This window comes from Streptomyces sp. NPDC090022 (genome assembly GCF_044748145.1).
Lineage (GTDB): Bacteria > Actinomycetota > Actinomycetes > Streptomycetales > Streptomycetaceae > Streptomyces.
The window spans coordinates 110,229-167,899 of record NZ_JBIVFN010000016.1 but is presented as its reverse complement, the minus strand read 5'-3'; the positions used below and the strand labels follow the sequence as shown (position 1 = coordinate 167,899).

Annotated in this window: 45 protein-coding genes and 3 pseudogenes (1 of these 48 only partly in view); 26 read left to right on the top strand and 22 right to left on the bottom strand. The window is 71.2% G+C overall.

All coding sequences use genetic code 11. The annotated features are described in order from the left end of the window. Positions 1-1,064: pseudogene (locus ACIPXB_RS25600) on the top strand (Tn3 family transposase) (its annotated part extends 1,963 nt beyond the left edge of the window); the annotation flags it as partial. A gap of 10 nt (positions 1,065-1,074) precedes the next feature. Here ACIPXB_RS25600 and ACIPXB_RS25595 read toward each other — a convergent pair. Continuing rightward, positions 1,075-1,488: a MerR family transcriptional regulator gene (locus ACIPXB_RS25595; RefSeq protein WP_401453701.1), complete on the bottom strand. Its 414-nt coding sequence runs from the start codon at positions 1,486-1,488 to the stop codon at positions 1,075-1,077. A 430-nt stretch (positions 1,489-1,918) separates the two neighbouring features. On the opposite strand from ACIPXB_RS25595, the gene ACIPXB_RS25590 reads away from it, so the two are divergent. After that, positions 1,919-3,406 (top strand): SulP family inorganic anion transporter, encoded by a 1,488-nt coding sequence (locus ACIPXB_RS25590; protein WP_401453719.1) that lies wholly within the window; start codon positions 1,919-1,921, stop codon positions 3,404-3,406. Between the two features lie 90 nt (positions 3,407-3,496). Here ACIPXB_RS25590 and ACIPXB_RS25585 read toward each other — a convergent pair whose 3' ends face one another. Continuing rightward, complete coding sequence (locus ACIPXB_RS25585) at positions 3,497-3,814, bottom strand: site-specific integrase (protein WP_401453700.1); 318 nt, start codon at positions 3,812-3,814, stop codon at positions 3,497-3,499. 1,136 nt (positions 3,815-4,950) lie between these two features. Beyond that, positions 4,951-5,136 (bottom strand): hypothetical protein, encoded by a 186-nt coding sequence (locus ACIPXB_RS25580; RefSeq protein ID WP_401453699.1) that lies wholly within the window; start codon positions 5,134-5,136, stop codon positions 4,951-4,953. A 184-nt stretch (positions 5,137-5,320) separates the two neighbouring features. Between ACIPXB_RS25580 and ACIPXB_RS25575 the strand changes: the two genes are divergently transcribed. After that, entirely contained in the window at positions 5,321-5,515 is a 195-nt protein-coding gene (locus tag ACIPXB_RS25575) for a hypothetical protein (protein WP_401453698.1), read from the top strand. A gap of 161 nt (positions 5,516-5,676) precedes the next feature. Further along, positions 5,677-6,156 (top strand): hypothetical protein, encoded by a 480-nt coding sequence (locus tag ACIPXB_RS25570; RefSeq protein WP_401453697.1) that lies wholly within the window; start codon positions 5,677-5,679, stop codon positions 6,154-6,156. 313 nt (positions 6,157-6,469) lie between these two features. Here the strand turns inward: ACIPXB_RS25570 and ACIPXB_RS25565 are convergent, their stop codons facing one another. Continuing rightward, positions 6,470-7,246 (bottom strand): DUF4158 domain-containing protein, encoded by a 777-nt coding sequence (locus ACIPXB_RS25565; protein WP_401453696.1) that lies wholly within the window; start codon positions 7,244-7,246, stop codon positions 6,470-6,472. A 219-nt stretch (positions 7,247-7,465) separates the two neighbouring features. Further along, positions 7,466-8,380 carry an SDR family oxidoreductase gene (locus ACIPXB_RS25560; protein ID WP_401453695.1) on the bottom strand — a complete coding sequence of 305 codons (915 nt, stop codon included), beginning with the start codon at positions 8,378-8,380 and terminating at the stop codon, positions 7,466-7,468. Between the two features lie 52 nt (positions 8,381-8,432). On the opposite strand from ACIPXB_RS25560, the gene ACIPXB_RS25555 reads away from it, so the two are divergent. From ACIPXB_RS25555 to ACIPXB_RS25545, 3 genes are all read left to right on the top strand, one after another. After that, the gene (locus ACIPXB_RS25555) at positions 8,433-9,026 is read left to right on the top strand and encodes a TetR/AcrR family transcriptional regulator (protein WP_401453694.1); all 594 of its coding nucleotides are present in this window, start codon (positions 8,433-8,435) and stop codon (positions 9,024-9,026) included. Positions 9,027-9,362: 336 nt separating this feature from the next. After that, on the top strand, positions 9,363-9,947 hold the full coding sequence (locus ACIPXB_RS25550; RefSeq protein WP_401453693.1) for a recombinase family protein: 585 nt from the start codon (positions 9,363-9,365) through the stop codon (positions 9,945-9,947). A gap of 1,523 nt (positions 9,948-11,470) precedes the next feature. Continuing rightward, the gene (locus ACIPXB_RS25545; protein ID WP_401453692.1) at positions 11,471-11,833 is read left to right on the top strand and encodes a hypothetical protein; all 363 of its coding nucleotides are present in this window, start codon (positions 11,471-11,473) and stop codon (positions 11,831-11,833) included. Positions 11,834-11,877: 44 nt separating this feature from the next. On the opposite strand, the gene ACIPXB_RS25540 is transcribed toward ACIPXB_RS25545, so the two are convergent. Beyond that, positions 11,878-12,204 (bottom strand): hypothetical protein, encoded by a 327-nt coding sequence (locus ACIPXB_RS25540; RefSeq protein WP_401453690.1) that lies wholly within the window; start codon positions 12,202-12,204, stop codon positions 11,878-11,880. A gap of 199 nt (positions 12,205-12,403) precedes the next feature. Here ACIPXB_RS25540 and ACIPXB_RS25535 point away from each other — a divergent pair, with 199 nt between their 5' ends. After that, positions 12,404-17,101: an RHS repeat-associated core domain-containing protein gene (locus ACIPXB_RS25535; protein WP_401453688.1), complete on the top strand. Its 4,698-nt coding sequence runs from the start codon at positions 12,404-12,406 to the stop codon at positions 17,099-17,101. After that, positions 17,098-17,628, top strand: coding sequence for a hypothetical protein (locus ACIPXB_RS25530; RefSeq protein WP_401453686.1), 531 nt, complete (start codon positions 17,098-17,100; stop codon positions 17,626-17,628). The genes ACIPXB_RS25535 and ACIPXB_RS25530 overlap by 4 nt, the downstream gene beginning before the upstream one ends. Positions 17,629-18,438: 810 nt before the next feature. On the opposite strand, the gene ACIPXB_RS25525 is transcribed toward ACIPXB_RS25530, so the two are convergent. Together ACIPXB_RS25525 and ACIPXB_RS25520 are read right to left on the bottom strand one after the other, a co-directional pair. Continuing rightward, on the bottom strand, positions 18,439-19,131 hold the full coding sequence (locus ACIPXB_RS25525; protein ID WP_401453684.1) for a transferase: 693 nt from the start codon (positions 19,129-19,131) through the stop codon (positions 18,439-18,441). A gap of 37 nt (positions 19,132-19,168) precedes the next feature. Further along, on the bottom strand, positions 19,169-20,221 hold the full coding sequence (locus ACIPXB_RS25520) for an NAD-dependent epimerase/dehydratase family protein (RefSeq protein ID WP_401453682.1): 1,053 nt from the start codon (positions 20,219-20,221) through the stop codon (positions 19,169-19,171). A 296-nt stretch (positions 20,222-20,517) separates the two neighbouring features. Between ACIPXB_RS25520 and ACIPXB_RS25515 the strand changes: the two genes are divergently transcribed. From ACIPXB_RS25515 to ACIPXB_RS25505, 3 genes are all read left to right on the top strand, one after another. Continuing rightward, positions 20,518-21,876 carry a tetratricopeptide repeat protein gene (locus ACIPXB_RS25515; protein ID WP_401453680.1) on the top strand — a complete coding sequence of 453 codons (1,359 nt, stop codon included), beginning with the start codon at positions 20,518-20,520 and terminating at the stop codon, positions 21,874-21,876. Positions 21,877-21,894: 18 nt separating this feature from the next. Then, positions 21,895-22,764, top strand: coding sequence for a glycosyltransferase family 2 protein (locus ACIPXB_RS25510; protein WP_401453678.1), 870 nt, complete (start codon positions 21,895-21,897; stop codon positions 22,762-22,764). Positions 22,765-23,787: 1,023 nt separating this feature from the next. Beyond that, positions 23,788-24,453: an HAD family hydrolase gene (locus ACIPXB_RS25505; protein ID WP_401453676.1), complete on the top strand. Its 666-nt coding sequence runs from the start codon at positions 23,788-23,790 to the stop codon at positions 24,451-24,453. Here the strand turns inward: ACIPXB_RS25505 and ACIPXB_RS25500 are convergent. Beyond that, on the bottom strand, positions 24,434-25,654 hold the full coding sequence (locus tag ACIPXB_RS25500) for a transcriptional regulator (protein WP_401453674.1): 1,221 nt from the start codon (positions 25,652-25,654) through the stop codon (positions 24,434-24,436). The genes ACIPXB_RS25505 and ACIPXB_RS25500 overlap by 20 nt on opposite strands. Positions 25,655-25,856: 202 nt before the next feature. Between ACIPXB_RS25500 and ACIPXB_RS25495 the strand changes: the two genes are divergently transcribed. The 3 genes from ACIPXB_RS25495 to ACIPXB_RS25485 all read left to right on the top strand — a co-directional run bounded on the left by ACIPXB_RS25495 (position 25,857) and on the right by ACIPXB_RS25485 (position 30,969). Next, entirely contained in the window at positions 25,857-26,057 is a 201-nt protein-coding gene (locus ACIPXB_RS25495) for a hypothetical protein (protein WP_401453672.1), read from the top strand. Positions 26,058-26,145: 88 nt separating this feature from the next. Beyond that, the gene (locus ACIPXB_RS25490; RefSeq protein WP_401453670.1) at positions 26,146-26,577 is read left to right on the top strand and encodes a hypothetical protein; all 432 of its coding nucleotides are present in this window, start codon (positions 26,146-26,148) and stop codon (positions 26,575-26,577) included. 966 nt (positions 26,578-27,543) lie between these two features. Continuing rightward, the gene (locus tag ACIPXB_RS25485) at positions 27,544-30,969 is read left to right on the top strand and encodes an AAA domain-containing protein (protein ID WP_401453668.1); all 3,426 of its coding nucleotides are present in this window, start codon (positions 27,544-27,546) and stop codon (positions 30,967-30,969) included. A gap of 160 nt (positions 30,970-31,129) precedes the next feature. Here the strand turns inward: ACIPXB_RS25485 and ACIPXB_RS25480 are convergent, their stop codons facing one another. After that, the gene (locus ACIPXB_RS25480; RefSeq protein ID WP_401453666.1) at positions 31,130-32,227 is read right to left on the bottom strand and encodes a hypothetical protein; all 1,098 of its coding nucleotides are present in this window, start codon (positions 32,225-32,227) and stop codon (positions 31,130-31,132) included. Between the two features lie 423 nt (positions 32,228-32,650). Here ACIPXB_RS25480 and ACIPXB_RS25475 point away from each other — a divergent pair, with 423 nt between their 5' ends. Further along, complete coding sequence (locus ACIPXB_RS25475) at positions 32,651-33,742, top strand: ParB/RepB/Spo0J family partition protein (RefSeq protein ID WP_401453664.1); 1,092 nt, start codon at positions 32,651-32,653, stop codon at positions 33,740-33,742. A gap of 177 nt (positions 33,743-33,919) precedes the next feature. On the opposite strand, the gene ACIPXB_RS25470 is transcribed toward ACIPXB_RS25475, so the two are convergent. Then, the gene (locus ACIPXB_RS25470) at positions 33,920-34,816 is read right to left on the bottom strand and encodes a hypothetical protein (RefSeq protein ID WP_401453662.1); all 897 of its coding nucleotides are present in this window, start codon (positions 34,814-34,816) and stop codon (positions 33,920-33,922) included. 157 nt (positions 34,817-34,973) lie between these two features. Here ACIPXB_RS25470 and ACIPXB_RS25465 point away from each other — a divergent pair, with 157 nt between their 5' ends. After that, on the top strand, positions 34,974-36,008 hold the full coding sequence (locus ACIPXB_RS25465) for a hypothetical protein (protein ID WP_401453660.1): 1,035 nt from the start codon (positions 34,974-34,976) through the stop codon (positions 36,006-36,008). A 38-nt stretch (positions 36,009-36,046) separates the two neighbouring features. Here ACIPXB_RS25465 and ACIPXB_RS25460 read toward each other — a convergent pair whose 3' ends face one another. The 6 genes from ACIPXB_RS25460 to ACIPXB_RS25435 form a co-directional block, all read right to left on the bottom strand. Continuing rightward, on the bottom strand, positions 36,047-36,697 hold the full coding sequence (locus ACIPXB_RS25460) for a hypothetical protein (protein WP_401453659.1): 651 nt from the start codon (positions 36,695-36,697) through the stop codon (positions 36,047-36,049). A 141-nt stretch (positions 36,698-36,838) separates the two neighbouring features. Beyond that, positions 36,839-37,570 carry a type I-E CRISPR-associated protein Cas6/Cse3/CasE gene (gene cas6e / locus ACIPXB_RS25455; protein ID WP_401453657.1) on the bottom strand — a complete coding sequence of 244 codons (732 nt, stop codon included), beginning with the start codon at positions 37,568-37,570 and terminating at the stop codon, positions 36,839-36,841. After that, positions 37,567-38,412 (bottom strand): type I-E CRISPR-associated protein Cas5/CasD, encoded by an 846-nt coding sequence (cas5e, locus tag ACIPXB_RS25450; RefSeq protein ID WP_401453655.1) that lies wholly within the window; start codon positions 38,410-38,412, stop codon positions 37,567-37,569. The genes cas6e and cas5e overlap by 4 nt, the downstream gene beginning before the upstream one ends. After that, positions 38,409-39,770 carry a type I-E CRISPR-associated protein Cas7/Cse4/CasC gene (locus ACIPXB_RS25445; protein ID WP_401453653.1) on the bottom strand — a complete coding sequence of 454 codons (1,362 nt, stop codon included), beginning with the start codon at positions 39,768-39,770 and terminating at the stop codon, positions 38,409-38,411. The genes cas5e and ACIPXB_RS25445 overlap by 4 nt, the downstream gene beginning before the upstream one ends. Further along, positions 39,767-40,381, bottom strand: coding sequence for a type I-E CRISPR-associated protein Cse2/CasB (gene casB, locus ACIPXB_RS25440; RefSeq protein WP_401453651.1), 615 nt, complete (start codon positions 40,379-40,381; stop codon positions 39,767-39,769). The genes ACIPXB_RS25445 and casB overlap by 4 nt, the downstream gene beginning before the upstream one ends. Further along, complete coding sequence (locus tag ACIPXB_RS25435) at positions 40,378-41,994, bottom strand: type I-E CRISPR-associated protein Cse1/CasA (protein WP_401453649.1); 1,617 nt, start codon at positions 41,992-41,994, stop codon at positions 40,378-40,380. Before ACIPXB_RS25435 ends, casB begins: the two co-directional genes overlap by 4 nt. A 104-nt stretch (positions 41,995-42,098) precedes the next feature. Here ACIPXB_RS25435 and cas3 point away from each other — a divergent pair. After that, positions 42,099-44,315, top strand: a pseudogene (cas3, locus tag ACIPXB_RS25430) (CRISPR-associated helicase Cas3'); the annotation flags it as partial. A gap of 394 nt (positions 44,316-44,709) precedes the next feature. Further along, the gene (locus tag ACIPXB_RS25425; RefSeq protein WP_401453718.1) at positions 44,710-45,051 is read left to right on the top strand and encodes a hypothetical protein; all 342 of its coding nucleotides are present in this window, start codon (positions 44,710-44,712) and stop codon (positions 45,049-45,051) included. A 672-nt stretch (positions 45,052-45,723) separates the two neighbouring features. Here ACIPXB_RS25425 and ACIPXB_RS25420 read toward each other — a convergent pair. Next, a complete protein-coding gene (locus ACIPXB_RS25420; protein WP_401453647.1) occupies positions 45,724-45,903 on the bottom strand; it encodes a hypothetical protein in 180 nt (59 codons plus the stop codon). Positions 45,904-46,088: 185 nt separating this feature from the next. Here ACIPXB_RS25420 and ACIPXB_RS25415 point away from each other — a divergent pair, with 185 nt between their 5' ends. Further along, on the top strand, positions 46,089-49,871 hold the full coding sequence (locus ACIPXB_RS25415) for a hypothetical protein (protein WP_401453645.1): 3,783 nt from the start codon (positions 46,089-46,091) through the stop codon (positions 49,869-49,871). Positions 49,872-50,565: 694 nt separating this feature from the next. Beyond that, positions 50,566-51,114 carry a hypothetical protein gene (locus tag ACIPXB_RS25410; protein WP_401453643.1) on the top strand — a complete coding sequence of 183 codons (549 nt, stop codon included), beginning with the start codon at positions 50,566-50,568 and terminating at the stop codon, positions 51,112-51,114. Here the strand turns inward: ACIPXB_RS25410 and ACIPXB_RS25405 are convergent. Together ACIPXB_RS25405 and ACIPXB_RS25400 are read right to left on the bottom strand one after the other, a co-directional pair. Then, on the bottom strand, positions 51,062-51,856 hold the full coding sequence (locus ACIPXB_RS25405; protein WP_401453641.1) for an IS5 family transposase: 795 nt from the start codon (positions 51,854-51,856) through the stop codon (positions 51,062-51,064). The two genes, ACIPXB_RS25410 and ACIPXB_RS25405, sit on opposite strands and share 53 nt — an antisense overlap. Positions 51,857-52,222: 366 nt before the next feature. Beyond that, positions 52,223-52,363: a hypothetical protein gene (locus tag ACIPXB_RS25400; protein ID WP_401453639.1), complete on the bottom strand. Its 141-nt coding sequence runs from the start codon at positions 52,361-52,363 to the stop codon at positions 52,223-52,225. Between the two features lie 323 nt (positions 52,364-52,686). Here ACIPXB_RS25400 and ACIPXB_RS25395 point away from each other — a divergent pair, with 323 nt between their 5' ends. From ACIPXB_RS25395 to ACIPXB_RS25380, 4 genes are all read left to right on the top strand, one after another. Then, the gene (locus ACIPXB_RS25395) at positions 52,687-54,612 is read left to right on the top strand and encodes a multicopper oxidase family protein (protein ID WP_401453637.1); all 1,926 of its coding nucleotides are present in this window, start codon (positions 52,687-52,689) and stop codon (positions 54,610-54,612) included. A 387-nt stretch (positions 54,613-54,999) separates the two neighbouring features. Further along, positions 55,000-55,356: a winged helix-turn-helix domain-containing protein gene (locus ACIPXB_RS25390; protein WP_401453717.1), complete on the top strand. Its 357-nt coding sequence runs from the start codon at positions 55,000-55,002 to the stop codon at positions 55,354-55,356. A 91-nt stretch (positions 55,357-55,447) separates the two neighbouring features. Further along, positions 55,448-55,879, top strand: coding sequence for a transposase (locus ACIPXB_RS25385; RefSeq protein ID WP_401453636.1), 432 nt, complete (start codon positions 55,448-55,450; stop codon positions 55,877-55,879). 86 nt (positions 55,880-55,965) lie between these two features. Then, a complete protein-coding gene (locus tag ACIPXB_RS25380; RefSeq protein WP_401453634.1) occupies positions 55,966-56,436 on the top strand; it encodes a DUF5959 family protein in 471 nt (156 codons plus the stop codon). Positions 56,437-56,609: 173 nt separating this feature from the next. Here ACIPXB_RS25380 and ACIPXB_RS25375 read toward each other — a convergent pair whose 3' ends face one another. Further along, positions 56,610-56,951 (bottom strand): hypothetical protein, encoded by a 342-nt coding sequence (locus ACIPXB_RS25375; RefSeq protein WP_401453632.1) that lies wholly within the window; start codon positions 56,949-56,951, stop codon positions 56,610-56,612. A 158-nt stretch (positions 56,952-57,109) separates the two neighbouring features. On the opposite strand from ACIPXB_RS25375, the pseudogene ACIPXB_RS25370 reads away from it, so the two are divergent. Continuing rightward, positions 57,110-57,316 (top strand): annotated as a pseudogene (locus ACIPXB_RS25370) (IS5/IS1182 family transposase); the annotation flags it as partial. Here ACIPXB_RS25370 and ACIPXB_RS25365 read toward each other — a convergent pair. Beyond that, on the bottom strand, positions 57,317-57,661 hold the full coding sequence (locus ACIPXB_RS25365) for a hypothetical protein (protein WP_401453630.1): 345 nt from the start codon (positions 57,659-57,661) through the stop codon (positions 57,317-57,319). Between the last annotated feature and the right edge of the window lie 10 nt (positions 57,662-57,671).

Sequence of the window (57,671 nt, the reverse complement as noted above, 5' to 3'; positions counted from 1 at the left end):
ACCGGGCCAACATGCGCGCCGCCCTGCGCAAGCTGGTGAACGCCACCTTCGCAGCCCGGGACGAGACGTGGTGGGGCACCGGCACCGCGTGCGCGTCCGACAGCCGTAAGTTCGCCGCCTGGTCCTCGAACCTGATGACCGAGTGGCACCAGCGCTACCGCGGCCCCGGCGTGATGATCTACTGGCACGTCGAGCGGAACTCGGTGTGCATCCACTCCCAGCTGAAGTCCTGTTCGGCTTCCGAGGTCGCCTCGATGATCGAGGGCGTGCTGCGGCACTGCACCGACATGGAGGTGGACCGGCAGTGCACCGACACCCACGGCGCGTCCATCGTCGGCTTCGCCTTCGCCCACATGCTCGACTTCAAGCTGATGCCGAGGCTGAAGAACATCGGCTCCGCCCGGCTGTACCGGCCTGCCGCGGGCGAGGACGACTGCTGGCCGCAGCTGGCGCCGGTGCTGTCCACCAAGACGATCAACTGGGACCTGATCCGCCAGCAGTACGACCAGATCGTGAAGTACACCACCGCCCTGCGGCTGGGCACCGCCGAGGCCGAGCAGGTCCTGCGCCGCTTCACCCGCGGCGGGCCGAAGCACCCCACCTACCAGGCCATCGAGGAACTCGGTCGGGCGGTGCGTACGGCGTTCGTCTGCGACTACCTGGCCGACGTCGAACTGCGCCAGGAGATCCACGAGGGCTTGCAGGTCGTGGAGAACTGGAACTCGGCGAACAAGGACCTCTTCTACGGCAAGGACGGCGACCTGGCCGGGTCGGACAAGGAGTCCCAGGAGGTGTCCATGCTCGCCCTGCACCCGCTCCAGTCCGCCCTCGTGCACGTCAACACGCTGCTGATCCAGCAGGTCCTGGCTGATCCGAAGTGGGCCGACACGCTCACCGACGCCGACCGGCGGGCCCTGTCCCCGCTGTTCTGGACGCACGTGAACCCCTACGGCCGGTTCGAGCTGGACATGAACAGCCGCGTGGAACCGGACCTGACCACCCCGTCCGCGACCATGCCCGGGACGCGCCGCCCGCAGGACGAGGCGGTACCGGCCGGGAGGTGACGCCGCGGTTCTAGGCGCGGGCGGCCGGGGCGTTCTGCTCCAGGCGGGCGCCCAGGGTGGCGGCGAAGTCCTCGGCGCGGGCCAGCTGGATGCGCAGCCTCTCCACCTGCTCGGTGGCGGCCTGCTGGTAGGTCCGTACGCGTTCCAGGAGGGCTTCGTGCTCGCCGGTGTCGAGGCCGGTGCCGGCGTCGAGGCGGTCGGTGGCGTCGAGAAGGTCGCGCATCTGGTCCAGGGTGAAGCCGAGGGGCTTCATGCGGCGGATGACCATGAGGCGGGCGACGTCGGCTTCGGTGTAGAGACGGAAGCCGCCCTGCGAGCGGGCGGACGGGACGACCAGGCCAGTCTCCTCGTAGTGCCGGATGGTGCGCAGGGACAGCTCCGTGCGCGCGGCGACCTCGCCGATCTGCATGTGCTTGCCGTCCACGCGGTGGTCCTCTGGCCCTTCTGGTCGTCGGCGTTCTCGGCCCGGGTGGGCACCGCCGATCTCTACTCTAACGTTAGGGTAGAGTTTCTGGTGGTGAGGGTGGCGTGCCGCTGCCTTGCCGATGCCGCATCGGGGCCGATGGCGCCCCCGGTGAAGATCCGATTGTTGCAGGAGAGAAGCGTGCGCGAGCCCAAGAAGCCCGGCGCCGCCGCCTGCCCGCCGTGAGGCTTTGCCCCCGGACGTGAGGTAGGGCCCCGCCCTTGCGCAGGCCCCGACCCGTCCGTCCTCGACGTCCGGCTCCGCACTTCACGGGGCCGCCCGCGGGGTGCCGGCCCGGCCCCTGCGCGTCCTTCCCGCACGCCTCGGCCTGCCGTAGGGGTGTGCCCGAGCACGACAGGTTCTCTCTCCCTTGTCTTCTGCTGCCACTGCTGTGTCCCCGGCCGCGCGCCTGCGCGGCCTGAAGCCCGACTGGATCTCCGACCCGAAGGTCTGGCGCACCGAGGTCCTCGCAGGCCTCGTCGTCGCCCTAGCGCTGATCCCCGAGGCGATCTCGTTCTCGATCATCGCCGGCGTCGACCCGGCGATCGGCCTGTTCGCCTCCTTCACGATGGCCGTCGTCATCTCGATCGTCGGCGGCAGGCGGGCGATGATCTCCGCAGCCACCGGCGCCATCGCCCTCGTCATCGCCCCACTCAACCGTGAGCACGGCCTGGGCCACCTGATCGCCGCCGTCATCCTGGCCGGCGTCTTCCAGGTGATCCTGGGCGCGGTCGGGGTGGCGAAGCTGATGCGGTTCATCCCGCGCTCGGTGATGGTCGGCTTCGTCAACGCCCTCGCGATCCTGATCTTCATGGCCCAGGTCCCCGAGATGACCGACGTCCCGTGGGCCGTGTACCCGCTGATCATCGGCGGTCTCGCGCTGATGGTGTTCTTCCCGAAGATCACCACCGTGATCCCGGCGCCGCTGGTCTCCATCGTGATCCTGACCGTGATCACGGTCGGCGCGGCCATCGCGGTGCCGACCGTCGGCGCCAAGGGCGCCCTGCCGTCGTCCCTGCCGGTGCCGGGCCTGCCGGACGTGCCGTTCACCTTGGACACCCTGACGACGATCGCCCCGTACGCGTTCGCCATGGCGCTGGTCGGCCTGATGGAGTCGCTGATGACCGCCAAGCTCGTCGACGACATCACCGACAGCCACTCCAACAAGACCCGCGAGTCCATCGGCCAGGGCATCGCCAACATCGTCACCGGCTTCTTCGGCGGCATGGGCGGCTGCGCCATGATCGGCCAGACGATGATCAACGTGAAGGTCTCCGGCGCCCGCACCCGCCTGTCCACCTTCCTCGCCGGTGCGTTCCTGATGGTGCTGTGCATCGTCTTCGGGCCGGTCGTCTCCGACATCCCCATGGCCGCCCTGGTCGCCGTCATGATCATGGTGTCGTTCGCGACCTTCGACTGGCACTCCATCGCCCCCAAGACGCTTCGACGGATGCCCGCCGGGGAGATCGCCGTCATGGTCATCACCGTCGCCTGCGTGGTCACCACCCACAACCTCGCCATCGGCGTCGTCGTCGGCTCCATCGCCGCCATGGTCGTCTTCGCGAAGCGCGTGGCCCACCTCGCCGAGGTCACCGCCGTGGTCGACCCCGACGGCACGACGGTGGTCTACCGGGTCACCGGCGAGCTGTTCTTCGCCTCCTCCAACGACCTCGTCGGCCAGTTCAACTACGCCACCGACCCCGACAAGGTCGTCATCGACCTGTCCACTGCCCACATCTGGGACGCCTCCTCCGTGGCCGCCCTGGACGCGATCGAGACCAAGTACGCCCAGCGCGGCAAGACCGTCGAGATCACCGGGCTGAACGACCCGAGCGCCGACCTCCACGGCAAGCTCACCGGCGAACTCACCAGCCACTGACACGCACGCGAACAGCGAGAGGACCCCGGCCAGGTGCCGGGGTCCTCTCGCTGTTCTGCGGTGCAGGTTCTGCGGTGCAGGTTCGGCGGCTCAGCCTCGGCGGCGGGCAGCAGGGTCGCGTTCGGCGACGTGCCGGGCGACGGCGTCGACGCCGGGGCGGGCGTACCGCTCCAAGGAGCGGACCGAGGCATGCCGGGAGCGGGCCAGCAGCATCGGGGTGGAGGTGCTGCCCTCGGCGTCGTGGGTGAGCGCGGAGTGCCGCAGCCGGTGCAGCGTCCAGCCGTCCAGGTCTTCGACGTCGTCCGGGCAGGCCAGCGGGTTGGCCAGCAGCCTCGTGTTCGCCTCGAAGATCTCCTCTGCCCTCCGGTAGGAGAGCCGGGCCCGGCCGGTCTCCGCGCACACGTCCAACGACGGGTTCCGGCCGGGGCCCTGCGGCCGGTGAGGAACAGCGGGCCGCGGGTGCGGCGGGCGATGAGGCGGGGCAGCAGCTGGGCGGTGCCGGACTGCCAGTGGATCCACTCCGTCGCCCCGCCCTTCGCGGTGATCTTCCCGCGCTTGTCCTGCGGGTAGAGGTCCTCCACGTTCAGGCACAGCGCCTCGTCGGCGCGGGCCGCAGACTCGTAGAGCATCTTCCACAGGGTCTTCTCCCGCAGGGCGACGTCCAGGCGCCACAGGGCGGCGATCTGGTTCTGGGCCAGGGCCTTGGTGCGGTCCGGCGGGGCCGGCCGCCGCTCGATGCCGATCGTCGGATCGCCTTCGATCCAGCCCTGGCGCTGCCACCAGCCGATCGCCTTGCGGGTGATGGACAGCTCCCGGTTGACCGTGTCGGCGTCCATCTCGTCCGCCCGGGCCGCCGCCAGCTCGGCCAGCACCTCCGGCAGCGCCGGATCGTCGATCGCGGCGACCGGAAAGACCGGCGGCTTCGCGCCCCGGCGGGCCGGTCCCGTCGGGGCGGGCTCGCCAGCGAGCATCCATCCCCACGTCGTGAGCGAGATCCGGTAGATCCGCGCGGAGGACTTCGCGATGCCCGCCCCGGCGAGGTACCGCTCGACCGCCGCGGTGTACGACGCCGGAGGGGCGGACAGGGGCACCACCCGGGCGCGCGGCAGTCGAAGCGCACCCCCGCCCCCGAGTTCGGTCACTGGCTCGATGGTCACGCCCGCCCCGCCCCTCCGGTACTGCCGCAGTAAATGCGTACACCTCGCCCCGGCGGCCGGAACGTCCCACCGCAGGTCGTGAAGATCACCGTAGAGGCCCCGCCGCAGTAAATCCGGAATTTACTGCGGCACTACCCTGACGAACACCCGGCACCGAAAGTCCGATAAGCAGACCTCGAAACGGAACAGCCGCTACCGCCAACCGCTGCACGGCCGGCTTTCGTACACACCCCGGACCTGAGCATCACGCAGTGCTACACGCCACCTGGCCGTGGCTATACGAGAACAGGGTCGAATCCACGGGCAGACCCCCCCTTGCCCGCCATGGAACCCTCGCGGGTCAAGGGGTTGCCCTCCTGTGCTTCGCAGGCTTGCCCAACGGGTGCGTCAGCTGCGGGGCCCCTCCCCCAGCGGCCGGCGCCCGGACGGAGCGGAGTTCTTCGACGCCGGCACCGACGGGCGGAACTCATCCAGGGCGCGCTCTGCGGCGGTCCACCGGGAGGCCGACAACGCCTCCTGGGCTACGACGGCGGGGACCGGTCCGTGCCCGAGCGGGCGGCGCGTGGTGCTCATCACCGAAGTTTCGCAGGAAGAGTGACGAACCGTTCGGGGAGGGGCAGAGGGCTCCGTTGTTTAGCCCGACCTGGTTCGAACAAGCTCCCATGTCCCCTGCTCACAGGCTGTCCACTTTTTCGAAGTCGGTTCTCCGAACCAACAGAGCATGGATTCACGAGTCCTTGGACGAGACAGTGATCGAGTGAAGATTCCACCCCACTACATCCTTGGCGCCATCGTCGTCGGCCTCCTCGCCGCGCTGATCTCCATGGTCCTGTCCCAAGTTGGTCATGACCCCCTCGTCAGTGCGATCCGCATGGCCGGGAGCACATTCGGAGTCACCACGACGCTCGCCCTCCTGATCGCTGGCCTCTGGCCCGGGACGAGGTTGTCGTGAATCCGTACTGGACAGGAGGTATGTGCGTCGAGCCCTCGCATCACGAGGGTGACGACCCCTGGTATGAGGAAGCACTGGTACGAGTCGCGGGCAGGCTCTTTCCTCCTCGGTTTCGCATCAGCATGTGGTGCGCAGCTACAGAGATCGAGATGTGCATCGCCGTGACCATCGAGGAGGGCGGGTTCACCGAACCGGAGAACGCCATCTCCGTCACCGGCATCTCCTCCGGCGTGGAGAAGGATCGCGTACGAGCAGCCGCCCGCAAGCTCGCACTGCCCCTCGCGCTGGCAACGATGCCGGACGTCGCCTTCGAACAGACACCACACGGCTGGAAGTGGGTGGTCGACGGCTGGTCGCCCGGCAGCACGATGCTCACAGGCTTGACCGACAAGGACCAGATCGCGCTGCTGGAGGAGCTACGGCGACGCTGCGGACCAAAGTGGTGGTCGATCTACCTGCCTCGAGTCAGGAGGACTGCGGACATCGTGTGGGAAGCACCCACACACTGGTCCACACAGCGTGTGATCAAGACCTTGGTCTGTCCTGCCACTCACGTTGGACGGACGCAGGCCTACGCCGACATGAGGGCCGCACGCGAAATCGGACTGCTGCCACCCTTCGAGGACATGAAAGCGCGCTGAGCTGCATTGAATTCGCCCTGATGCCGTCACCCTGAAGATCACGACACGCTGCTCCACAACCGATCCGTTTCCGCACGCGCCGCCGACACGCCCGGGAGCCGGATTCCGAGACCAGTTCCGATGTCCAGCAAGAGTGTTCAGGAAGTCCCGCGTGCAGGAGGACGGGTGCCCCCGGCTTCTAGATTGTGACGGACAGGAGCAATTAGACCTATTAGGCCCAACGGGTCGATCAAGCTAGTGCATCACCGAGGCGCCGGTGGAGGAGCTGGTTGTCCGGCCCCGGTCCGCGACTCGCGGACCGGGGCCGCGTCGCTCAGCACAAGGCGATCTGCTCGAACGCCTTCTCCGGGACGCCGACGGCGCGGACCTGCTTGAGCTTGGATATCTCGTCCAGCAGCGAGTTGAGGCTGACGTTGCCCGGATGGGCCTTGATGTCCGAGAGCACCGACTCCACGTCGTCTTCGTCGTCCTCCGCGGTGTCTCCGCCCACCGCGGTCGCGTCGCTCTGCTCGGCGTGGTCGGCGATCAGGTCGGTGAAGACCAGCGCGTCCAGCCGGCGGGGACAGCCCTCAGCCCGCGCCAGACGGGCGGCGACCTCGTCGACGGCGCGTTCGTCGGCCTGGTACAGCGCGGAGCGGATGACCCTGTTGACCTGGGCCGCGATCGGCGGCTCGATCAGATCCTCGCGCATCTGCCGCAGCAGCTCGGCCCGCACCTGCTCCTCACAGCGTTCGTCCTGCCAGATCACGTCCACCAGCTGCGAGACGAGCTTGACCAGGTCAGTCCCGGTGCACTCGTGCCAGCCGGTCAGATCCCGCAGCTCGCTGCGGTGCCGCTTCGCGGCGCGGGAGGTGAAGTCGTAGAACCCCAGCTCGGCCGCGGCAACGCCGACCTGCTTGGCTACGTGCTCGACCGCGTCGGGCGGCAGCTCCAGACGCATCCTGGGAAAGCGGCCGCGCCAGGCCAAGAACTTGAGCTGGACGGCGAAGCCCAGTCTCGTGGCACCGGTCTTGTTCCGTAACCAGTCCGCCTCGTCGCTGGACAGGGTGAAGTGGTCCACCACCCCGTCCAGACCCAGATCCCGCCCCACTGTTCAGCCCCTTCCGTCACCCCCGCACCCGGTATCCGGGCTGGACGGTAGAGGCGGCGGTGTACAGCGGGCGTGGGTATCGGCGAAGTGCCCCGCCGGGGTGGGCGGACCTGGTAAATGCACGGCCAGGGGTCCCGGGCGGGGCCATCTCTCTCCCCACCCGGGACGCCTGGAGCGTACGGGCCGTATCAGGGCCTGGGCAGCGGCAGGCCCGCGTGGTCAGCCGCTGCTCGCTCGAACGTGGGTTTCCTGCGGGGTGGTGGTCTTCGGGTAGTGCGGGCGGAGGGCGGCCGCACTGATGCGGTCGAGCATCCGGTCCGGCAGCACCCGCGACAGTCGGGTGAGTACGGCCGCGTCGCGACCGACGGTGTAGCGCGTGCGGGGCTTCCTGGCGGTCACGGCCTTGGCGATCACCCGGGCGGCATCGTCGGCGGACTTTCCGCTCGCGGTGCCCGCGGCGGTCAGCGCGATGACCGCCTGGACCAGCGGCCCGTAGCGATCCCGCTGTTCCGGTGACATGGCCTCGGCCAGCCGGCTCGTGGTGGCGATGCCCCGGTCGCCCATCTCGGTGCGGACCCCGCCGGGCTCGACGACCACCACCCGCACGCCCAGCGGCGTCACTTCCCGGCGCAGCGCGTCGCTGACCGCCTCCAGGGCGAACTTCGTGCCCGCGTAGGGGCCGAAGGTGGCCATGGCGACCTTCCCGCCGACCGAGCTGATGTTGACCACCCGGCCACAGTGGCGCAGCAGGGCGGGCAGCAGTGCCTGGGTGACGGCGACGTGGCCGAACAGGTTGACCTCGTACAGCCGGCGCCACTCGTCCAGCGGCAGGGCCTCGACCGGGGCGTTGACGGAGATGGCGGCGTTGTTCACCAACGCCCGCAACGCACCTGTCTGCGAGCCGACGCGGGCGGCCAGCTCGGCGATGTGGTCGGGCCGGGTGATGTCGAGGATGACCGGCTCGATGCCCGGGGCGCGGAGCGCGTCGGCATCCTGGTCGCGGCGGACGCCGGCGAGGACGTGGAATCCCCGGCGGGCCAGCTCGCGGGCGGACGCCGCGCCGATCCCGGTCGAGGCTCCGGTCACGACGACGCAGCCGCGGCTTTCCAGCGCAGTTTCAGATGACGTTGTCACCTTAACAAGGGTGGACCACTCAGATGACAGTGTCAACTGTATAGTGATCGGCATGGTCAGCCGAGTGGAATCCGCCGCCGCAACGCGACGCGCCCTGCTGGACGCGGCCGCCGACCTGCTGGACAGCGGCGGGCCGGGCGCGGTGACGTTGCGCGAGGTCGGGGCGCGCGCGGGGGTCACCCGCGGGGCGCCGTACCGGCACTTCCCCGACAAGGACAGCCTGCTGACCGCCGTAGCAGCCGAAGCCCTGGACCGGCTCGCGGATCAGGCACAGGACGTGCGCACCGATCCGCAGGCGCCCCCGGCCGACAAGCTGCGCCGCGCCCTGTCCGCGCTGATGACGATCGGCCGCCGTCAGCCGCACCTGTACCGGCTGATGTTCGCCTCCCCGGCCGGCGACCCGGCCGCAATCCACGCGGCGACACAGGCGGGCGACCGCGCCCAGGACGAGTTCCTCGCCATCGTCGGCGATCTGGTCGGCGCCCAGCACACCAGTCGATACGCAGCGCTGCTGTTGACCAGTGTGCACGGGATCACGGATATGGAGGTCAGCGGGCACCTGGCCGCGGACAAGTGGCACATCACGGCCGAGGAACTCGTCTCGACCCTGGTCTCCATGATCGACCGGCAGACCCGCAGCGGGTAGCCGTGCGGGAGCGGCAACGCACCACCCTCCCGCCACCGCAACCCGCATGCACTGCCACTGAGGCGACCTGCCGGCCGGGCGCTGACGGAAGGGCCCCGGGCCGCCATTTCCGATCTTGCTCATGTACCGGTCGATAGATGAGCAAGATCAAAAATCGGTCCGGAGGAAGCCGGTCCGGCCGGGGTCATGCTCGTAAAACGGTGTCAGGAAGTCGGGGTGCTCAACAACTCGGGCACCCCCGATTTGTGAGTACGATCTGCGGGTGCAGTAGCCCCGTGACGTTGATGATCCGCTGGCCCCCGTCCCATCCATCCCCAATGGGAAGTTAAGGGGCAGTTGCTGGACCGCCAGATCCACGCGCTCAACGCGGCCGGCTGCCACCGGATCTACTCCGACAAGAAGTCCGGCAAGAACGCCGAGCGCGAAGAACTCTCGAAGGCCCTCGACTACGCCCGCGAGGGCGACACCCTCGTGGTGCCCTCCCTCGACCGCCTCGGCCGCTCCATCCAGGACCTCATCGCCATCGTGGCCGGACTGCGCACGCGCGGCATCGGCTTCACCTCCCTGCACGAGAACCTGGACACCACCACCCCAGGCGGCCGGCTCGTCTTCCACGTCTTCGCCGCCCTCGCGGAGTTCATCCGCGAACTCATCGTCCAGGGCACCAGCGAGGGCCTCGACGCCGCCCGCGCCCGCGGCGCCCGCCTCGGCCGCCCGCCCGCGATGACACCCGAGCAAGTCCAGCATGCTCGCGATCTGCTCAGCCGACCGAAGAACACCGTCTCCTCGATCGCCAAGCTGCTGGGCGTCTCCCGCAACACCATCTACAAGTACGTGCCCGAACTGAAGGGCGGCCGAGTCGCGCTCGCCGAGGCAGAGGGCGCAACCGCACTGCCGGCGCCCCCCGCCCCCTCGGAGTGACTCGCCCCTCCGGCCTGAAAGCTACTGGCGGGCTACTTGTCACCTGGTTCGCTGCTCGTGAACGGCACCCCGTGATGGCCGCCCGGGTGTCGTGGGACCTCGTCCGGGCCTCCGGCTGGTATTCGGTGCCTGCCTCGGCCAAGGCCAGGCACACGCCGGCGTGGGGCGCCGTTGGGTGGTCGAGGGACCGGGTACATCGGACTCACGGTGCGGCGTCGGCGATGCCCGCCAATACGGACTTCCCGTGCTCCGCATCGGAAAGCGGGACCGTGGTGCAGCACACGGCTTCGGGGCCCGCGCCGTCGCTACGCCTCGGACCGTGGCTGGAGTCCCCCTGTCGTCCGATACGGAAACCTGTCTCCGCTCAATTCCCCTGTTCCACCGCACAATTCCGAACCGGCTCGATAGCCTTCTCCTGTAGGCCCTTTCGTAGCCGGCTCGTGTCACGGTGCCGCTCGTCGGCGTGCCTCCCGACACCGGGAGTCGTGCCGAGGCGTGCGCACGGTGCGCAGCCTGCTCGGAAGGAGGGCGCCTCCATGGGTCCTGACGAAGAAGGAAGGTCGCCGCGGCAAAAGCGCTGGTGGCAGCGGTTCTTACGCGCGCGTCGCGCGTTCGGGGCCGTCGCGCCGTTCGCTGCCGTGGCTGCGTCGGGCGCGACGATCCTGCGCGCCATCCTGGGGTAGCCGCCTCGGACGTGGTGCTAGCACGTCCGAGGCGGCAGCTTTCCAGGACGAGCCCGTTGCGGGGAGGTTCACCGCAACGGGCTTTCCTGCCGTTACCGCGAACCGTACGTCGCAACATTCCCGGACTCATGTCCGCGATTCCACGCTACCGCAACAGCCAGCGGGGTGGGTAAGTTGAGCGATAATCCGCACCCTTATTTCCGGCGGTATTCCTGGCGGAATCCCGGGAGCGGTATCCCCTGTCGGTAACCGGGACTGCCGGACCGGACCACACCCAAACGTTGATGTGAGCTCGCACCCGGAGGAGTCCGTCGACCTGCCGGGGCGCTGCTGGCCGGCTCCCGCGGGATGCCGTGCTCGGGGTCCCCTCCTCGGCTGCGGTCCGGGAGCTCACGTACACACCCTCGTATAAATTCTCTTATACAAGGGTGATTGCCCAGGAACGATGTTCAGGGGAGTGGCTCATGAGCGGGGATCAGGGGGCGGCAGCAGTGGCGGCGGGCCTGAGCGCCGCCCAGGACGTCGAAGTCCTCGAGGCCGAGATCGTCGAGGACGACCACATCCGGGACGAGCTGCTGCCCGCCCCGGTCCGGCCCCGCCGACCGGCGGCCCCCCCTCGACTTCGACGTCGGCGATGTCCAGATCGGCCAGCTCGATACGGCGGTTGAGGGCCCCGCGGCCGACCAGGAGCGCGCACCGCCGGGGTCGACCTGTGGATCGCGTACTCCAAGACCGACCAGGAGGGCAAGGGCGAGAGCACCTTCGGTCCCCGCGGATCCCGCCGACCCGCGCTACGACCCGGTCGCCGCCGTACGGGACTGGCTGGACCGCCTGCACCGCATGCGGGTGTACGACGGCCCGCTGCTGCGCGCCCTCACATCCAAGGGCAGGCTCCAGAACCGTTCCGCGGCCACCGCGCGCGGCGATTACGTCACCGGCGACGCCGTCAACGACTGGGTCCGCCACCGCGCGTACCTGGCCGGCCTGCCCGGCTGGCACCTGATCACCTCGCACGGCCTGCGGCGCGGGGGCGCGCAGGAGATCGCGGACGCCGGCGGCGACCCGACCCGGCAGGGCCGATGGAAACCCGGGTCGGCCACGGTCAAGCGCGAGTACCTCGACCGCGCCCAGTCCAGGTCCCAGAACCCCTGGCACCAGGTCCAGGCGGCGCGGGGGAGGACCGCCCGGCCGGACGACCTGTAGCTCAGGCCGCGCAGGCAGGCATCAGGGGCGGGCCCGCGTGGTGACTACGCCGGTTCCAGTACGACGGCCGGCAGGGTTCCTTCGACAATCGGGGCCTTCGGCAGCGAGAGGCCGAAGAACCGCTCCACGACCCCCAGCGCGATGCGGTGGACCTCCCCGCGTGCCCTCTCGTGGTCGGGCAGGCCTGCGGCGGTCAGCAGATCCTGCAGGCGAGCGGCTGTCGCAGGGTCTCCGTCGACCCCGTCGTAGCCCCACGAAGCATCCAGGTGCAGATTGCACGCGCTCAGCAGGCGGCCGTCGTGGGCGTACGCGAACTGCGGCGGCACCGGCTTGCCGTTCTCCTCCTCGTACTCCACGAGGCAGACGTGCACACCACCGCATGAGACCGCCTCCACCGAGCCAGACCCTCGGGCCAGACTGCTCGTGGCCGGCAGCGCCTCAGCAGCTGCCGGTTCCGGCGCGGGAAGGCGCAGTGGAGGCTGATTATGTTATGGCTGATTCATCATCAAGATGGTCAGATGGTAGGACTGTTCGCTTCTTGATCAGTTTCGTCACGGGGGTTTCGGGGACATGGCGATCACGGTTCCGGACTGGGCCGACACTCTGCTGGATCTGGTCGGGGTGAACTGGCCGAACGTCGACGAGGACGCCTACCGCGAGATGGCGGACGCGTTGCGGGAGTTCGCCGAGGACCTCGCGGACGACGGGCAGCTCGCCAACAACCACTTCGAGCGGCTGCTGTCCTCCGGCGAGGGCGAATCCATCAAGGCCCTCGACGAGCACTGGAACACCGTCAAGGGCAAGCACCTCAAGGACATCGTCTCCGCGGCGCGGACGATCGCGGGTGCCCTGGACATGGCGGCCGGGGCGATCGAGGCCATGAAGGTCAAGGCCGTCGCCGAACTGGGCCTGCTCGCGGGCCAGACGGGGCTGGCGATGGCCTTGATCCCGGTGACGGGCGGGCTGTCCGCGCTGCTCGGCGCGGGCGCCATCGCCTTCACGAAGAAGCAGCTCCTGAAGCTGCTCACGGCGGCGGCCGAGGAGGCCGTCGCCCATATCGTCGCGGCCATGACGGAGCCGGCCGTCGCCGCGCTGGAAGGGATGGCCGCCGACCTCGTCGTCCAGCTCGGCGCGGTGGCGATCGGCCTCCAGGACGGGGTCGACGTCGACCAGACCAAGCAGGCGGGCAAGGACGGCTTCAACGACGGTGTCCAGTCCGGCAAGGAGTCCCTCAACCTGGCCTCCGCCGGCGGCAGCGGCGGTGGCGGGAGCGGGCTCTCGGACCTGTTCATCGACCACGACGAGCACGACCGCGCACACACCAAACTCGCCGGGGTCAGCACCAACATCCACGGCAGGACCACCTCCAAGCTGACCAAGGCCAAGACCGCGCACGGCCGTACCCGGGGCCGGGACTCCATCGCGCAGGCCATCGACCCGGTCGCCGACAAGGCCATAGCCGCCCTGATGAAGGCCACCAAGCAGGTCGGCGACCACGTCGGCAAGACCCTCCCCAAGGCCGTCAAGCAGATCTCCACCGACCACAAGAACAACGACGACGCCCTCGCCGCCCGCCTCGCGAAGGCCAGAAAGGACGAGGAGGGCGGGCGGGGCAGGTCCGGTCCAGGTGTGCCGGGCTCACGCAGAGGCGACCCGTCCACCCGAACGAGACCGAACGCACTCGCGGGCGTGAAAAGCGACCCCAAGCGGCACGGCATCCCCCTCAAGCAGAAGACCTGCAAGAACGACCCGGTCGACGTGGCGACGGGGGAAATGACGCTCACCCAGACCGATCTGGCGTTGCCGGGTGTGCTGGAGCTGATCCTCCAGCGCACCCACCTGTCCGGCTACCGGTACGGGCAGTGGTTCGGCCCGAGCTGGGCCTCCGCGCTCGACGAACGGCTGGAATCGGATTCGGTCGGCTCCGGAGCCATATGGGCCCGGGAAGACGGATCCTGCCTGGTGTATCCCCGCCTTCCGCAACGCGGCGACGACCCCGTCATGCCGGTTGCCGGTCCGGGACTGCCCCTCTCGTACGGCGGGGAGTCCAACGCTCTGACCACATACAGGATCACCGACCCGCGCACGGGCGAAGTCCGCTCCTTCAGCGGCAGCCCCTACCACGAATCGACCGCCTGGTGGCTGACGGAGATCGCGGACCGCAACGGCAACGCGATCGTCTTCGCCCGCCGGGGGGACGGCGCTCCCACCGTGGTCGCGCACAGCGGTGGGTACCAGGTCACCGTCGACGTGAGGGACGAACGCGTGTGCGGACTGGCTTTGCGCACCCCCGAGGGGCTGTGCCGGGTCACGGACTACCGGTACGACGAGGTGGGCCACCTCGACGCGGTCGTGAATTCTTCCGGGCTGCCCCTGCGCTTCTCCTATGACGCCGATGGCCGTATGACGTCCTGGACCGACCGCAACGATACGAGCTTCACGTACGTGTACGACTCGGACGGCCGTGTGGTGCGTACCGTCGGCCCAGACGGCATCCTGTCGTCCGCGTTCGCGTACGACGTCCATCCGCTGACCGGTCACCCGGTCACCCGCTACACGAACTCCCAGGGAGCGACCAGCGTCTTCCAGCTCGATGAGCACTATCAGGTGGTGGCCGAGACCGATCCCCTCGGGGGGACCAGCCAGAGGTCGTACGACGCGGAGGGCCGCCTGGCCACCGTGACCGATGCCCTGGGCCACACCACCTCGTGGACGTGGAACGAACGGGGGCTTCCCGTCGCAGTGGCGCTGCCGGACGGGACCGTCGCCACGGCCGAGTACAACGAACTGAACCTGCCCGTCCTCGTGACCGGCCCCGACGGAGCACTGTGGCGGCAGGAGTTCGACGAGCGCGGCAACCTGGTGACCGTCACCGCCCCGGACGGCGCCGAGACCCGCTTCTCGTGCGACGCCTCGGGCGCGCTGACCACCGTGACCGGACCCGGTGGGGAGGTGGAGCACACCGCCAACGACGCGGCGGGTGTGCCGCTCGCCCTCACTGATCCGCTCGGCAACACCACCTCCATGGTCCGGGACGCCTTCGGGCGCCCGGTGTCCATCACGGACGCGCAAGGCGCGGGCGTCAGGATGGAGTGGACCACCGAAGGGCTCCTCACCCGACGCTCCCACCCCGACGGCACGCAGGAGACCTGGACCTACGACGCCGAGGGCAACTGCCTGAGCCACACGAACGCGGCGGGCGGTATCACTCGTTTCACCTACACCCACTTCGATCTGATCACCTCGCGTACCGACCCCGACGGTGCGCGCCACACGTTCTCGTACGACACCGAGCGGCGCCTGACGTCCGTTCGCAATCCACAGGACCTGTCCTGGACCTACACTCACGACGCTGCGGGCCGGCTCTCCTCGGAGACCGATTTCGACGGTCGGAGGCTGTCCTACGACTACGACGCGCTCGGCCGGATCATCCGGCGGACGTCGCCGACCGGGTCGACCATCGGCTTCCGGTACGACGGCATGGGGCGGGTCACGTCCAAAGAGGTGGACGGCGTCGTGACCCGCTACGCGTACGACCCGGCCGGCCGGCTGGCCCGGGCGGCCGCACCGGACTCGGAACTGCTTCTGGAGCGGGACACGCTCGGCCGCGTCCTGTCCGAGACGGTCGACGGACGAAGCATCCGTTTCACCTACGACGGACTCGGCCGCCGCCTGACGCGTACCACTCCCGGCAACGCCGTCAGCCTGCTCTCCTACGATGCTGCGGGCAACCGCACCGAACTGGTCACGGGAGGCCGTCGGCTGGCCTTCACGTTCGACCCGGCCGGTCACGAGACCAGTCGCGTCTTCGGCCAGGACGCCGCCGTCGCCCTGCACAGCACGTGGGACACCAAGGGGCGGCTGAGCGGGAGCACGCTCACGCGCCGCGGCGCCGTGATCCGTTCCCGCTCCTACCGGTATCGGGCCGACGACGAGCTTCTCGCCGTCACGGACCGGCTCACCGGGGCGGCCCGCACCTACGACCTCGACCCGGTGGGTCGTCCGCTGACCGTCTCGGCTCCGGACTGGGCCGAGCAGTACGGCTACGACGAGGCCGGCAACCAGATCTCGGCCCAGTGGCCCGACCGGGCGCCGCATCCCGAGGCGCGCGGTACCCGCGCCTACCGCGGGAGCCGGCTGCTGTCCGCCGGCGCCATCAGCGTCGTCCACGATGCCGCGGGCCGTATCGTGGAGCGCCGCAAGACGCGATTATCCCGCAAACCGGACATCTGGCGGTACGAGTGGGACGGTGAGGACCGCCTCACGGCGTGCACCACTCCCGACGGGGTCCGCTGGACCTACCGCTACGACCCCCTCGGCCGCCGCACCGCCAAGTGCCGGCACGACGACTTCGGTGCGGTCCTCGAGGAGGTCCGCTTCTGCTGGGACGGCACCCGTCTGGCCGAGCAGCAGGACACCCTGACCGGCGCCACGCTCAGCTGGGAGTACGACGGGTTCCGGCCACTGACGCAGCTGGAGAACCGCGGTGGCGCGCAGCCGGGCACCGATGCCGACTCACGCTTCTTCGCCATCGTCACCGACCTCGTAGGAGCCCCCACCGAGCTCGTCGACGAAGCCGGTGGAACAGCGTGGCGCACCAGGTCGACGCTGTGGGGCACCACCAGCTGGAACCAGACGGCGACCGCGTACACCCCGTTGCGGTTCCCCGGCCAGTACGCCGATCACGAGACCGGGCTGCACTACAACCACTTCCGGCACTACGACCCGGACACGGCCCGCTATGTGACGCCCGACCCGCTGGGCCTGGCAGCGGCCCCCAACCACTACGCCTACGTCCCCAGCCCGCTCACGGTCATGGACCCCAACGGGCTCACGCCGTGTACGGACCTGGACCCCGTCGAGGTCACCGTGCGCTGGATACCGGGCATGCCCAAGCAGCAGTTCAAGCTCAAGGCCGACGCCCTGCAGCGGCTCAGCGACGCCGGGGTGCTGTTCAAGGCCCCCAACCCGGTCGCACGGGACACCTCCATCACCAACAACTACAAGTCCGAACTCATCAAACGGGTCTGGAAACAGTTCGCCTCCCAGAACAAGGCCTTCGCCGAGCAACTGGTGAGCAGAATCCGCCAGCGGATGAACCCCGACCACGTGTGGGAACTCCAGATCGGCGGCCCCGACCACGCCAGCAACCTTCACATCCTGGACGCCTTCACGAACCAGCGGATCGGCAACCAGATCTGGGGCCAGATACAGAACCTCCCCGATTACACTCCCATCAGGATCAGGATCGAAGGACCACCGCGATGACCAGCACGGAACTGGCGACACTGCTCGCCGCCGCCCGAGACCTCCTCCCGCAGAACATGGACTGGGAAATGATGAACCAAGTCCCCAAGGGCTTCAGCGGTGGCTTCGGCAAGTCCCTGGACCCCTCGATCCCCGACCCGTACCAGGACTACCTCAAGACGGCCAACGGCGGCATCTTCGGACGCATCGTCCTCTTCGACGCCAAGTCCGCACCGTTGTCGCAGTTCTACGCCGAGACCCCGCCCGGCGCCCCCGTCCCACTCGGGCAGGACGAGTGGTACTGCATCGGCAAGGTGAACGAGGACCCCCTCTTCATGCGGCGCGCGGACCAGTCCGTCTGGGGATTCCCCGACCGCGGCGTCGTGTGGTCCCAAAGCCCCGACTTCGAACAGTGGAGCAAGGACCTGGACGGCTTCCTGCTGGAGTACGTCTTCGGGCCCGGCTACGCCCGCATCACCGGAGCGGACGACACCGACCCCTGGTCACAGGTACGGCGAGAACTGGGCCGCGCCGCCGGCGAATCCTGACCGGCCGGACGTCCTCAGCGCTCCCGTGCCGCCCCGTGTCGGGCGGCCACCCGGGCGCGGATGGCGCGAGGCTTCGCTGTCCTCGCCGGTGACGGCGGAGTGCAGGTGCGCGAGGGCGGCGGCTCTGCACGCCGTCAGCGCCGGTCCCTTTCTTCCCCAGCGACGTCCCGGACCCCGACCGGGGAAAACGACGGCGGAGGGTGATGGGCGTGCCCTCACCCATGCAGGGGCGAACGGGCCGATTCGAGCGTCGTTTGGTCAGCCGCTGAGCGCGGCGTGAAGGTCACCGCAGTCAACCTCTCCCCGGTAGCCGTCGCGAACTGCGGTGAGCGGTATACCGTTTACTCAGTCTCCGGCGACGCCGCCTGGTTCACCGCCCCCGAACGCCTCTTCCCCCTGGTGGCCAGGATTCTCAACCCGGGGCGTCTTCGTCCTCTCCCAGCCGCCAGCCATTCCCGGCGCGTACGGCCCACAGGGCATGTACAAGGACGGATTCGCCGGACCCGCCATGTTCACCTACCGGTACAGCTACACCCCTGAGACCTGGGCGGGCTTCCTGCGCGAAGCGGGGTCCGTCGACGTCCGGGCCGCGTCCTCGACGCACCCCAGCCGGTGTCATTCCCGGGGAGCAGACAGTGGACCCGCTGCAGGCCCTGGCGAACGGGGGGTCATCCCCGCGTGCGCGGGGAGCAGGCTTGCTGACCTGGGACTCTACGCGGGCAGGGAGCCCGTTTCGCACACTTTCACAGAATCCGGCAATTCGGGCGCCGCTCGCAGGCATCCCACCCCGACGGAGTGCGGCCGGGGCCATCAGATGCGGCGGGGTTCGATGACCACCTCGGGTGAGGAAGATCGCACGACGCTGGCGGCGGGGACGATGGTGCTGCCCATGCAGACGCTCGCCGCGATGGTCGCGTGCCGGCCCACGGCGATGCCGGGGCCGAGGGTGATCATGCTGCCGGTCTGGACGTGGTCGCCGATCAGGCCCCCGAACTGGGACGTTGCGCACCGGTACGGCGGTTCGTCGCCGGGGCCGTGAAGGACGATTTCCTTGACGGGTACGCGCATGTCGTAGTTCCACAGGCTGATCGCCGCGATGACGAGGTTCGCGGACAGGTGGGCGTCGGCCCCGATGATGGAGTGGCCGACGCCGACCTGGTGGCCGAGAACGGTGTTCTCCCCGATGAAGGAGTGCGTGACCTCGCACCCGAAGCCGACCGAGACACCGGCCGCGAGAACGGAGCGCTTGCGGACGGTCGAGAACTCGTGGACGCGCACCCCGGGGCCGATGATCACGTCTTCACCGATGATCGCCGTGGGGTGGATCTGGGCGGTGGGGTGGATTCGCTGGGGCAGGACCTGCAGGGCGTCGTCGTGGAGGACGTCCCAGCGGGTGAGGAAGTCGGACAGCTCGAACGCGCCGATCTCGGCGTAGCCGGTGGCCTGCAGGCCGGATGCTGCGGGGGCGTGGACGTAGTCACCGATACGGATGGACTCGGGCACCTGGCTTGCTCCTGTCGTGTCGTCGCGGCGGGCGGGGTCAGGCGGCTTCGGCGGCCTCGCGGCGCAGGAAGTCGGGCAGGGCGGCGGGGGTGTTGTCGAGCCAGGCGACGTAGCGGGCCACGCCTTCGGCCACCGTGATCCGGGGTTCCCACTCCAGGGCGGCGGCCATACGGGCCGTGCCGGCCGTCCCGCCGAGCGGGTCGCCTTCGGGCAGCGGCCGGTCCTGGAACTCGGCGTCGGGGTAGTGGTTGCGGACGAGGTGGGCCACGTCGGCGATGGACGTGGCCCGGCCGGTGCCGATGTTGAGGCTCTGCCGGTCGGCGCCGGGGGCGAGCATGGCGCGGATGGTGGCTTCGGCGATGTCCTCGACGTGGACGAAGTCGCGGACCTGCCGACCGCCGCCGTTCAGGTGCAGCGGCAGGCCGAGCTTCGCGCGCATCGCCATCCAGGCGACCACCCAGGAGTGCGAGCCCTCCTTGACGGTCTGGGGCTCGCCGTAGACGGAGAAATAGCGGACCGAGGTGTAGGAGACGCCGGCCTTGCCCAGCACCAGCGCGGTCTGCGCCTCCCCCCACGCCTTCGTGTTGGCGTACACCGACAGCGGGGCCAGGGGCTGGTCCTCGTGCCAGGTCTGCACGTCGTGGCGCTTGGGGTCGCCGTTGCCGTAGACGGCCGCGGAGGAGACGAATACGAATCGGCGTACGCGGGCGTTGCAGCGGCGGACCGCGTCCAGGAGGACCTGTGTGCCGGTGACGTTGGTCTGGATCGCGGCCATGGGGTTGCGGGTGCAGGCGGCCACGTCGGCGACGGCGGCGGCGTGGATCACGTAGTCGGCTTCCCGGACGACGTGGTCCATCAGCGTCGCGTCGGCGATGTCGCCCACGATGGTGTCGCGGTCGGTGGGGTGTACGCCGAACAGGTCGGCGTAGACGGTGGCGGGGTAGGCGTCGAGCCTGCCCACGGCGATCACGCGGGCCCCGGCCGCGCGAAGGCGGGCGGTGATGCGGGAGCCGACCAGGCCCCCGCCCCCGGTGACCACCACGGTCGAACCGGAGAGGGCGGAAGACAGGTCGGCGTCGGGCAGCGGCACGGCGGTTCTCCTCGGACTCGGCGGGAGGGGAAGCGGGAGGGGAAGCGGGAGGGAAGCGGGAGAGGAGGGGTGGTGGGGAAGGGTGGCGGGGGAGGCTGCGGCCGGGCCGGCCCAGGACCGCCTCCCCGCCGCCTGGCAGGGACCGCCCGGGGCAGGGGTGGGCTCCCTGGGAAGGAGCGGTGGAGCGGCCCCGGGCGGCGTGATGAACAGTGAACTCGCCCGGGCCTCAGCTGAGTACGGTGGGGAAGGCAGGAACCCGTTCAACCCGTTCAAGACCACGTGCAAGGGGGCCGACCTTGGCAGGGGACCGGACGCCGAACAGCGCGTTAGCGGACGTGATCGCCGAGTCCGGGGCCACGTACTACGCGCTGGCCAGGGAGATCCGCTCCGTGGCTGCCGAGGCCGGCCGGCGATTGAGCACCGGGCCGTCGGCCGTCGCCTACTGGGTCGCCGGGGGTACACCGTCCGGCCAGACGCCGTTCTACATCGCCGAGGCCCTGACGAGACGGACCAAGCGGCGGGTGACGGTCGCCGAGATCGGTCTAGGCTGCGAAGGCGGCGGGGCCATGGAAGCCGATCCACTGGCCGTCATCGCCGATCTCGGGAGGTCCGTCATGCAACGTCGCCGCGACTTCCTCGGCGCCGCGTTCACCGCCGCCGCCGTCGGCCTGCCGCTGGTCTACGACCACGAAGCGGTCGCCGCGACGCTCCGAGCGGCCGGGACGGGCGGCAGCGTCGGCACGGCCGAGGTGACGACCGTCCGGCAGCTGACCGAGACGTTCCGCAGCGCGGACGAGCGGCTGGGCGGCGGTCATGGCCTGACCACCGTCACCGCCTACCTGACCGACACCGTCGCACCGATGCTGACCGCCCGGTTCCCGTCCGCCACGGTCCGCTCCGAGGCGTTCGGGGCGGCGGCGCAGCTGGCCTGCCTGGTCGGCTGGAAACACCACGACCTCGGCCGGGAGGGCGCCGCCCAGCGGTACTACCTGCTGGGCTACCAGCTCGCGTGTGAGGCCGACCCGAGCGGCCATGCCGCGTGGATGATGCGGGCCCTGACCCATCAAGCCCTTGACCTGGGCCACCCCGCCTCATGTCCCGAGCTTGCCGAAGCGGCCCTGGGCAGGGCGGCGGGGAAGGTCGACCGGCAGACCGAGGCCCTGCTGCTGGTGACGTGCGCCAGGGCGTACGGGGCCGACGGGCAGAACGCCAGGGCGGCGCGGGCGCTGCTGGCCGCCGAGGACGCTGTGACGGACACGCGGGACCCGGTCCCCGACTACGCCGCGGCCTCGGGGCCGGTGGCGGCCACCGTCGCCTCGCACATGGGCAGGACCCTGACCGCGATGAAGGACCACGCGGCGGCGGAACGGCACTACCGGCGGGCCCTGGCGGGCCGTACGCCGGGCACCTACCAGCTCAAGCACGGGCTGACCCTGGCCAACCTGGGGCGGTCGGTGGCCGGGCAGCACCGGCACGAGGAAGCCGTACGCCTGTGGGCCCGGTCCCTGGACTTCATGGGCGGCGTGGTCTCCGACCGCAACCGGCAGGCGGTACGGGAGATCCAGGCGGCGGCGGGCCGGTACCGCCGCCGCGGTGTGGCCGACGCGGCGAGCCTGCACCAGCGGGCGACCGATCTGCTCAACAACCAGGTGTGAAAGGAACAGGCAACGGACATGCCGAAGATCGGGGTTGTGGTCCTGACCATGGGCGACCGGCCCGCAGAACTGGGGGCCCTGCTGGCCTCGGTGACCGCTCAGGAAGGTGATCCGGCGACCGTGGTCGTCCTCGGCCAGGGCGTCGAGCTCCCGCCCCTCCCGGATGGCGTGGACGGGGTGGAACTGCCGGAGAACCTGGGGATCCCCGGCGGCCGCAACGCCGGCGTGCGGTGGCTCCGCGAACGGGGCGGCGCCGACATCGTCGTGGTCCTGGACGACGACGGCCTGCTCCCCCGCACCGACACCTTCCGTCTGATCCGGGAAGCGTTCGCCGACAGACCGCGCCTGGGCGTCGCCGGCTTCCGCATCGCGGACGAGACCGGGGCGAGTCAGCGCAGGCACGTCCCCCGCCTGGGCGGCAAGGACCCCCTGGCGTCCGGGCCGGTGACGACGTTCCTCGGCGGCGGCCACGCCATCCGCATGACCGTGATCGACCAGGTCGGCGACTTCCCCGCCCCCTTCTTCTACGCCCACGAGGAAACAGACTTCGCCTGGCGGGCGCTGGACGCCGACTGGGACATCGACTACCGGGCGGACATGGTCCTGCAACACCCCCGCACCGAGGCGTCCCGGCACGCGGTCTACTACCGCAACACCGGCCGCAACCGCGTCTGGCTGGCCAAACGGCACCTGCCCGCCGTCCTGGTCCCGGCCTACCTCGCCGCCTGGGCGGCGTACACGATCGCGCAGCGCCCCCCGCTGTCCGGCCTTGCCGCCTGGTGGGCCGGCTTCTTCGAAGGCGTACGGGTGCCATGCCCGCCCAGGCGGCCCATGCGGTGGCGGACGGTATGGCGTATGACCAGGCTGGGCCGGCCTCCGGTCATCTGACGCCCAGGTGCGGGACGGGTCCCAGGGGCCGCCCCTGGGGTGATCCGGGCAGGGTGAACGCCCTGAACGGGACGAGCCGGATCGGCCGGGGTGGTCACGTCGGACATCCCCGCGTGCCGGGATTCAGCAGCGGACCCTGGAGTCGGGCGCTGGTCCCTGGGGTCATCCCCGCGTGCGAGCAGGGCGATGGCCTCGACGCTGGGCACAACGGCGAGGGGTCATCCCCGCGTGCGCGGGGAGCAGCAGCGCGCGCAGCTCGCCCGCACAGCAGCTGAGGGGTCATCCCCGCGTGCGCGGGGAGCAGGAGGCCGCTGCGGACGTGTCGAAAAATGACGAGGGGTCATCCCCGCGTGCGCGGGGAGCAGACTTGCTGAGCTGGGAGTTTAGGCGAGTCCAACGCCGTTTTTCCTTACTTTCAGAGAATCGAACATTTCAGCCACACTGCTCCTTAACTCCTCAAAACCAGCGAATTCTCCGCTCGTGTGGTCCGCCGCCCCACCGGATACAAACTTCGATCCCGCCCTTCCAGATGCGTGAGGGGCCGGAGCCGATCCTGTGCTGAGCAACGAGGCAGTACAGAGGTCGGGATCGTGGGAGGGCACCTCTTCGGACCGCTCCTTCGGCCGGGGCCTGGGCAAGCCACCAGGTGGTACCCGGCCAGCCGTGCTCGATCGTCACCGCGCTGGAGAGAAGCCGGACCTTGTGGGTCGGCTGGAGCGGCGCCGACCTGGCCGCACCAGTCATCACTGGGCAATTCCGCAAACATGGTCCAATTTCTCCTGGATGTCATCCAGCGGCGGCAGGACGGGGATCCACAGGCGGCTGCGTTCCGCCGTCCTCCTCGAGGCCGTCGTCCGGGCCCGCCCGCGCCCCGTGCCACCGAGCACCTCGCATACGGCACGGCCGTCGCGTACGTCAGGGCTCCGGCACGTCCGTCGACGCGGTGTATGACCACTGGCGCGTGCTCATCACCGGCGGGAGGGGGCGCCCTTCGTGCTGTCCGCGCCCCCGTAGGCTGACGCCATGACGATTCGTGCTGTGGTGTTCGATGTCGGCGAGTGCCTGGTCGACGAAACCCGGGAGTACGGAACCTGGGCCGACTGGCTCGGGGTCCCGCGGCACACCTTCGCCGCGATGTTCGGGGCGGTCATCGCGCAGGGCCGCGACTACCGCGAGGTGTTCGAGCCGTTCAGGCCGGGCTTCGACCTCACGGCCGAGCGCGAGGCCCGCGCGGCCGCCGGCAAGCCGGAGTGGTTCGGCGAGGACGATCTCTACCCCGACGTCCGGCCCGCGCTCGCGCAGCTCCGCGCCGACGGTCTGTGGCTCGCGATCGCCGGGAACCAGACCGTCCGTGCGGGCGGCCTGCTGCGCGAGCTGTTCACCAAGGACGTCGACCTGATCGGCACCTCGGACGACTGGGGCGCCTCGAAGCCGGATCCGGCGTTCTTCGAGCGGGTCGCTGCGGTCGTCCCGGCCGCCGCGTCGGAGATCCTGTACGTGGGTGACCGCGTCGACAACGACCTTCGCCCCGGCGCCGCCGCGGGCATGCAGACCGCGCTCATCCGCCGGGGCCCGTGGGCGACGATCCAGTGGGACACCCCGGAGGCCCGCGAGCTGCCGACGTTCCGCATCGACAGCCTCGCCGAGCTGTCCCCCTCGATCGCCGAGTTCAACAGGCGAGAGCGCTGACCACGGCCCCCCAGCCGTAGAGCCGGTCGTCGAGGTCGCGTACGTACGGCTCGTGCTCCCACGGGGTGAGGGCGCGCCGCACCTCGCGGACCCGCTCCAGGCCGGTCGCGTACCAGTGGACCTCCAGCAGCTCCAGCGCGCGCAGCGCGTACCCGGCCGCGGCCTGCGGCTGTCCGGCTGCGGCTTCTACGGCGCCCAGGTCCCCGAGGATGACGGTGCGCTGCTTGTCGTCGTCGGCGGTGAGCCCGTCCAGGGCGCCGAGCAGGGTCTCCCGGGCCTGCGGCAGGTGCCCGGCCCGCAGCTGGGTGTTGCCCTTGAACGCGGCGAGGCGGACGGCCGAGAACCAGTCCATCCATGCGGGGGCGGGCCGGTCGGTGTCGTCGATGACGCTCTCGCCGTGCGCGATCAGGTTCAGCGCGGACCGCGTGTCGCCGCAGAGCGTGGCGCATTCGGCCTCGACGGCGTCGAGCCAGGCCACGAAGTAGCCGGGCGCCTGGGCCCGGCGGGCGTAGGTGCGGGCCGCGGTCATGCGCTCGGTGACGGGCTCGCGCCGGCCGGCCCATCCGGGGATGAACGCCATGTGGGCGAGGACGGCGCTGCCGAGGAGTGCGTCGTCGGCCTCTCCGGCCGCTTGCAGGGCGCGGACCCAGGTGTCGCTCGCGCGCTCGGGTTCGCGAAGGTCGAAGAACTCGATGCGCCCGGCGAGGAGGTAGGACTCGGCGAGGGCCGTGGCAAGGGTTCGCCGGGTCCGGCCGGTGGTGGCGTCGAGGAGTTGCCCGCCGAGGGTGGCGTGCGCGGCGACGGCGGGGTGGAGGGTGGCCGGGGCGACGGTCCAGTAGAGCCTGCGGTGGGCGCGGGTGACGGCGAGGAAGTCGGCTGCCGCGGTGGCGGGCTGCGGGGCGGTCGGGGTACGGAGCGGGCCGCGGTTGGGCGGGGCGAGGAGGCTGCCCGTCACCTGCGGGCCGCTGCCGGGGGGCACGTTGAAGCCGAGTTCGTCGAGCGGGCGGCCGAGGAGGTCGACGAGGACCTGCCGTACATCGGGCTGCGGGAGCGGCGGGTTGTCGGCCTCGTACCGTCGGACCTGGCGCAGGCCGATGTGGATGCCGCGGGCGGCGATGGCGTCGACGAGTTCCTGCTGGGTGCGGTAGCCGGCGGCTTGGCGGGCCGCCCGGAGGCGGGCGTTGCCGGTGGGCTGGGTCATTTCCAACTCCCGTTCTCCCGTTGCGGGTAGGGCTGCGAGTCCACTGTCCCAGGACGTCCTCTCGTACGCCAGGGTTCATCGGATCGAGGGCCCATACGTCCCCCGACAGGACCTCAAGAGTCCGCTCGCGAGTCCTCCCATGAGGACGTCCATGGGGTCATCGTGTGTGCCACACCCGCTGAGGACGGTAGGGAGCACCGGCATGAAGGCGCGCGCGGACGACTCGTTCGGCCACACCGACCACCCGCTGATCGGTCGTCCGGTCGTGGACACCCGGTCGCTGCGGGAGGGTGAGCTGCGGGCGGTCCTCATCGAGGAGTCCGGCGCCCGGACTGCGTACATCCGCGGAAGGGACCACCGCGAGTTCGAGACCCCCGTCGACTGCGTTCGGGCTGCCCGGTGAGTCGCCGGGGTGGGGCGGGGCAGGTCCTGTACCGGCGCGTGGCGCTCGGCGTCCTCGCCTCCGTCTTCATCGGCACCGGAACCCGCGGGTGATCGTCCAGCCCCGGGCCGTCACCCCGGGACCGGAGTTCCTCGCCGAGGTGGCCGTCCACTACGCGCTGCGGGCCGGCTGCCCGACCGTGATGCTGGGCCACGCCGAGGCGGACGTCCGCCGGCGCGGCAGCATCGACCGGTACCTCCGCGGGATCGCCGCCGGCCTCGGGCTGCACGCGGGGCCGACGTACCCCCGCACGCGGCACGTCCTGTACTACGCGTGGGACACATGGGCCCTGGACTACGGGCACCCCGAGTCGCTGCTCCAGCTTCCCCGGCCGTCCCACGACTGGGCGCTGACTGCTCAGCGGGCCCGGGCCGCGCACGTCGGAGTCTGCCTCGACCCCTCCATGCCGCCCTCGGGCCCCGACCGCGTCCTGACCGGGACCGTGGGCTACAGGGCCGACAGGCCCATCGGCATGCGGTAGTCCGCGCGCATGCCCGGGGGACCTCGCGACAGCCGGCCGACCGGATCTGTGCCAGCTGCGACGAGCCGCTGCTCGACCCTGCGTGCGCGGGAAGTAGATGCGGACGGGCCCGTCTGCGGGTGGTCGCAGGCGTCATCCCCGCATGCGCGGGGAGCAGCGCGCACTCGCTTTGGGAGCGAGGGGTCGCAGGGGGTCATCCCCGCGTGCGCAGGGAGCAGGGGCCCGAGCAGGCCGCCGCCCTGTCCGGGGTGGGGTCATCCCCGCGTGCGCGGGAGCAGCGGAACTGAACGCCTGGAAGCGTCGCCTCCTCGGGGTCATCCCCGCGTGCGCAGGCAGCAGGGTGCCGCGATGCACGCGGTCATGCCGATTCTGAGGTCATCCCCGCGTGCGCGGGGAGCAGATCAGCGCGCCGAGGAAGGACTCGGTGGTCCAGGGGTCATCCCCGCGTGCGCGGGGAGCAGTACGTGGACGAGGACGGCGGCGTGCACTCCGCGGGGTCATCCCCGCGTGCGCGGGGAGCAGCAGTACGACATCACGCTGCCGATCAACCCCGGGGGGTCATCCCCGCGTGCGTGGGGAGCAGATCCGGCCGGTCTCGGGGGAGGTGCGGAAGTCGGGGTCATCCCCGCGTGCGCGGGGAGCAGTCGCTGCTGCTGGTGGTGCCGCCGGCGGATCCGGGGTCATCCCCGCGCGCGGGGAGCAGCAATGAAAATGACCGGCTTGAACCTCGGCGCCGGGGGTCATCCCCGCGTGCGCGGGGAGCAGGCTTGTTGACCTGGGACTCTACGCGGGCAGGGAGCCGTTTTCGCGCACTTTCGCGGAATCCGGCAATTGGGGTATTACTCGCGGCCGTTCCAGCCCCAGGCCCGCGCCCGGCTCACCCACCGTGATCCGCAACGGCCTGCTCGCCCCGCCTCCGCCGCCATAGGGTGCCCGTAGCGATCATCGATCACGGGGAGTGGGCGCATGGGCGGCGGGGTGGGAGACGGCGAGCGGTTACGCCGGAGCGGCGTCGTGGGCTACTGGCGGGCCGTGGAGTTGTTCAGTCCGCAAAAGGTGCCCGCGCTGTCCGCCCGGGAGCGCGTGTACGCCGTGGCCACCGATCAGCCGTTGCCCTGGCAGGGCGGGCATCCGCTGCGAGCCGTACCGCTGGAGCCGGGGTACGGCTGGCAGCACATCGTGTACGGCGGGACGTACGCCCTGAGCGCCGTGCGCGACACCCTGCTGCGCGTGTTCGGGGGGAGCGAGGAGGACCACGACGGCCGGATGGACGGCGAGAGCGCGCTGTTCGCGCTGACCGTCACCGACGAGGGCCGGCTGCTGCTCGACTCCCCCGTCTTCTCCTCCTGCGCCTGGGCCACCGGCCGCGCCCTCTCCCCCGGCCCCGGCAGCCGCGGCTGGCTCGACGAGTTTCAGGAGGAGGCCGACGCCTGGCACACGCGAGCCGGTGAGCTCGGGGAGGTGCCTGACATCGGCCACGCCTGCCACGCCGGCCACACCAATCCTGGCCCCGGCACCAGCGCCGGTCAGGAGCAGCCGCCCGGCCCCGACGCCGACGCCGATGGCGACGTGGCGCGCGTCGGCGGCGGGGTGGTCGGGGTCCGGCAGTTGCTGGCGTTCACCGGGAAGCTGGCCGATGCCTGGGGTGTCGCTGGGGCGCTGGAGCCGGTCGGGGTGCGCGTGCGGAGCGTGCCCGTGCGGCTGGACCGGGTCGGCGACGGCTCCGACCAGCAGGACTTCCTCAACAGCTTCATCGCCGCCGACCTGGACCGGGTGGCCCGTGCGCTGGCCCGGCGCGATCCCGGGCCGGCGCTCGCCGCCTACCTCACCCCCGAGGCCGCCCTCGACACCTCGCGCCGCCTCGACGTACGCGCGGACCCCGCGTTCGTGCTCGGCGGGGTCGCACCGGGCCGGACCCCGCTGGGCCGGTGGCCGGCCGACGCCGGGCATCCGCTGGCGCTCAGCCAGCAGTTCGCGGTCAACGCCGTGCACACCGAGCTCGCCCCGGCCGGCGGGGTCTTCGCCGTCAACGGCCCGCCCGGCACGGGCAAGACGACCATGCTGCGCGACTGCTTCGCCGCGGCCGTCGTCGAGCGCGCCCGCCGCCTGGCCGCGCTGCGCCTGCCGTCGCAGGCCTTCGCCGAGCAGGCGCCGTACGTATGGAAGAGCGGCGACTACACCCGTACGGTCACCCCGCTGCGCCCGGAGTTCACCGGCTTCGAGATGGTCGTCGCCTCCGCCAACAACGGCGCCGTGGAGAACATCTCCACCGAGATCCCCGCCCGCGCCGCGCTCGGCGGGCCGTGGCGCGAGGAGGCCGACTACTTCGCCGAGCAGGCCACCCGCCTCCTCAAGGGCGAGCCGGCGTGGGGCGCGGTCGCCGCCCGCCTGGGCAGCAAGAAGAACCGTCTCGAGTTCGTCAACCGTTTCTGGCACGGAAAGTACCGCCGCACCGACGCCGGTGCCGGTGCCGGTGCCGGTGCCGGTGCCGGTGCCGGTGCCGGGAGTGGCACCGGCAGCACCGCCCCTCCCCCGTCGGCGCGGTCCGTCGTCCCGCCCCGGCAGCCGGAAGGGAGCGGCCGCGGCGCACCGCGTCGCGACGCCTGGATCGACAGCGGCGCCGGCCTCGCCCACCTGCTGCGGGAGTGGCGCGACACCCCGCAGACCGGGGTGTGGCGCGCGGCCCGCCAGCGGTTCGACGCGGCGCTCGCCGAGGCCGAACAGCTGGGCGCCGAACGGGCCACGGCCGCCGAGGCGTACGCGGCGCTGCCGCACCACGACGCGGCCGTACGCCGGAGCCGGGCCGGCGAGGAGCATGCGGCCGCGGAGCTGGAGCGCGCACGGCAGACCCTGCCAGCGGCGGAGGCGGCGCTGGAGCGCGCCGAGCAGGTGCTGTCCGAGGCGGAACACGCGCACCGGGCCCACCTGGCCCGCCGCCCCGGCTTCACGGTCAGCCTCTTCACCCTGGGGCGGGCGGCGCGCTCCTGGCATGGGCAGGAGGCGGAGGCGGCGGCCGTGGTCGCCGGTGCGCGGCGTACGCGTGAGGCCGCGCGGGCGGGCCGGGACGGCGTACGGGGTGCGGTGGGCGCGGCCGCGGACCGGCTGGCGGGGCGGCGTACGGCGCTGGAACGGGCGGTCGCCGCGCGCGAACGGGACGAGGGGGCGGTGGCCGCCGCGCGCGCCCGGTGGGAGGGGTTCGTGCCGCAGGAGGCGTGGCTCACGGACGACCGTACGCGCGAGCTGGCCGCCCCGTGGTCGGATCCGGAGATCACGAAGGCGCGTACGGAGGTGTTCCTCGCGGCCCTCGAACTCCACCGGGCCTTCCTGCGGTGCACCGCCCGCACGATGTACGCCAACCTGATGGCCGCCATGGACGCGGTCGCCGGCGCCGTGCCCGCGACCGTGCCCGAGCCGCATCTGCGGGCGGCCTGGCAGAGCCTGTTCCTCGTGGTACCGGTGGTGTCCACGACGTTCGCGTCGCTGGACCGGGTCTTCGCGCGGCTCGGGCAGGAGGCGCTGGGCTGGCTGTTCGTGGACGAGGCGGGGCAGGCGGCCCCGCAGATGGCGGTGGGCGGTATCTGGCGGGCGAGGCGTACGGTCGTCGTCGGCGACCCGCTGCAGCTGGAACCGGTGGTGGTGCTGCCGTGGACCGCGCAGCGGGCGCTGCGCGAGGACTTCGGCGCGGCGGAGGAATGGGCGCCGGGGCGTACGTCGGTGCAGCAGCTCGCCGACCGCGCCAACCGCTACGGCACCCTGCTGCCCGCCTCCGCCGAACTGCCGGACGGCCGGCACGAGGTGTGGGTGGGCGCACCGCTGCGGGTGCACCGGCGGTGCGACGACCCGATGTTCTCCGTCAGCAACGCCATCGCCTACGACGGCCTGATGGTGCAGGGCACGGCGCGGCGCTCCCCGTACGCCTACCCGCCGGCGAGCAGCTGGGTGGACGTCGCCTCGACGGAGGCGGACGGGCACTGGATCCCGGAGGAGGGGCGGGCGCTGCGGCGCGTGCTGGAGCGGCTGCGGGACGAGGGCGGCGTGGACCTGGGCGCGGACGTCTTCGTGATCAGCCCGTTCCGCCAGGTCGTGGCCGGCGCGCAACGGGCCTGCCGGGACCTGGTGCCGCCGGGGCGCATCGGTACGGTGCACACGACCCAGGGCAAGGAGGCCGACGTCGTCATCCTGGTCCTGGGCACGGACCCGCGCCGGCCGGGCGCCCGGGCGTGGGCGGCGTCCCGCCCGAACCTCCTCAACGTGGCGGTGAGCCGCGCCAAACGCCGCCTGTTCGTCATCGGCAACCGCGAGTCGTGGCGCGACCAGCGCTTCTTCACCACCCTGGCGGAGTCCCTCCCGTCCCACGCGTGGCAGCGGCGGGGGGCGGATACGCCGTGGTAGGGGGAATCCCCGCGTGCGCGGGGAGCAGACTTACTGACCTGGGACTTTAGGCGAGCCGAAGGGCGTTTGTGAGCACTTTCAGAGAGTCGGGTATTCCGTGCATACGACGCCTGTCCCACCGAATCCTCTTGAAGCCGACCTCGACGATTCACCATCGACTTCACACCCCCGGGTTGGCAGGGCTGGACGGAACAGGCGACGGCGCGGCAGGCGTCAGGTCCTGGGGCAGGTCCGGGACCGGGAGGCGGTGTTTGAGCGCGCGGTGGATGGCGCCGGCCATGACCACCAGCAGGGGCAGGGACAGCGCCTCGGGGAGGTTCAGCAGGGAAAGCAGCCAGCCGAAGGCGATGAGGGTGCCGACGAACAGGCCGTAACCGAGGAGCTTCGCCCCCGTAGCCTCGGTGCGGGGCGGTGGGCCCTGCCAGGCGGGGTCGGCCGTGAGGGCGGCCGTGGCGACCAGGGGGCCGGCGCTGGCCGGCTCGTGCGCCGGGGCGACCGTACGGGACAGGAGCGATGCGACGATGGCGTACAGGTCTCCGAGTGCGGACCGGTCGCCGTCCACCAGGCGGACCTTGGCCGCGTGGAGGTTGCGTACGACCTCCTGTGCCTGCGCGCGCAGCCTGGCCCGGTGGACCGGGTCGGTGCGCCGGGGCTCCAGTTCGGCGTAGCGGCCCAGCGCCGCGCACAGGTCGTCGACGGCGGCGCAGACCGCGGAGCCGTACGAATACCCGCGGGCCTCACGGTCCTCCCGCGCCGGCGGCCGGCACGCCTCGACGGCGCGCACCGCCATGAGGGTGGTGTGCTCCAGCGGCAGGGACCGGGCCAGCATCCGGCGGTCCACCTCGCAGAGCACCAGGACCGCTCCGAACATGCCCCACAGCAGCGGCATCAGCCACGGGCGCCCCTCGGAGAACTCCCCGTTGAGGACCAGGAACACGCACGCCACGACGCCCAGGCCCGGGAACAGCCACACCAGCAGGACCGACAGGGCCGAGAAGCGGCGGTCCTCGAGTCGCAGGCGCAGGCGGCCCGCGTCCGGGAGCTCCGCACCGGCCGGGACGTGCGCGGCCAGGGTGGCGACGACCTCGGCGGCGCGGTCCTGCGAGCTTCGGCCCCAGCCGATGCGCCGGGCCGCCCGGAACACTCTCCCGTGCGGTCGGCGGGATCTGCCCGCCCACTGCGGGCCGACGAGCCACAGAGCCAAGGCGGTATAGACGGAAGTGCCCCATAACAGGTGGGTGAGAAGGCTCTTCATCATGGGTCGATCATGCGGGCCCGCACGGACATCCCCGGCCCCGTCGGACACGGAGCACGTGCGGCGCAATCCGCTGCCCGTGGCCGCGCCCGGTCGAATACAGTGGGGGCACCAAGTTACTCAGGCACGGAGGGCCCCACGCTCGTGGGGGCCCTCCGCCGTGTCCGCGCCTCCGCGCGCGCCGCCTGGTTGCTGCGTTCGCACCGGTCCTCGCGGCCTGCCGCAGCCTCAGGCGACCTGCAGCTTCGGGCGGCCGGTCGGGGCCGGCGGGGCCTGGTGGTACGTCGGGAGCTTCAGGTTGGCGAGGTCGCCGGCCTGGATGCGGGCCATGGCCGCGCGGAACGCCGCCTCCATCGACTCCGGGCTCTCGTACTTCGCCGCCAAGCAGTCCGAGGCGATGCGCGAGATCGCGCGGCGGATCACCGCATGAGCAAGAGCGACCTTCTCGGCACCGGTTCGGCCTTCAGCAACGCGCGCCGCAACTTCGGTACGGACGAGGAGATGACCCGCTTCGGCGAGGAGCTGCGCCAGGCCCAGCTCTCGGCGTGCGTCGTGGTCAGCCGGAGCGCCTACCTCGCACTGTGGTCCGACCACGCGCCGCGGATCGGCTCCGCCCCGTACGTCCTCATCAACGGCGAGCGCCGCTTCCGCAGCGCGCTGCACGTCGGGCTGGAGGCGCTGGACTTCGTCGTACGCGACGACCTGGCCGCCTCCCGCACGGACTTCATCGACCACCTGCTCGCGGAGAACCTCGAACGCGAGGACTTCGACGTGATCGAGCGTGCCCGTGGTGTGCAGCAGCTGGTCGACATCTGCGCGGAGGAGGGCCGCGAGCACGGGGCGAAGTCCCGGGCCGCGGAGCGGCTGGGCAAGTCGCCGTCGTGGGTGACCAACCAGCTGGTGCTGCTGGAACTGCCCGACGAGATCCAGCGGATGCTCAGCGCCGGCGAACTCCCGGAGCGGGACGGCCGGGCGCTGGCGCGCACGGCCAAGGACCGGCCGGACGCGGACGCGGCCGCGCTGCTGGACCTCCTGAAGCAGAACAAGGAGCAGGAGGCCCAGGTCAAGGCGGTGCAGAAGGAAATCCTGCGCGCCAACCAGGACTCCGTCCCGGCCCGTGTGGCGGCGGAGCCGGGTCCGGCGACAGGCCCGTCACCGAGCGCTGCGGGTGCGGCGGTGGCGACCGCGCAGACGGCCCGACTTTTGTCCGCGGACAAAAGTCGGGGCCCCGAGGCCCCGTCGGAGACGTCCGCCCCCGCCGATGACCCGGTGAAACCGGCTCCCGTGGCTCCGATGACCCCAGCGGTCCCGCGTGTGTCGCACACCCCTGCGGCACAGCCGGTTCGGGAGGAGCAGGAGCCGTCGGGAGCCATCCCCTCCCAGGCACGGGGAACGGACACGGGTCCGCTTCCGTGGCAGGACCCAAGGGCCGTGTACGACGCGATCTGGGCGAACATGTCGGCCAAGCACCGCGAGGAGCTCACAATGCTCCTGATCGAGAGTCACCAGGAACGCTAGCGGCCACTGACACGGCCAGAGGGGCCCACCGCACGCACTGCGCGGTGGGCCCCTCCGCGTATCAGCATGCGCGCCAAGATGCGCCTCGACCTGACCCCGGAGCCCTTCCCCTTCCTCCCGCCGGCCCGTAGCAGGCGCCCGGTGGCCGGGGTGTGTGCCCACAAGCCGGAGGGCCGTCTACAGACCGGCACGCACGAGGAGCTCCTCCGCCTGTTCCCGGGTCAGGTCCGGCGGAGCCGGTGAGCGGGGAGGGCACGTGTGGGCGCTCCGTTTGAAGGAGAGAACCCACTCCGTCAGGGGGTCGTCGGTCGCGGCGGTGGCAATGAGGCTTTCGCGCAGGGGCGCGGGAGTGTCCGGGCGTGCCGCGATCGTGTTACGGACGTGGATGTCGGGGTCCCGGGCCAGCCGATTCCGCAGCTCGGCGGGGAGGTTCGGATGGTCGGCCACAGCTCTGCGTACGCCGGAGTCCGGGTCAGCGGCCAGTTCCGGGGACGGATCGGCATGGCGGACCGCGAGGGAACGGGTCTCGGGGTCGGCAAGGAGTGCGGGCAGGAGGTCCGGCGGTGGTGCGTAGACCGTGGCCGCGGTCCTGCGGACATCCGGATCGGGATCGGTCAGCAGGGCCCGGCGCACGGGCTCCGGTGCCTGCCGCCCGTACTGGACGACGGACGACCGTACATACGGCTCGGGATCTGCGGCCAGGACAGCCAGCAGTTCGTGCGACAGATGCTCGTTCATCGCCAGGAACGCGCGCACAGTGGGATCCTGGTCAGTGGCCAGGCGCGCCCAGAGCCCGGGCGGTTCGTCTTCGACGCTCGCCGCGACCGCGGCCCGGACTGTCGGCTCGGGATGCTCTGCCAGGTGGGCCCTGACGTGGGCTGGAACAGAGGCGTTGGCTGCGAGACTGCGTGCGGAGCCGAGTCTGATGATGTCGGCGATCAGCTCCTCCGTCAGGTCTCTGCGCAGAAGGGCCGCCGAGCGGCGGGCTTGCGGATGCCGGAGCAGGCGCCGCACCAGCTCGGCGGGGAGGTCCCTCTGGACAGCGAGAGCGCTCAGCTCGGCATCGAGATCCATGCACCGCAGGCTACGGCTTGTCCCGTAGCGCCTGAAGAAGATGCGGAGCACCTCTGGTCACCTCTTCGGGAGGACTCCGCATGCCGACGATGAGAAACACGTTGGCCGGTCGAACACCGAGCTGCGACGATGCCCCTGTTTCTCTCGCGGAGGATGCTTGTTCGTTTTCGTGTGTGCTGGCTGTGGCGCCAGTCTGACCATCCCGCTGTCCCAGGTCGCGTTGCCGGTACACGCTCATCAGAAGTACGGGAACGGCATCCAGCTCCCGGTGCTCATGGAGTCGGGCACGTTCGCCGTGGACCCGGAGCCCTCGGGGCCGCCCGGAGCGGTCGTCATCGCGCCGGGCGACGCCGGCGGCACGGTGCTGATCCCGAACCACCGCGGGGGCGGCTACTGCTGCGGGCTCGACGGTGCCGACGGCCCCAACGTGGCCTGTGCGGAGTGCGGCCTGCCCGTGGCGAGCCGGATCGACGACTGCTCGCTCTGGCAGGCGACGTGGCTCGCCCCGAACGCCGTACGCCGCCTTCCCGTCGACGGTGCGCGCGTCGAGCCGCTGTCGTGGTCGGATGTGGTGGCGCAGGGGAAGAGCACGCCCCCGTACGAGCCGCTGGCCACATGGGGGTCGCGGATGGCGGCGGGCCACTGGTCGAACTACTGGTGGTCGTGGAGCCCGCAGTGGGAGGCGGCGGCCGGCCGGGCGCTCGCCCACCTGCTGGCGGCTTCGGAGGGACAACCGGTGATCGTCCCGGACGGCCTGGCCGGGCAGGTCTTCCAACGTACGCTCGACACCCTGCTGCCCGCGGGTCCGCAGGCGCGGCGCGCCGTACTGGCCGGTCCGGGACTGCCGGCTCCCAGCCGAGACGTCCCCATCCTCCTCGTGCCGTCCCATCCTCAGACGGGGAAGACCTGGACCCCGGCGGACCCGGCACCACACCTGGTTCCGCTGCCGTCCGGCGTGTGGCGGTCGCTGGCCTTCCCCGGGCCGGACCTGCCCGTCCCCACGTCGGGCGTCCTACCCGCCGGCGTCCTCCGCGACGACTTCGACCCGCCCGCACCGCGCCCACGTCGCCTGTTCCGGGCCGACCCGGATGTGTTCCGGCATGCCCTGGTCCGGCTGCCGGCCGTCCGTAGCCCGTGGCTGCGCGAGATCCTCGACAACCTCACGCACCACATGCGCACCGGCCTCTTCTAGGGCTGTCCCGTAACCGCCAGGAGGGGTGAGAGACGGGCTCAGTCTGTCTCGCCGTCTGCTTCTGCGGCCCAGCGACGGATGTGCGGGTCGGGTTGCGCTCGGGCGGATGCGAGGGTGCTGTCGAGCAGGTTGTGCAGAGATGGCGGGTATGCCGTGCGGGAGGGAGGCAGGTACAGCAGGACGCGGTGGCGCATCTGCACGGTGGTGGCTTCGGCGAACACCTGCAGGGATGCCTCCAGCCAGGCGGCCTCGATGTCCTGTGACTCGTCCAGAGCGGGATCACGTACCCCACCGGGGCCGTACGCCGGGGACCGATCTGCACGCAAGGGGACATGGGCGCTGTACCAGGCCCGTACGGCACCGGCTCGCTCGGCATCCGTGCCGGTCCGCAGACAGTCGACCAATGCCGCCATCACACGGCGGCGTCCGAATGCGTAGACCGCCGGCTCGACGTACCAGCGGCAGAAGCTGGGATCTGGGTCGTATACGGATGCGGCCATCAGCGGGGCGAACAGTTCGTCAGGCAGATGTGCGCGTTCGAGCAGGGGCTTGCGCACCGCATGGGCCAGGTGGCGGGCCTGGTTGTTCGGCGGCATGGCGACGTCTTCGACGCCCAGCAGCCGAGCCACCTCTGTCGCGCATGTCAGGAATGAACGCGGTTCCATGCCGCTCTGCTCGTCTTCGGTCATGCCGGCATTCTGGCCTGGTCATCTCCGGAGTCGAACAACTACCCGTACTCCACCGGTCAACCATGCCGAGGGGCTGCAGGTCGCTCTCCGAGGCCCGACTTTTGTCCGCGGACAAAAGTCGGGAGCCCGTACCGCGTCCGCTCAGCGTGTCAGAACCAGTCCGCAGCTGTAGGCGCGAGCGTGGCCCAGGCCGTTGGAGAGGGTCTCCACCAGGGCTTCCGGGTCGGTCACGGTCAAGGAACCGCGGATCTCCGCGCGGGCGATCTTCAGGCCCTTGTGCGGGGCGGGGCTGGAGACCGTGGGGAGCATGCGGACCGCCAGGGTGGCCGGGTCGGTGGTGGCGCCGATGCGGACCACGCCGTCCGCGGCGGTCGCCGGCTCCCCCGCGGCCTGGAGGCGACGGACGAACCAGTTCTTGACGTGCTCCGGATTGCTGTGCGGGACCCGGGTGCCGCGGACCTTCTCCTCGACCGGCCGGCCCGACGGCTTGCTGCGGGTGGGGTTGACGACCGTACGGAAGCCGACGGCGTCCCCGGTCCTGAAGGTGCGGTCGACCGTGATCGTGTGCGGTGGGCCGGTGAGGGCGGCGCGCGGGATGCGGCTCCAGTCGCCGGGGACCCGTGACTGCACGACCAGGACGAGAGCTGCCGCCTTCAGGTCGACCGACCACGTCGACAGGACGCCCATCTGGGAGCGGGCGGCCGGGTCGCCGTCCTCGACCCAGCCGCGGAAGCCGCTCATGACGGTGCGGTGCATGTCCTGGGCGTCGACGAGGGACTTCGCCACGTACGGATGGCGGGCGTCCAGGGTCAGGACGGAATGGGTGGTGACGAAGCGGGCCACCGTGGTGGGAGCGGTGCGGGGGGTGCTCACAGGATGAGGTCCTTCCAGCCGGCGGCGGTGGGGGCGATCGTGACGCGCGTACGGGTCTCCCAGCGTGTGGTGTGGAGCCGGCGCGCCGGGTCGAAGCTGACCGGCTGGTCGTTGACGGGCGCCGCGCCGGGGGCGCCGGCGGGGGTCTGGACCCAGGCCCAGGGGCGGCGCCCGGAGGCCGGAGGATCCGGGTTGGGCAGGAGCTGCTGGGCGGCGAAGACCTCGGCGAGTGTGCCGGACAGGACGCCGACGGCCAGGGTGCCGGACGGCGGGCAGGACTTGCGGCCCAGCCACAGTAGCCGCTTGGGGTGTTCCAGGGCATGGGCAATCTCCCCCAGCCATCCCTGGTCCTCGTGCTGGAGTCCGACGAGGAAGGCGGCGTCCGACAGGTACCAGCGCTCGGTGATCAGCGCCGTACGGGAGAGCTTGCCCGAGACCAGGGCCCCGGAGACGGGATCGGCGGCGATCTTCTTGGGTGCCCCGTACCAGTCGGCGAGTTCGTGGTGCCCGAAGCTGTCACCGGTGGCCGCCTCCAGCCCGGCGGAGACGGCGGCCGCGCGCCGGTGGTCGGTGATGACGTCGCGCGGGCGCAGGGGGTAGGTGCCGGCGCCGACGGAGTGGTAGTCCCGTACGGGGGTGCCGGGATGGTCCGCCCGTACGCCGAAGAAGAGCTCGGCGAGGTCGTCCACCGGGTCGGTGCGGTCCCGGCCGAGGGCCGCGGCGCACAGCCCGACGACCGCCGACTTCGTGGGCCTGCTGTGGGTGTCGCGGCGGGAGAAGCGGGACACCGCCCCCCAGGACTGGAGGGGGGCGGCGAGCCGTACGAGCAGGACGTGCGTCACGCCGTCAGCCCCTCGATGGACGTCACCGGGTCGGCGCCGAGAGCCTTCAGCTCTCCGAGCAACCGGTCGATCTCCGGGTCGTACGTCAGGACCTTGCCGGCCCTGATGTCGGCGCGGCGGCCGCTGACGAAGACGTGGTGGCACATGAGTCGTCTGACCGCGGCCGGGCCGGCGGGGCCTTCGCCGCCCTTGTCCTCGGGGTTCTCGTCGATCGGCCGCTGGAAGGCGGCGGCGTAGTTGTAGGGCCGCTCCCCCTCGAAGGCGAGCACCAGGGCGGGCAGCGAGCCGGTGGAGGCGGTGGAGTTCTTCTTCGCCTCGGGGAAGGCGTCGACGAAGGCGTTGACGAACTCCACCTCGGCGGCGGCGGAGGCCTCCTCGGCCTCCTGCTCCGTCATGCCGGCGGCCCGGAGGTTGGTGCGGAGCTTGACGCGGTCCAGGACGGCGTGCCGGTAGAAGGTGCCGGAGATCAGGGACTGGTAGCCGGTCATTCCGGCGCCGGCGTCGTCGGCCGCGTCCAGGAAGTCCAGGGCGTTCTTCTTCCGGTCGAGCTTGGCGTCGTCGGCGGCCGCGTAGAAGTCGTCGAGCTGCTCGGCCTCGTGGACCGTGAAGGCATGGCTGCTCTGGACGGCGCCGTCGACGTTCGGGGAGTCCGCGATCTCCGCGAGGAAGCGCCCGTAGAGGGCGATGTCGATGGCGTCGCGCGGCGCGAAGGCGGTGAGAACCGCGGCCCGCGTCTGCGACGGCAGGGCGGGCAGGGACTTCGTGTCGGCCGGCCCCTCCCCCTCCTCCGGCTCCCCCTCGGAGGACTCGACGGACTCGGGCTGTGGCTTGCGCCCGCCCTTCTTGGGCTTCGCGGCGGCGGCCTGCGCGGCCAGGTAGCCGGCCGTCCAGGCCCGGAGCGTCCCGTCCTCCTCGGCGATGTGAGCCGCGATACGGGCGCCGGCGTCGGACGGGGCGAACAGGAGCACCTTGGTCAGGTTGGCGACGGTCTTCTTCGCGGGATCGCCGAACTTCAGCCCCGTGGCCTCGATGACCGCGCGGGCGGTCCTGACCGCCTCGTCCTTGTCCCAGCCGTGCTCGGACTCCAGGGCCCGGGCGGTGATCAGGGCCCACTCGCGGGTCCGGGTGCCGGTGGTGTGCCTGGCCAGGGCGCCGACACCCGCGTTGGCACGGTTGCGGGCGTGGACCCGCTCGGCACGGCGGCGCGCCTGACTGGTGATCATGTGGCGTTCGGCGCCGCCGTAGACGATCGACTTGGGCGAGCCGTTCTCGTCGCGGACGGGCAGAACCGCGACGAGGGTCTCGAGCAGGTGCAGGGAGAGGAACTGGCTGCTGGTGGAGGGAGCGGTGCTGGTCACGTGGTGGTGTCCTTCTCGGTCGTCGCGTGGGCGGCGGCGGTACCTGCGGTCTTGTCACTGCTGGAGGTGCTGCCGGACCGGCCGGGAGGCGTGTGGAAGTCCACGGCCCACTCGTACGCGATCCGGGCCCTGCGGTCGTTCCACCGCCCGAGGTCGTCGGCGAGCCTGGCCCACGAGGGCGGCGGCTGATCGCACGCGCGCAGCCGGGCGACCGCGTGCTGGAGATGGCGCCACGGGATCCGGCGGCTGCTGACGATCCGGTCGATCAGCCGGGACGCTCCGGGGTCGTCCGGTCCGCGCCCCGCACCGCTGCCGATGCGGCGCGCGGCGTCGCCGAGGCTGCCGTAGCCGTACGAGGGCTTCGACTGGCCCCGGTGGTACACCGCGAACAGGAACGCCACCTGCTCGTACACCTCGCGCTGCTCCGGGTCGAACCAGCCGGCGCGGATATGGGCGTTTCCGCGGACGCGCGGCCGGCGCAGCTCGGCGAGCTGCCCGTACTCGCGGTTGCGGACGAGGGAGGCGAGCCACGCCGTCAGGCGCTCGCTGGGCTGCCTCTCCTCGCGGACGGTCGCCGTCACGTCGTCCGCGGTGTTCGGCGGGGTGCTCATGCGGTCTCCCCCTGGAGTTCGGCCGGGGCCTTGGGATGGGACAGCTCGGTGTCGAAGCGCCGCAGGGCCGCGGCGTGGGCCTGGGCGCCGCGGGAGTTGCGCGGCAGCGAGTCCAGGCACTCGGTGAGGAACTTCCGGGCGGCGGCGACGACCGTGGCGGCGTAGTCGAGGAGGGACTCGTGGACGGGCTCCCCCGCCGCGGTGTCGTCCAGCAGCGTGTAGAAGGGCTCCTCCGTCGCCTGCCAATGCCTGCCGCGCGCGTCGAAGCGGGCGAGCTGGCCGGCCTTGTCGGCGGGCTTGGGGTTCGGGTAGGCGATCAGCCAGGCCGCGTACGCCGCCTTCGACAGGCTGGTGGCGACGTGCTCGGCGATCCTCGAGCCGCGGTGCGAGGCCCGGTCCAGTGCGGCCCCGAGCCCGGGCGCGTACGGGAAGGTGCCGTTGACCCAGGTGATGGCGGTGGTCTGCTTGGCGACCAGTCCCACCGCCCACAGCTTGACGCTGTGCGGGGGCGGCTGGCCGGGCCCCCGGACGGCGTCGGCGCCGGGGAGGAGGGCGAGCCGGCCGTAGAGGTCGGTGCCCTTGTTCACGAACCCGGGGTCCTCGGCGCGTGCCACCGCCGCGTACAGGGCGTGGGCCTCGCGCCACACGGCCCGGGTCGTCGACGCCCACAGGGGCTTCTTGCGGCCGTCGGAGGTCTGCGCGTAGACGGCGTCCTGGAGGTCCGACGGGCCCAGGGCGAGGATCTCGCCGGCGCCCATCAGCACCCGGTCCACGGCACTCCCGTCGGGCGTCGCGCGCATCAGGATCGAGCGGCCGAGGTAGCTGTGCAGATCGGCGGGTCCGGTCACCGGGCGGCCCGGCGGCTTGGTCTTGAATCCCCGGCGCTCGGTCGGTCCGGCCGTCCACGTCCGGTTGAACACCCCCGGCAGTCCGGCGGACGGCGTCAGGTTGAGGCGGAGGGTGGCGCCCAGGGTGGGGCCGAGGGCGACGACGCGGATCCGGGCGCTGAGGCGGCCGACGCTGAGGTTGGTGAGGGTCGGTCCCAGCGTCTCCTTGCCCGAGATCCGGGCGCGGCCGGCGGGCCCGTACACGTGCTGGGTCAGCATGGCCCGAAACGCCTCGGCCACGGGTAACGGCGCCGGGTGCTCGAGGTGGTGGTGGTCGAAGAACTGGTTGTAGTCGCCCACGTGCTCGACCACCATCTGCGCCGGACCGGCGCCGCGCTGGTCGAGGAACGGGGCGAGGAGCGCGTTCTGGCCGAGGGGTTCGGCGGGGTGGAAGAGGTCCCAGACCTCGTCCTGCGGCCGGCCCGCCAGCCAGGCGGCGGCCCGGTCCAGCGGGCGCGCCTCCTCCACCCAGTCCCGCCATTGCGAGGCGGTGGCCGGATAGGTCTCCGATGCGTAGCAGATGGCCAGCAGGTACTCGAGGACGGCGACCGTCTCGCCCGGGGTGGAACCGGTGAGGGCCAGCAGGCCGTCGGCCTCTTCGAAGACCTCCACGAGGCTGAGCTCGACGCGCTCGCCCTTCGCTGTCAGTGCCTCGACGCATGCTCGGTGCCGGGGATCCCACTGCGGACGTATCGCACCCCGGGGCGGGGTGTGTGATTCAGCCAAGGTGCATCGTTCGCTCTCTGCTCATAACGGTCCCCTGCTGGAATGAGCCCGGAATCTAGCAAGCTGGTGGGGGAGTTGTGGCAGGTTTGCGAGATTTACGGAATATGAACTGCCCTCCCTGGCTGTGGTGTTGGGGCAAGACAGACCAGGACGGAGCATCGTCCGATGCGGGTGGTCCGGCCTGGAACCCGCTGGTCGCGCACCTACTGGACACCGCCGCCGTGACCGGGGAGCTGTGGGACCGGTACCTGCCCGTACCCGTGCGGGCGCGCCTGACCGAGGCCTTCGGCGGTGACGAGGGGGAGGATGCCGCGGTGGCGCGGTCGGTGACGGCCCTGCTCGCCGGCCTGCACGACCTGGGCAAGGCCTCCCCCGCCTTCCTCGGCCGGTTCGGCCTCGGACCCGGTGCCACGTCACTCCTGCACGCGGAGCGGGAACGCTGGGAGGCGACGGCCCGTGCCCACGGACTGCCGTTGCCCACGGAGTGGGCCGGCGTTCCCGCGGCCCGCCACGAGCACATCACGGCAGCAGTGCTGCCTGGCCTGGCCGGGTGCCGCTGCCCCGGCACGGGTGACGGCGCCGACTGCCGGACCCACCGCGGCCTGTACGTGGCGGCGGCCTGCCTCGGCGGTCACCACGGCCACCTGCCGACCCCCTCGGTGATCCGCAACGCCTTCCCGGCCTCCGGCGGGCCGGCCTGGGACGCCGTACGGGCGGGCCTGGCCGAAGCCGTCGCCGAGCAGGTCGGCATACGTCTGGACCGCCTCCCCGAACTGGTGCGCCTCGCCCGCCCGGCCACCCTGGTCCTCTTCACCGGCCTGGTGGTGCTCGCCGACTGGATCGCCTCCGACACCAGCCGGTTCCCGTACACCGACCCGTACGCCGACCCGGCCGACGAACCGGCCGACGAACCGGCCGTCCTGTGGCGGCGGGCGCAGCGCCGGGCCCGGGAGGCGGTCACCGCGCTGGGCCTGGACCGGTGGCAGCCCAAGGAGGCCGACTGGGGCGGGATGTGGCCGGGTACCGAGCCGCGCCGCTTCCAGGCGGGCGCGATGCGGCTGCTGCCCGAGCGCGGCCAGGTCCTGGTGGTCGTGGAGTCCGACACCGGGTCCGGCAAGACCCGCCTCGCCCTGTGGTGCGCGCACCACCTCGCCCAGCGCAACGGCTACCAGGGCGTCTACTTGGCCATGCCCACCCGCGCCGCCACGCACCAGGCCGCCCTGGAGGTCGAGGGGTTCCTGCCGGGCGCAGTGGACGCGGACCGGGCCAACCTGGCGCTGGTGCACGGGACCGCGGGCGCCTCGGACCTGGTCCACCGGCTCGTCGACGCGGCCCGCGCGCCGTCGGCCGGCGTGGACGGGGGCGAGGACGAAGGCCCGGGCGGCAGGGGAGCGGACGACCTCGCGGCATCCGCGGAGCAGGTCCTCACCGTCCACGACTGCGAGGGAACGGCGGCTGCTGGGCCGCGTACGTCCGCCGCAGCGCGGGCGGTGCTGGACCCCTGGTACCTGAGGCGCTGTCTCGGCCTCGTCGCCACCTTCGGGGTCGGCACGGTCGACCAGCTCGTCCTGTCGGCCCAGCCCTCGCGCCACTGGTTCCTGCGGACCTTCGGCCTCGCCTGCAAGACCGTGGTCATCGACGAGGCCCACGCGTACGAGCTCTACCAGCAGCAGCTGCTCGGCGCCGCCGTGGAGTGGCTGGCCGACGCGGGCGCGTCCGTCGTCGTCCTGTCCGCCACGCTCCCGGCCGCCGTCCGGGAGGCCCTGACCGGGTCCTGGTGCACCGGGTTGCGCGTGACACCGGACGACCCGGGGAAGGAGGGCCCGATCACGATGGTCGACGGCGCCGGTGCTGTCCGCAGGGGCGGCCCGCGGCCCGAGGAGGTGGCGCCGTTGCGGACGACCATCAGCCTGGAGGCGGATCCTGGCCCGCACGAACTGGCGGCCCGGCTCCTGGACCGGGCGCGCGGCGGCGGCTGCGTCGGCGTGGTCCGTACCCGGGTGGACTCGGCCGTCGCCCTGTACGAGGCGGCCCGGGCGCAGGCCGAGCGGCACGGCTGGGACCCGGCGGAGGTCCTCCTCCTGCACGGGCGGAAGCTGCCCCGTGACCGCCAGCCGATGGAGGAACGCCTCACGGCGCTCCTCGGACCGGCGGCGGACCCCGAGCTGCGGCGCGCGGGGAAGCCGAACCCGGACCGCCCGGGGCGGCTGCTGGTGATCGCGACCCAGGTCATCGAGCAGTCCCTCGACCTGGACTTCGACCACCTGGTCTCGGACCTCGCGCCGATCGACCTGATCATCCAGCGGCGCGGGCGCCTGCACCGGCACGCGGCGAACGACGCGCGGCGCCCTGCCTGGTGCACGGAGCCCGTGGCTGCCGGCGGTCCGGCGGCCGCGCGGATGCTGGTGCTGCACCACCCCGACCCACGGGCGGAGGGCCTGCCCCTGGTCGAACCGTCGTCGTCGCCGGGCGGGCCGGGCACCGCGGACGGCCTCGTCTACGCCCCGTACACCCTCGCCGCGACGTACCGGGCGCTGGAGGCGCGGCGCCAGGAGGAAGGAGGCGGAGGAACGGGCACGCCGCCCGTACACCGGGGCACGGCGCGTCCCGGCGGAGGTCTGGGACCTCGCCTCCGGCCGCGACCACGGCCAGGGGGACGAGGGCGGCCTGCCGGAACTCCGTGCCCTGTCCCGCCTGGGGGACCCGTCGGTCAGCGTGCTGTGCCTGTACCGGCGGGGGGACCAGCTGTCGTACGACGCGGAGGGCCTGCTGCCGCTGACCCTGGGCGCCCGCGCCGGAACCCCGGCCCGCCGACGCCAGGAGCGCGACCTCCTGCTCAACACCCTGGCCCTGCCCGCCCACTGGTTCCGGGGCAACAACCCCCTGCCGCCGCCCCGGGCCTGGCCGACACCCCACCCCTTGCTGAGCCGGCTCCACGTGGCGGTCTTCGACCCGACGGGCCCGTGCGTCTCAGGGCCGCAGGACCGCCTCCACTACGACCCGGTGACCGGGCTCGCCAAGCGGTGTGTGGGCGGCGCGGAACGTGAGCGAGGTTGATCCCCGCGTGTGCGGGGTGCAGGCGCCGCTCTGCTCGTAACGAGAGCCATCCCCGCGTGCGCGGCGAGCGACCCGACGAAGGCCGGGACAAGAGCCACGACGGGGGTTCATCCCTGCGCGTGCCGGGCGTTACGCCAGGCCTGCTCAGAAACGGTTGGCGCCGGGTGCATCCCCGCGGTGCGGGGCCTGGGAAGCCTGGGCCTCGCCCGGCTGATCGACGAGGGGTCATCCCCGCGTGCGCGGGGTGCGGTAGGGCTGCGCCACGAGCGCGGTCCCGCGGTGAGGCTAGTACTCTCCGCGCCAGGCCACCAGACGGCCGCACGGTGGGGCCGCGTTCGGCGGATTCGTCGGCAGGCGGCCTGACGGCCGTCTATAGTCCCAGGTCATGTCGCAGCCCCGCCGACGGGGATGACCCCAGCAGCTCGGCACTCGTTGGGGCGATGTCACTGCTCCCCGCAACTGTGGGGATGACCCTCGCACCGAGGCTCAGCAGATCGAGGCTCTACTCTGCACCCCGCACCCTGCGGGGATGACCCCAGCAGGTACTTCAGCGGTAGCCCGGCGAGCCGCTGCTCCCGCGACCGCGGGTGACCCCTGCCCCAACACGGCACCAGCCGCTGGCAGGATTCGCTCCCCCGCACCGGCGGGGACCAGGCCATCCGCCGCGCCCGCTCAACGTGCCCCGCGCCGCCGCAGCAGGATCGTCAGCGTCGCCCGGGCGTCGCGGCGGCGTTCCGGGCTGCGGGCCAGGACCGAGGTCGCCGCGACCGTCACCACGGCCGCTGTGTAGGTCAGGCCCGTGAGGGCGGCCAGGACGGCCGCGTCGTCGAGTACGTACGGCAGGACGGACATGTACGGATCCCCCTGAGACGGGTTGCCCGACGGTCTGTTCCGTCGGGCTTCGGTCTTCCCGATTTGCGCCGACCGGAGGTCTTCCGGCGATGTCCGGACAGTCCCCGGAACGGTAATTACGCTGGTCGGCGCGGGGCTGACGGCGTTTCCGGCGAAGTTCCGTTCCGGGGAAGGGGAAGGCGTAGGTGTCGGACTTCGCGCAGGATCTGCGGGCGCTGTACGAGGCCGCCGGCGGAGGCGCCGAGCTGGGGCTCAAGCACCTCGTCAGCCATGCCAAGGCGCACGGCCACACGGTGGCCGACGCCACCCTCAGCGACTGGCTGAAGGGCCCTTCCGTTCCCCGGCAGGAGCGCCACGTCCGCTGCCTGCTCCAGTGCCTCATCCCGTATCTGGAAGCCTGTGCTCTACGGCGCTCCCCGACCCACCAGCGGACGAGCGACGAAGCCTGGAGCGCGCGGCTGAGCTCCGCGCAGGCGAGCCGCAAGAGCCGGCAGGGCGGCCGCGGCCCGCGGATCCACGCCGGCTCGCCCGGACGGCTCCACGCCCACGTGGCAGAGATCGGACAATCCATCCTGCCGCGCGAGTTCGTGGGACGGGAGGAGGAGCTGCGGGAGCTGTCGGCCTTCGCGACCGCCCCGGCCGGACAGGGGCCCGCCCACACCTGGTGGCAGGCCGATGCCTGGGCCGGCAAGTCGGCACTGCTGGCCTGGTTCGTCCTCCGACACCTCCCGACCGGGGTCGAGGCCGTCAGCTACTTCATCGCCGAGCGTCTGGGCACCAACCACCGCGAGGACTTCCTGCGCGCCATGACCGAACAGCTCGCCGCAGTCGCCGGGAAGAAGAAGCCGGCAGCGGGGCGCAACGGGCCGGCGCACCTGCACGACCTGTACGAGGCCGCGGCCCGGGCCGCCACCGCCCGCCGCCGGACCCTGCTGCTCGTCGTCGACGGACTCGACGAGGACGCGGACGCGGGCCCGGGCCGGCAGAGCATCGCCGCCCTGCTGCCCAAGCGGCCCCCGCCCGGGATGCGCGTCCTCGTCTCGGGGCGGCCGAACCCCTTGCTCCCGGACGACGTCCCCGCCGACCACCCGCTACGGGACCCGGCGGTCGTCCGCCGCCTCGCCGTCTCGCCCGCCGCGCGGGTCATCCGGGACATGGCCATGCGGGACCTGCACGCCCTGCTCGACGACCGGGACGTCGGCTGCCACCTCGTCGGCCTCCTCGCGGTGGCCCGGGGCGCCCTCAGCGGCAGGGACATGGCGGAGCTCGCCGGGGTCCGCCCGTACGACGTGGACAGGAGGCTCCGCGGTGTGACGGGGCGAGCCATGGCCCCCGACGCGCGCGACCGGCTCTCCCCGGCCCCGCACGAGGAGGACGAGGACGCGGGCCGGCGTACGTACGTCCTCGCGCACGACGAGCTGCGGCGGGCCGCAGCGGACGCCCTCGGCACGGCGGAGCTCGCCGCGTACGAGGCACGCCTGCACGCGTGGGCCGACGGCTACCGGGACACGGGCTGGCCCGAGGCGACACCGGACTACCTCCTGACCGGCTACACCCGCCTGACCCAGCGCACCGCCGACGCCGGACGGCTCGCGGCGCTCGCCCTCGATCCACGGCGCCAGCTCCGCCTGGTGGAACGCTCGGCGGTGGACGTCGCGCTCGCAGAACTCGGCCTGGCCGTGACGGCGGCCGACGCGGGTGACACCGCCCCGAGCCTTGCCGTACTGGCCGGGGCCGCCGTCTCCCGGGAGTTCCTCCTGCGTCCATCCCGCCCGCTGCCGCGCGCCGTCCTGCGTGCGGCAGCGCGGCTCGGGGACACCGGCCGGGCGAGGTCATGGGCGCTGGCGTCGGCGCGGGCCGACGCCAAGGCTGTCGCCCTGGCCGAGGTGGCTCGCGTACTGGCGGACACCGGGCACGCGGACGCCCAGGAGACGGCCCGGGAGACCGCGCGGGAGGCGGCGGCGTGGGCGCGTGCGGCACGGTGTCAGATCGGGTTGCACGCCGGCGAGGACGCCGGCGAGGACGGCGGGGCGGAACCGGCGGCCGCTCGCGCGGCAGTCGCTCTGATCGCGACGCGGCAGGTGGAGGACGGCCTGCTGCTGCTCCGCTCGACGCGGGGGCCGAGTACGTCCCGGTACGAGGCGTGGGCGGACGCGATCCGACTGCTGGGCCCGGACCGACCGGCGTCGGCGTCGGAACTGCTCGACGAGATGGACCAGGAGGCGCAGGAACTGGCCGACCGCTCCCACGACGACCTCCCGGAGGCCCTGGGCGTTGCGATCCAGATCTGGGCGACCTTGGCGGCGGCCGCCTCCCCGGAGATGGCGGACCGGTGCCGCGACCGGATCCTCGACTCCACCAGGGCCCTGTGGGCCGAAGCACCGACGCTCGAGAACGCGGGCCTTCTCGCGACCGCGGCATCGGCGCTGGCGGAGGCCCGCCCCGCCGAGGCGGCGTCCCTGGCGGAGCGGGCGCTCGGGTACGTCGAGCCGGTCCTCCAGGCGAGCGGGCCGCTGCGGCCGGAGGACGGTACTCCTCCGGCCCCCGACTTCCCGCTCACCCTCGCCCGGATCGTGCGGGCGCTCACCGACACCGGCTGGCCGACGGCACGGGCCCGGCAATTCCTGGAGGAGCTGCCCGAGGAGTTCCATACCGACGATGCCCGGGCTGCGACCCATGAGCCATGGAGCACCGGCGGATCGACGGATTCCGCGCACCGCGAGGCGGAACGGCTGGCTGACGAGGCCTTCCGGCTGGCGGACCTCGGCCGGGACCACGAGGCCAGGCGCTGTCTGGGGAAGGCCCTCGCCCTGCTGCCGGGTGCCGGCCGGGATGCGCGACGGTCGATGTCGCGCCTGCTGCCGGACCTGGCCGGCGCCTTCGTACGGGCCGGACTCGCCGCGGATGTCGAGGCGCTCGCCGCCCGCGTGGACGACCCGGGTGACCTTGCCGCCGTACGTGCCGCCGCGTCGCTGGCGTACGCGGACGCCGGGGGCACGGCGGACGCACGGACCCAGGCCCGGGGCGCGGCCCAGACTGTTCGAGCCGCTCCGGGGACGCCGGACGACTGCATGTCCGGCGGATGGGCCAGTGCCGCGCAGGCGTTGGCCGGTGTGGGGGAGGGGGACGCCGCACTGGACCTCATCGAGGCGGCGAAGCCGACGGAGCGGGTCGCGAGGGCGGCGTGGCGGACATCGGCCCGGCAGGCGCGGATCGCCGTCGCCACGGTGATGGCGGCCCACGCGCCGAGCGCCGCCGGCAGGCTTATCGACGAGGAGCACGGGCGCCTGCTCGCCGCCCGGAACAGGCCCGGCGGACTGGAGGGCCTGCTGGCAGGGCTCGCCGAACTCCTGCCCGCCGCGGCCGTACTGGAGGAGGAGTGCCGGGAGCGGCTTCACCACGCGGTCCGTGACGGGCTCGCGTACGCGGACGAGCCGCCGCAGACCTGGAAGGCCGAGACCGTCCTCGTACACGCCCTGCTGCGGATCGCGGAGGGCAAGGACGCCACCCCTCAGCTCACATGGCTGGACCGGGACGTACGGGCCCAAGGCCCGGAGCAGTCACCGATGGGCGGGCTCGCGGTGGTCCACGCCCTGCGGGGCGACACGGACGCGGCATGGCAGACGGCCGACCTGCTCCCGAACCCGGAGGCCCGCGCGGCCGCGTTCGCCGCGGTCGCAGGTCACCTGGCCCGGGTACCCGCCCGCATCCCTCCCGTACGTCCCGTGGGCGATCACGGCACCTTCACCGATACGATCCGCGCCCTGGCCCTGACCGCGGCCCCGTCCACCCCTCCCGACCTCCCGGCGGCCGCCGGCTTCCTCCGGCAGGCCCTGGAAGGCGACGGCTGGCACCACGCCTTGGCGGTCCTGGCCCATCTCGCTCCCGAAGCCCTCGCACCCGTCCGGGACATCACCTTCGCCCACCTCCGGACGGGAACCTCGCCCTGGGTCCCCGGCCGCGGGTGAAGGAGGCGAGCGCTCACCGCGGGCTGCCGACTTTTGTCCGCGGACAAAAGTCGGCAGCCCCCGGACCCACGTTCCGCAGGAGCAATGCCGTGTGGGCGGGCACGATGCGTACGTCCTGTTGCGCGCTGCAGCAGAACGTCTCGCGAGCCCCGCCCGAACCCGCACGGCGTCACTCCTCCCCGCCGACCGACGAAACGTCATACGGCCAGCCGCTGCCAGCGCAGGCGCAAAGACGCCGCATCACCACGGCACGCTCGGTCATAATGGCTGTTGCCCACACGTGTGGGGATGCCCCAGGGATCGTCGAGCCGGCGGACGTCGTGGCGCTCGCTGCCCCGTACGCGGGGATGGCCCCGACCAGACGGCACTGTTTGCCCAGGAGTGCAAGTACTCCCTGCACATGCGGGGGTGTACTCCAGAAGGACCGCACGGGCTGCCACGCTACGGGTTAGCGAGCGGTCGGTGGAGCGATGGCGTCGCCAGTGGCGCGAGCGTGGCCAGGCCGGCGTCCTGTCGAAGGTATCCCCGGGCCGACCGAGGCTCAGTGAGACACAGATCGCCAGACTGGAAAGGGAGTTAGAAGCCGTATCTCAACCGAACATGATCGTTGAGTCTTCGCTGGTCAGGAATGGTTTCGGTGGGATGAGGGAGAGATCCCGCGTCCTGTTTCCGTCTGATCGTCGAGGTGCGCGCGGTGGCGTCGATTCTGGGTTTGCTGGAGGAGCGCGAGGCGGCTGCTCTTGTGCGGGCCGAAGAGCTTCGGGAGGCCGCGGCGTTGGCGGCTGCGGCGCTGGAGGCTGCCGAGGTCGAGCTGGAGCGGCGGGTGATCGCGCGTGAGGAACTCGTTGATGCCCTGGCCGTGTCCGCGGCTGAGACCGCCGTCATCACGGAGGACGGAGAGGAGAAGGTCGCGCCGCACGAGCCCGGCCCTGAGCCCGTGGCCGCGTCGGTGCCGGGGGCCGTGGTGCCTGCGTGGCGGGAGGGGCTGTCGGTGTCGGTCCTCTCGCCGGACAATCAGCGGATCTTGAATGTGCTCCAGGACCGGCCGGGCCCGGAGCCGGTGCGGGCCAAGGACATCGCGGAGGCGCTGGGGATCGATACGACGGTACCGGCGAAGGTCGAGGGAGTGCGCTCGAAGGCGAAACGCCTGGGCGAGCGTGGCTGGCTGCTCCTGGAGGCATCGGGGATGTTCAGCGCCGGCCGGCGGCTCGTGGCCGGGCCAGCCGGCGCCCCATCCGCGTGATCATAGAGAACAGGATCATCGCCTCGCTGGTCGCGGGCAGGGTCTCGTAGTCCCTGGCCAGACGCCTCGAATGCATCAACCAGCTCAGCGTCCTCTCTACCACCCACCGTCGCGGTAGCACCACGAACCCCTCCATGTCGTCGGTACGTTTGACGATCTCAAGGGTGAGCGCGAGCTTCTCGCGGCACCAGTCGATCAGGCCGCCGGTGTAGCCGCCGTCGGCCCAGACCAGGGTGATGTCCCGGTGCAGGTTCCGCAGCCGGGCCAGCAAGGGGAGGGCTGCCTCGCGGTCGCCAATGTTCGCGGCGGTCACCGCGACGACCAGGATCAGACCGAGACAATCTGTGATCACGTGGCGCTTCCGCCCGTTGACCTGCTTGCCTCCGTCGTAACCGCGTGAGGCGGCGGGCACCGAGGCAGCCGCCTTCACCGACTGCGCGTCGATGATCCCCGCGCTGGGTTCCGCCTCGCGACCTTCCCGCTTTCGAACGTTCTCCCGCAGCCGGTCGTGGAACTCGGCGATCAGCTCGTTCTCGCGCCAGCGGCGGAAGAAGGCATAGACCCGGGCCCAGGCGGGGAAGTCCACCGGCATCGACCGCCAGGAGATCCCGCCCGCGACGAGGTAGCGGATCGCGTCCAGCATCTGACGGTGGCAGTAGCCCTCGGGCTGCCCGCCCCGACCCTCCAGCCAGGCTGGCAACGGCAACAGCGGGCGCACGGCCGCCCACTCCGCGTCCGTCATATCCGAGGGATACCGCCGTACCCGCTCCGGATGCTCAGCCGCGTTCCCGTACACATGCGCGAGGCAATCGCACGACACCACGGACGAGTTGAACCGGGCAGACGCGGGCGGGTGCAGCAACGACAACAGGGCCTCCCGGAAGTGCTCGGATCGGTTCGCACCCCCGAGCTACCAAGAGGCCCTGCCTTCACGCACCGGGCCCCCAAGGATCACCCGCCCGGGAAGTCCGTTCGACCCCCTCGTTCCAAGATCGGTTGAGATACGACTTCGAACCAGCGGACATCTGGTCCGGGTTCCTGGCTGGAGTGGTGGCCGGCTCCAGGGTGCGACCGTGCGCCGTAGGCGGTGACCCAGCCCGCCCTCACGTCAGGCACGCCGCTGGCGTTGCACCGACCGCACAATCACCCGCAATTCCTTCGCGATCACCGCGGTCTTCTCACCCGCCGCGAACAGCCCACCGGCCTTCAGCCGGATTCCATCACGAAACGCCCGGCGCTCAGCAGTCACGCCCCCGTCCTCCGGATCCCGCATGCCACCGGCATTCAGCGATCACAATCCGTCATCACCCGACGCCAGGTCCGAAAATCGCGGTAGCGGGATTCGGGCCGTCACCGCGCCGACTACAGCCCGCACGCCGCCCGGTACCGCCGGTCCGCCGACACGCCAGGCGTCGTCCCATTACTCACTGTGCGTTACCCATAACATCTGGTGCGGAAATGATCCGCGCCCTCGGGCTGCAGAAGGCGAGAGAAATGATCGCGCGAAGAGACGTGCTCGTAGCCGGAGCCGCCGGCGGGGCGGCCTTGGTCCTTCCAGGACCCAGTGGAGCCGTGGCACTCCCGAAGGGGACCGGGGCGGCCCCAGGGGCCGGGGCTGCCGGCACGCTCCCGGTCCCCACCCTGGACCCCACGACCATTCCGAAATACGTCACCAACCTGGTGATCCCGCCGGTGATGCCGAAGGCCCGCCACTCGGAGCGGCACGGCATCGACACATACGTCATCGGCGTCCGGCAGTTCAGCCAGCAGGTATTGCCTCCCACTCTGCCGTCCACCACCCTGTGGGGATACGGCTCGCTCGGGGACAACAGCACGTTCAACTACCCGTCGTTCACCATCGAGGCCAAGACCGACCGGCCTGTCCGAGTCACCTGGGTGAACGATCTCGTCGACAGCCAGGGCCGTTTCCTCCCGCACTTGCTCGCGGTCGACCCCACCCTGCACTGGGCGAACCCGCCAGGCGGAAACGCCGGGCGCGATTCCCGGCCGACCTTCACATCGACGCCGGGTCCGTACACCGGCCCCGTACCGATCGTCACCCACCTGCACGGCGGGCATTCCACCGAGGAGAGCGACGGCTACACCGAAGCGTGGTACCTGCCGCGCGCAAACAACATTCCTCCTGAATTCGCCACCGTGGGCTCCTTCTACAATGAGTTCCGGGACAAGTTCGCCAATGCGCACGGCCTGAAGTGGGACCCGGGTACCGCGACCTTCCAGTACGCCAACGACCAGCGGGCATCGACCCTCTGGTTCCACGATCACACCCTGGGCCTGACCCGGCTCAACGTCTACGCCGGACCCGCCGGGTTCTATCTGCTCCGCGGCGGCGAGTCCGACCTGCCCAAGGGGAAGCTGCCCGGACCGGCGCCCGCCTTCGGCGATCCGCCGGGCACGCGGTACCACGAGATCCCCCTGGCCATCCAGGACCGCTCGTTCAACTCGGACGGCTCGCTGTTCTACCCCACGAGCCGGGAATTCTTCGACGGGTTCGCGGGACCGTACATTCCCACCACCGACGTGTCGCCGATCTGGAACCCCGAATTCTTCGCCAACACCATGGTGGTCAACGGCCGGACATGGCCGAAGCTCGAAGTCGAACCGCGTCGCTACAGGCTGCGCTTCCTCAACGGATGCAATGCCCGGTTCCTCATCCTGAAGATCGCGAACAGCCCGACCGCCCGGCCGGCGCAGTCGGCAGTGCCGTTCTGGCAGATCGGCAACGAAGGCGGGTTCCTGCCCGCACCCGTGCGGCTGGAGCGGCTGCTGTTGGCCAATGCGGAGCGGGCCGACGTCATCGTCGACTTCACCGGGATCCCGGAAGGCACTGAGCTTTACCTCATCAACGAGGGCGCGGACGAACCCTTCGGCCGGGGCGAACCAGGCGTGGCCTTCCCCGTGGCAGATCCGGCCACCACGGGGCAGGTGATGAAATTCGTGGTCGGCCCGCTGGCGAGCAAGGACACCAGCGTCCCGCCGGACCGGCTCAGGCTGCCCCGGATCAAGCCGCTCGGCTCGTCGAGCGTCACGCGTCGGCTCTCCCTCAACGAGGCGAACTCCAGCAGTCCCCAGGTGCCACCGGGAACGCCGGTCCAGAGCCTGCTCGGGACGGTCGACTCCGCCGGCAATCCGGTGTTGCTCGCCTGGCACGACCCGGTCACGGAGAACCCGAGGCTGAACGCGACCGAAACATGGGAGCTGTACAACTTCACTGTGGACGCCCACCCGATCCACATCCACGAGGTGGCGTTCGAGGTGGTGGACCGGCAACCGTTCAACGGGGCGCCCATTCCGCCGGAGAGCTGGGAGCTCGGCTTCAAGGACACCGTGATCGCCTATCCAGGAGAGATCACCCGGGTGAAGGCCCGGTTCGACCACCCGGGCCGCTTCGTCTGGCACTGCCACATCGTCGAGCACGAGGACAACGAGATGATGCGGCCGTTCCAAATCGGAGGCAGGCGCAAGAAGGACCACTGACGGGTCAGCGTCCGTGGTCGCCCACAGCAGTCAGGCCACCACGGACGCGGTCTCCAGCAGCTCAGGCCCGTGCTCGCGAAGGGGGCCGAATCATCGGCCGGTGGCAGTGGCCCCTCGGCTTACCGCTCTTGCCCTCCAGCAGGCTGGCACCGGCAGCTGCGACCGCGCCGCCGCCCATTCCGCGTCCGTCATGTCGGACGGGTACATCCGCTGCCAGTCGGCTCGTCCGCCGCTTTCCCGTACACATGGGCGAGGCACTCGCACGACACGGCTGACAAGTTGAACGACACAGCCACAAGCGCGTGCAACTGTGCCAACAGGGTCTCCTGGGCACTGGGTTGGACTTAACGCCTCCGAGCTACCAAGAGGCCCTGTCCTCATGCACCGATCATCCCGAGATCACCCGATCAGGAAACCCGTTCGATCACCACACTCGGTGATCGGTATGAATACGGCTTCTTAGAGCGAGGACCGCTCGTCCACGGCTGGGCGGACCAGCGGTGGACCCTGGCTCGGATCAAGACGCTGATTGGTCGCCTGTTCCACGTCTCGTACACGGTCGAGGGCACATGGCTGCTGCTCAAGCGGCATGGCTGGTCGTGGCAACAGCCTGCCCGGAGAGCCATCGAGCGTGACGACACCTCGGTCGAAGTCTGGAAGAAGGAGACCTGGCCGCGGGTAAAAGCATCGCGGCGGAGCGCGGGGCCTGGATCGTCTTTGAAGACGAGGCCGGGCAGTCGATGACTCCGCCGCGTGCCAGAACCCGGGGCCGCCGGGGCTGCGCGCCGGTCGTGCGGCTGCGTGGCCGCGGTTCCGGGCGAGTGTCGATGGCGGCATGACCTGCTACAAGCCTGGTGAGCGGACCCGGCTGTTCTATACGGTCCGGGAGTACACCGGGCGCAAGGACCAGCCGAAGCGCTTCGGCTGGCGCGACTTCCGTGATCTGATCGTCCGGGCCCGCATCCAGCTGGGCGGGCCGATCGTGCTGGTCTGGGACAACGTCCGACTACACCTGACGAAGCCGCTGCGCGAGTTCATCGACGCGAACGCCGAATGGCTCACGGTCGTTCAGCTACCCACCTACGCGCCCGACCTCAACCCAACCGAGGGCGTGTGGTCCCTGGTCAAGCGCGACATCGGCAACCTCGCCGCCGCCAGCCTCAGCCAAGTAACCCGCGCGGTCAAGCGTCGGCTCAAGCAGCTCCAGTACCGGCCGGACGTGATCGACGGCTGTCTTGCCGGCACCGGCTTGGCCCTGGGCACCTGACTCTCCAGGCCTGGGCCTGACTGTGTCGCTCGTCCGCCGGTAGGAGACGATGCAGCCCACACCAGCGCACGAAAGCGAGCAACTTCATGACGGAACCCGCTCCGATGGACCTGATCCACCTCGCCGATCCGGACGGGAATCGCTGCATCGTGCGCGTCACGGGACGGTCCCAGCCGGGCGCGCTGGCCGGCTACGACATCCTGCACGCGGACGTACTCGCCTCCGCGAGCTTCGTGGACGCCCGGCTCGACCTTTACCTCTTCCAGCACGACCTGGACTCCTGGGAGCAGGAGCTGTCCAGCCTGGAACCAGGCCAAACAGCCAGCATCGGCGGAGGCCGCGGCCTGAGCCTTGACATTTACGTGCACGAAGACGGCTGGCTGTCGATCCAGGTCAGCGACCCGGACCGTCTTACGACGGTCCTGGGAACCCGACCCGAGGGAGACTGGATCGCGGAGCACCTCGGGCGCCTGGAACAGGTCCGGCAGACCTGGCCCCGCGAAGTCATCGAGACGGCACCAGGAACCTACGAGTGGAGCCCCAACCGCAAGCGGTGACCACCTGATCCCAGCAACCGACATGACGCATTCAAGTTCAGTACGGCCGAGCCAACCTCGACCTCCTACGCCAACGCGTACTCCTCAGCTCATGACCCTGCGACATCACAAGATCCCCGGCAGAGCCCGATTTTCCAGGGGCCCGTATGGCTGGGAGCTGGTGACTCGTCTCGTCAGAGGTCGACGCGATGCTCCGCAGCCGATGGGTCATCGACGGAGCCGTAGCGCAGGACGACGTGCGCCGGCCGGAACGGCAGGTCCTTCAGGATGGGCGCCATGACGGCGAAGAGTGCATCGGCGTCCGATCCGTAGGCGTAGAGGGCGACCTCGCCGCCTCCGTACTCGTTCCCGTCGAACTCGCCGACGTCGGCTTGCTCGATCGCCTCGGTAAGGAGGGACTGGGCCTGGCGGACGGCCTCCCGCTGGGTTGGATCGCCGAGACCAGCGTCGGCCAGGCGGTAGTGAGCGATGACGGCATGCTCAACGTCGTTTTCTGCTTCGTCTGTGTTGGCCATACGGGAAACGTTCTCATCCCAGACCGATGTCCTCGCCGGCCTGGCCGCCCTGCAGGACGCGGAGACCTCGATCTCCTACACCAACATGTACTGCTCGACCCGCGACCCTGTGACATCACAAGATCCCCGACAGAGCCGAATTACGCGACGTTCCACACCAGCGGGCCAACCGCAGACGACGCGGCAGCAAGGGCGGCCGGCCCACCGGCTTCGACAGCGAGATCTACAAACGCCGCAACGAGGTCGAGCGCACGATCAACCGGCTCAAGAACTCCCGGGCCGTCGCAACCCGCTACGACAAGAGGGCCTACGTCTTCCACGGCACCGTCACGGTGGCTTCGATCCGCCTCTGGCTCAAGACATGATCAGCCCGATTCCAGAGCGTCAGCCCGCTTCATCAGGTTCGCTGCGATGTCGTCCCAGTCGGGACCGAAGATCTGCAGGACCATCGCAGCCTCCCGCATCAGCCCGGGCTCGTCCGGCCATTGCAACAGCACTAGCCGATACGAGAGGTTCCGAATCCAGACAGGCAGATTTCCGTCGACGTACTGCGGGCAGAGCTCGCGCAACATGGCGAGGATCACGTCCGCATCGGCGAAGGTCAGCTCTTCGACGAAGTAGTGCTCCCGGTGTTCCCGGCCGCACTCCGGTGTCGGCCGGTACTCATCTCCGTAGAGGCACCGAGCGTGCTCTGTCAGGGTGCTGTGCATGAACCGGAGC

What these genes read in the sequence shown, in the direction of transcription:
- ACIPXB_RS25545 (WP_401453692.1), top strand. Translation starts at nt 11,471, where the DNA reads ATGCGGGTGTACGACGGCCCGCTGCTGCGCGCCCTCACATCCAAGGGC.
- ACIPXB_RS25510 (WP_401453678.1), top strand. Translation starts at nt 21,895, where the DNA reads ATGCCGAAGATCGGGGTTGTGGTCCTGACCATGGGCGACCGGCCCGCA.
- ACIPXB_RS25555 (WP_401453694.1), top strand. Translation starts at nt 8,433, where the DNA reads ATGGTCAGCCGAGTGGAATCCGCCGCCGCAACGCGACGCGCCCTGCTG.
- ACIPXB_RS25380 (WP_401453634.1), top strand. Translation starts at nt 55,966, where the DNA reads ATGACGGAACCCGCTCCGATGGACCTGATCCACCTCGCCGATCCGGAC.
- ACIPXB_RS25480 (WP_401453666.1), bottom strand. Translation starts at nt 32,227, where the DNA reads ATGATGAAGAGCCTTCTCACCCACCTGTTATGGGGCACTTCCGTCTAT.
- ACIPXB_RS25530 (WP_401453686.1), top strand. Translation starts at nt 17,098, where the DNA reads ATGACCAGCACGGAACTGGCGACACTGCTCGCCGCCGCCCGAGACCTC.
- ACIPXB_RS25505 (WP_401453676.1), top strand. Translation starts at nt 23,788, where the DNA reads ATGACGATTCGTGCTGTGGTGTTCGATGTCGGCGAGTGCCTGGTCGAC.
- ACIPXB_RS25470 (WP_401453662.1), bottom strand. Translation starts at nt 34,816, where the DNA reads ATGGATCTCGATGCCGAGCTGAGCGCTCTCGCTGTCCAGAGGGACCTC.
- ACIPXB_RS25500 (WP_401453674.1), bottom strand. Translation starts at nt 25,654, where the DNA reads ATGACCCAGCCCACCGGCAACGCCCGCCTCCGGGCGGCCCGCCAAGCC.
- ACIPXB_RS25485 (WP_401453668.1), top strand. Translation starts at nt 27,544, where the DNA reads ATGGGCGGCGGGGTGGGAGACGGCGAGCGGTTACGCCGGAGCGGCGTC.
- ACIPXB_RS25405 (WP_401453641.1), bottom strand. Translation starts at nt 51,856, where the DNA reads ATGACGGACGCGGAGTGGGCGGCCGTGCGCCCGCTGTTGCCGTTGCCA.
- ACIPXB_RS25495 (WP_401453672.1), top strand. Translation starts at nt 25,857, where the DNA reads ATGAAGGCGCGCGCGGACGACTCGTTCGGCCACACCGACCACCCGCTG.
- casB (WP_401453651.1), bottom strand. Translation starts at nt 40,381, where the DNA reads ATGAGCACCCCGCCGAACACCGCGGACGACGTGACGGCGACCGTCCGC.
- ACIPXB_RS25475 (WP_401453664.1), top strand. Translation starts at nt 32,651, where the DNA reads ATGAGCAAGAGCGACCTTCTCGGCACCGGTTCGGCCTTCAGCAACGCG.
- ACIPXB_RS25420 (WP_401453647.1), bottom strand. Translation starts at nt 45,903, where the DNA reads ATGTCCGTCCTGCCGTACGTACTCGACGACGCGGCCGTCCTGGCCGCC.
- ACIPXB_RS25365 (WP_401453630.1), bottom strand. Translation starts at nt 57,661, where the DNA reads ATGCACAGCACCCTGACAGAGCACGCTCGGTGCCTCTACGGAGATGAG.
- ACIPXB_RS25535 (WP_401453688.1), top strand. Translation starts at nt 12,404, where the DNA reads ATGGCGATCACGGTTCCGGACTGGGCCGACACTCTGCTGGATCTGGTC.
- ACIPXB_RS25375 (WP_401453632.1), bottom strand. Translation starts at nt 56,951, where the DNA reads ATGGCCAACACAGACGAAGCAGAAAACGACGTTGAGCATGCCGTCATC.
- ACIPXB_RS25580 (WP_401453699.1), bottom strand. Translation starts at nt 5,136, where the DNA reads ATGAGCACCACGCGCCGCCCGCTCGGGCACGGACCGGTCCCCGCCGTC.
- ACIPXB_RS25460 (WP_401453659.1), bottom strand. Translation starts at nt 36,697, where the DNA reads ATGACCGAAGACGAGCAGAGCGGCATGGAACCGCGTTCATTCCTGACA.
- ACIPXB_RS25385 (WP_401453636.1), top strand. Translation starts at nt 55,448, where the DNA reads ATGACCTGCTACAAGCCTGGTGAGCGGACCCGGCTGTTCTATACGGTC.